The organism is Ensifer sp. CCNWLY38, assembly GCF_037120565.1.
GTDB lineage: Bacteria > Pseudomonadota > Alphaproteobacteria > Rhizobiales > Rhizobiaceae > Ensifer > Ensifer adhaerens_H.
The window spans coordinates 503797-559987 of the sequence record NZ_JBBBBO010000001.1 but is presented as its reverse complement, the minus strand read 5'-3'; the positions used below and the strand labels follow the sequence as shown (position 1 = coordinate 559987).

The window sequence follows — 56191 nt, the reverse complement described above, 5'->3', positions numbered from 1 at the left end:
TTGGCGCGATTGCCGTACTGCTCGCCCTCATCACCTGGCGCTTCCCGCCTTTCGTGGCGCCCACCAATCTGGCCCGCGTCTACAACGACACCTCGATCCTGATCATTTTGGCGCTTGGCCAGATGGCGGTGATCCTGACGCGATGCATCGATCTGTCCATGGCTGCAAACCTCGCGCTCTCCGGCATGGTGGCGGCGATGCTGAACGCCGCCTATCCGGGGCTGCCGATCCCGGTCATCATTCTCTCGGCGATGGCGCTCGGCGCTATCCTCGGCATGATCAACGGAGCGCTCGTCTGGAAGCTCGACATTCCGCCGATCGTCGTGACGCTCGGCACCTTGACCATCTATCGCGGGCTGATCTTCCTCTTGACCAACGGCAGGTGGATCAATGCCCACCAGATGAGCGATGCGTTCAAGGCGCTGCCGCGTGCCGAACTTGAGGGCTTCCCGGTACTCTCCTGGCTGTCGCTGGTGATGATCGCGCTGATCTTCCTGCTCATGAGCCGCACGGCCCTCGGGCGCGCCTTCTACGCCGTCGGCGGCAATCCGCATGCGGCTATCTATACCGGCATCGATGTCGGCCGCACGCGCTTCTTTGCCTACTGCCTCTCGGGCACGTTGGCCGGACTTTCCGGCTATCTCTGGGTGTCACGTTACGCCGTCGCCTATGTCGACATCGCCCTCGGTTTCGAGCTCGATATCATCGCGGCCTGCGTCATCGGCGGCATCTCGATTGCCGGCGGTATCGGCACGGTGGCGGGCGCGGTGCTTGGAGCGCTGTTCCTCGGCGTGATCAAGAATGCGCTGCCGGTCATCAACATCTCGCCCTTCGCCCAGATGGCGATCTCGGGCATGGTCATCATCATCGCCGTTGCCGTCAACGCCCGCGCCGAGCGGCGCAAGGGTCGTGTCATCCTGAGAAAAGCGGAGGCTGTCTGATGGCCGAAACCCACCTTACCCCCCGCCACATTCCCGATCGCCTCGAGGGCCGCGGCGCGCGCCTGCTGAAAAGCTGGGAAAGCCTGCTCCTCGTCGTCGCCTGTCTGATCTTCCTGGGCAATTCGCTGGCGTCTCCCTATTTCCTGGATCCGTGGAACCTCTCGGATGCCACCTTCAACTTCACCGAAAAGGCGATGATCGCCTTCGCCATGGCGCTGGTGATCATCTCAGGCGAGATCGATCTGTCGGTCGCCTCGATCATCGCACTCGCCTCGACGGCGATGGGCTACGCCGTGCAGCTCGGTTTCGATACGCCGGCTCTGGTGGCAATTGGTCTTTCCGTTGGCTTCCTCTGCGGCGCGATCAACGGCCTGCTGATCACCGGCCTCGGGCTGCCCTCGATCGTGGTGACGATCGGCACGATGAGCCTCTTCCGAGGGCTCTCCTTCATCGTTCTCGGCGATCAGGCGTTTACTAGCTATCCAGACGGCTTTTCCTGGTTCGGCCAGGGCTATGTCTGGTGGGTGTTCTCCTTCGAGTTCACGCTTTTCGTCGTGCTCGCCGTCGTCTATGGCATCGTGCTGCACAAGACCAATTTCGGCCGCGCGGTTTATGCCATCGGCAACAACCAGACGGCGGCGTTGTTTTCGGGCATTCGCGTGCCGCGCATCAAGTTCATCCTGTTCCTCCTGACCGGCCTGATGGCAGGGCTTGCCTCGATCTGCCTGACCTCGCGCCTTGGCTCCACGCGCCCGACGATCGCGCTCGGCTGGGAGCTCGAGGTGGTGACGATGGTGGTGCTCGGCGGCGTCAACATCCTCGGCGGCTCCGGGACCATCCCCGGCGTCGTGCTCGCGGCGCTGATCATGGGTATGGTGACCTTCGGCTTCGGCCTGCTCAACGTGCCCGGTATCGTCATGTCGATCTTCATCGGTCTGCTGCTGATCTCGGTGATCGCGCTCCCCATCCTCTGGCGGCGTGCCCGCCAACGTCTCGCGCATTGAGGTTGTCATGGAAAAATATGCGTTCCGCATGCGGCTGAACCCGGGCATGACGGCCGAATACAAGGCGCGGCACGATGCGATCTGGCCGGAGCTGGTGACGCTTCTGAAGGAGGCCGGCGTCTCCGACTACTCCATTCACCTGGATGAAGAAACCAACCTGCTCTTCGGCGTGCTCTGGCGGACCGACGATCATCGCATGGCCGACCTGCCCTCCCATCCGGTCATGCAGAAATGGTGGACGCATATGGCCGATATCATGGAGACCAGGGCCGACAACGAGCCGGTGGCGGTACCGCTCAAGACCGTCTTTCATATGGACTGATCGGATGCGGGTCGTTGGCGTCATCGATATAGGCAAGACCAATGCGAAGGTCGCGGCCGTCGATCTCGAGCGGTTCGAGGAGATCGCCGTTCGCAAGACGGCGAATGTGGTACAAAGGGACGGCCCCTATCCGCATTTCGATATCGACCATCTCTGGGCCTTCCTGCTTGAGAGCCTCGCGGCGCTCAACGCCGAACACGCTTTCGAGGCAATCTCGATCACCACCCACGGCGCGACTGCGGTCGTGCTTGATGCATCAGGCGATCTGGCGCTCCCGGTGTTGGACTATGAATACGCCGGCCCCGACAGCCTTGCCGCTGAATATGATGTGGCGCGGCCCCCGTTTTCCGAGACTGGCTCTGCACGCCTGCCGATGGGCCTCAATGTCGGCGCGCAGCTCTATTGGCAGCAGAAGACCTTTCCGGATGATTTTGCCAGGGTCACCTCGATCCTCACCTATGCGCAATACTGGACCTATCGCCTGACGGGCGTGCCCTGCAACGAGTTGACCTCGCTCGGCTGCCATACGGATCTTTGGAACCCGCGAGCCGGAACGTTCTCGTCTCTGGTCGAACGCCAGGGGTGGAGGCCTCTCTTCGCACCGGTGCTGAAGGCGAGTGATATCGCTGGTGGCCTGCGGCCGGAGCTCTGTGCCGCAACCGGCATTGCCGCCGCGACCCCCGTCTATTGCGGCATTCACGATTCCAACGCATCGCTGCTCCCGCATCTATTGACGCGTGCCTCGCCTTTCTCGGTGGTCTCTACTGGAACCTGGGTCGTCATGCTGGCGGTCGGCGCCGAGCCGAAGACGCTCGACGAACATCGCGACACGCTCATCAACGTCAACGCGCTCGGCGAGCCCGTGCCCTCGGCCCGCTTCATGGGCGGCCGCGCATTCCAGCTTCTGCTGGGGGAGGGGTCGGTCCCCTCGTCGCCGGATGTGGAAGAGAGGGTCGCCAAGGCCGGCCACATGCTGCTGCCGTCCATTCCCGAGGGCTCTGGTCCCTTTCCGGCTTCGAAGGCGATCTGGACGACCGACGAACAGGCGCTTGGCCCCGCCGAGCGTTTTGCCGTCGTCTCGTTTCACCTGGCACTGATGACGGCCACCTGCCTCGATCTGATCGGCGCGCGCGGGGAGGTCGTCGTCGAGGGACCGTTTGCCGCAAACAGGGCCTATCTGCGCATGCTTGCAGCGGCAACCGGCCGGCCGGTCTTTGCCGATCCCCAGAATCTTACGGGTACGAGCCTCGGTGCCGCCTGCCTCGTCGAGGGCTCGAGGGTCAGGACCGGGGTCGAGCCGGTTGTGGGCGAGATTCCTGATAGCTTCGTCATCTATGCGCAGGCATGGCGCGAGGCGGCACTCAAGCATACAGGCAAAGAAAAGCGGCCGTAGAACATCCGCTCACGGCCGCAGGATGCTTGGCTGTGTCAGGAAGAGACGGGCTTGAGCCCGATCAAAACACGGAGCTGCGCTTTGCCGATCGGTTATGCTCAATGTTGAGCACGATCGATACTGCCATCATTGTCAGGATTGCTGTGAGTGCGGCGCCAATACCAAGAACAATCATTGTTCGTTTCCTGTAAGCGCATCGTCATGATGTCGCTTTGCCTAGATCACGATGATTTGGGTCGCAGCGACCCCAATCATAAAGGTGATCGATTTCTTATAAGTTAGAGTGGGATGCGGGAGGAAAACCGCACACACTTTTCCTCATCCCGCTCTTGCGAAGGTTTCTTCGCGCATTGAGCGCCCACTTCACTTTCGCTTCGATACGCGAGCGCAAGTCAAAGTACAATTCTAAACTCTTGTGAGTGAGAACCTGTTGAAATCCGGGGCCTTTATTACAGTTTTGTTGCAGCGCAAAAATGGCCCGCGAAAACACCCCGCGAATTTTAGTGAATCCGATTAGAGGCGAGGGACCGTTAACCTTCAAGCAAGGAATTAACCATAAACATGGTCCCACACGTCGGAATGGGATAATTCACAAGTCTCCTCAAGGCATGATGCCGCCCCGCCGTACCGGTTCCGGTCCGGTATCCATTCTTCACCGAATTTACTTGCGGGATGAACGATAGCAGACGCCGCTGGCGGGGGCTGATCTCATCGATGTGGCGTGCACGTCCGGTGGACCGTGGCTCCCCTTGAACCTCCCCAGGCAAATTCGCAAACGCGCATTACCCGGGGATCAGCGTTGAGGCAGGAAGCATCGTCAGAACAGGCAAGGAAGGGCCAGGCAGGCAGCCTGCTGGAGCGCTTGCGTTTTGCCGGGCTCGACGATGAGAGCTGCAACCGCGTCCGGGATCACAGACAGAAGCTTTCTCCCCGCATCGACCAGGCGCTTCGTGATCTTTTTCAGCGCCTCCAGACCTTTCCCGATGCAGCCCGCCATTTCGACAACGATCGCCAGATCGATCGCCTTCAGGATCTTCAGTCGTCGCACTGGAACGTGCTGACCGACGCGCGTTTCGATGGGCTCTATGCCGAGCGCGTCAAGGTGCTCGCCGATACGGCAAGCCGCATGGGTCTCGATCCGCGCTGGCAGATGGCAAGCCACGCGGTCGTGCTCGAACACCTGCTCGTCGGCCTCATCGAAGAGGCCTGGCCGAGATCTTTCCTGCCGATGGGCAAGGCGCGCCGTCGCGAGCTCTGCGACCTCGTCGCGGCGCTGGTGCGCACCGTCTTCGTCGACACCGAGATCGGCGTTTCGCTCCGTTTCAATGCCCTGCGCCAGCAGCATCAGCGGCAGCTGACCGAGCAGCGCAGCGCCGACGAACAGGAAGTCAAGGCGCTCTTCGGCGACTTTGCCGAGAGTTTGAGCCAGGGCGATCTTGGTGCGCGGCTGCCGGAAGCGGCAGCGGAAGCCTATCAGCCGATCGTTGCCAGTCTGAATGCGGCGCTGGAACAGATTCAACAGAGCCTGCAGGCATCCGACCACCACAACCGTTCCGCCGAAGCGCTAGTCGATCGCATGCGCGGAAACGCGGCTGCCTTCTCGGACAAGGCGAGTGTCGAAGCCGATGCGCTGTCCGGGCAACTTGCAGCACTTGCCGACATGGCCGGACGCATGGCGAGCGGCTCTGGCCGCATCAGCGCGACGGAGACGAAGGCCAACGAAACCCGCATCGCCGTCGAGCGCAGCGGCGAAATCGCCGGCCAGGCGATCAGCGCCATGGCCGATATCGAGGCATCGGCTGAAAAGATCGGCCAGATCATCGGCGTGATCGACGAGATCGCCTTCCAGACCAACCTTTTAGCGCTCAATGCCGGCATCGAAGCGGCGCGGGCTGGCGACAGCGGTCGCGGCTTTGCCGTTGTCGCCCAGGAAGTGCGCGCGCTCGCGCAGCGCTCCGGCGAGGCGGCCCGTGAAATCAAGCAGCTCGTCTCCGGCACCAAGGCGCAGGTCGAGACCGGCGTCGAGATCGTCGGCCGCACGCAGGACGCGATCAGCAACATCGTCGAGCAGGTCACGTCGATCAATTCGGCCGTTTCCGGCATAGCCCGCGAAGCGGAGCAACAGGTCGGAGACCTCAGGGGCGTCGCCGCCGAGATCGGCACGATCTCGCAGGGCGTGCAGGCAAGTGCTGCCCTGGCGGGAGAAACCGCGCGTTCGTCGGACGATCTCCACACCGTCATCGTCGAGCTTGGCGAAACCATCCGTCGGTTTCGTCTGGAGCGGCGTCATCCCGTTTCGTCAGCCGTCGGTCGCGAACCGAGCCGGCCGGCCTTGGGCGTGATTGCCGAAGAGCCGGGACTGCCGCTGTTCGACGATGGGCCGCAACGGCAGCTCGCCGGATGGCAGCGCTAATTTCAAGAGCAGTACAGAGTTAGCAGTCGAGGAAGACAGGAATGGCCAGCAAGAAGACCGCTCAGAAGACGCTCAGCCTCGCTCCGGTGCTGGACCTGAATGAGGCGACGGCGTTGCACGAGAAGCTGCTCGCTCTGAAAGGCAGCGACATCGTGATCGACGCTTCGGCGGTCGAGCGGGTGGGCACGCTTTGTGTCCAGGTGCTGATGGCCGGCGCCAAGACCTGGGAAGAGGATCATTTGTCTTTCACCTTCAGCAAGGTGTCGGACGCTTTCGAGAAAACGACACAGCTCATCGGGGTCGAGATCGATCATCTGGTGGCAAAGGAGATTTGAGAAATGAAGAAGCGAGTTCTGACGGTCGACGACTCCCGGACGATCCGAAACATGCTGCTGGTCACGCTGAACAATGCCGGGTTCGAGACGATCCAGGCCGAGGACGGCGTCGAGGGACTTGAGGTTCTGGAAGAAGCCAACCCGGATGTGATCGTCACCGATATCAACATGCCGCGTCTCGACGGTTTCGGTTTCATCGAAGGTGTGCGCAAGAACGATCGCTACCGCGCCATTCCGATCCTGGTGCTGACCACCGAAAGCGATGCGGAAAAGAAGAACCGCGCGCGCCAGGCGGGGGCAACGGGCTGGATCGTCAAGCCGTTCGACCCGACCAAACTCATCGATGCAATTGAGCGCGTAACGGCCTGAAGTCCGGGGATAGCCTCCAATGGATATGAACGAAATCAAAGAGATCTTCTTCCAGGAGTGCGAGGAACAACTCGCCGAACTGGAATCGGGTCTGCTGAAGCTCAATGACGGCGACCGCGATCCGGAAACGGTCAATGCGGTGTTCCGCGCGGTGCACTCGATCAAGGGCGGCGCCGGCGCCTTTGGGCTCGACGACCTCGTCTCCTTCGCGCATGTGTTCGAGACGACCCTTGATTGCGTTCGTTCCAACCGGCTCGATCCCGGTCCGGAGGTTCTGAAGGTCATGCTGAAGTCGGCCGATGTGCTCGCCGACCTCACCAATGCCGCTCGTGACGGCGGCAGCGTCGACGAGGCGCGCAGCCGTCAGCTGATCAAGGAGCTCGAAGCGCTTGCCAACGGCGAAGTGCCGCAGGCGTCCGCAGCGCCGGTCGAAGTGGTTGCCAAGCCCGTTGCCGCCGCGGCCCCGCCGCCGGTCAACGACGAAGGCTTCCAGCCGGTCGCTTTCTCCTTCGACGACTTCGACGCTGCCGAAGAACCACCGCTGATGGAAATGCCCGTCTATGAGATCGTCTTCAAGCCGAAGTCCGATCTCTATGCCAAGGGTAACGAGGCAACGCTGCTTCTGCGCGACCTCTCCCGCCTTGGCGAAATGAGCATCCATTGCGACATGGGCGCACTGCCGACGCTCGAGCGGTTGAGCCCGGAGAGCGCCTATTTCTCCTGGAAGATCCAGCTTGCGACCGACAAGGGCGAGGACGCGATCCGCACCGTCTTCGAATTCGCCGAGTGGGATTGCGACCTGGAGATTTCCCTGGTCGAAGACGAGGCAGCGCAGTCGGGCGAAGAACTGCCGATGCAGCCGGTGCCTTTCGATCTTTCGATCCTTGATGATGAGCCGGCGGTTTCGGTCGGTGTCGTCGAGGAGGAAGAACAGCTCGCGTCCCGACAGCAGGACATCCGCAACGCCGCCGTTTCGGCCGCAGGCACCGCCAGCAACGTGCTGCAGATGGCGCAGTCCGCCGCCCGCGCCCCGGCCGAGAAGGCAGCACCCGCCGCCAGTGCTGCGGCCCAGAGCGCTGCCGCCCAGCAGGCCGCCGCATCGGCCGGCACGCCGACCATCCGCGTCGATCTCGACCGCGTTGATCGCCTGATCAACCTCGTCGGCGAACTGGTCATCAACCAGGCGATGCTCTCGCAGAGCGTCGTCGAGAACGACGCCAACGGCACGTCCTCGATCAACATGGGTCTCGAAGAGCTGCAGCAGCTCACCCGCGAGATCCAGGACTCGGTGATGGCGATCCGCGCGCAGCCGGTGAAGCCGGTGTTCCAGCGCATGTCGCGCATCGTCCGCGAAATCGCCGACATGACCGGCAAGTCGGTGCGCCTCATCACCGAGGGCGAGAACACCGAGGTCGACAAGACGGTCATCGACAAGCTCGCCGAGCCGCTGACCCACATGATCCGCAACGCCGTCGACCACGGCCTCGAAACGCCGGAGAAGCGACTTGCCGCCGGCAAAAGCGCCGAAGGCACCGTGCGCCTGACGGCCAAGCATCGCTCCGGCCGTATCGTCATCGAGCTTGCCGACGACGGCGCCGGCATCAACCGCGAGAAGGTGCGCCAGAAGGCGATCGACAACGACCTGATCGCGGCCGACGCAAATCTCTCGGACGAAGAGATCGACAACCTGATCTTCCACGCCGGCTTCTCGACGGCGGACAAGATCTCCGACATTTCCGGCCGCGGCGTCGGCATGGACGTGGTCAAACGCTCGATCCAGGCGCTCGGTGGCCGCATCAACATCTCCTCGAAGCCGGGCCACGGTTCGGTCTTCACCATGAGCTTGCCGCTGACGCTCGCCGTGCTCGACGGCATGGTCGTCACCGTCGCTAACCAGACGCTGGTGGTACCGCTGACGGCAATCGTCGAAACCCTGCAGCCGGAAGCTTCGGCGATCCATTCCTTCGGTTCCAACCAGCGGCTGATCTCGATCCGCAACTCCTTCTGCCCGCTGGTCGATGTCGGTCGCATTCTCAACTTCCGCGCCAGCCAGGCAAACCCGGTCGAAGGTGTCGCGCTTCTGGTGGAATCCGAAGGCGGGGGCCAGCGCGCACTGATGGTCGACGCGATCCAGGGCCAGCGCCAGGTCGTCATCAAGAGCCTCGAGGCCAACTACACCCACGTGCCGGGCATCGCTGCGGCGACCATTCTCGGCGACGGTCGCGTGGCGCTCATTCTCGACGTCGACACGATCGTGGCCGCTTCGCGTGGCCAGTCGCTGAAGCCTGAAATGTCTCTCGCCGCTGCTGGATGAATGTGATGACCTATGTCGCAAAAAGTCTGACCACGGACGGGCGAGAGCTGATCGCTTTCCGCGTCGGCGATCAGGAGTTCTGCGTGAACGTGATGTCCGTGCGCGAGATCCGCGGATGGACACCGGCGACGGCAATGCCGCATGCGCCGTCCTACATGCTCGGCATCATCAATCTGCGCGGTGCGGTGCTGCCGATCATCGATCTTTCGGCCCGGCTCGGCATGAAGCCGGCCGAACCGACCGTGCGTCACGTCATCATCGTTGCGCAGGTCAAAAGCCAGGCCGTCGGTCTCCTGGTCGATGCCGTCTCCGACATCCTGACCATCACCAATGACAAGATCCAGCCGACACCCGACGTCGTCTCGTCGGAGTTCGAGAAGAGCTTCGCCCGCGGTGTGCTGGCGATCGAGGGCCGGATGATCTGCCTCATAGAGCTGGAAGCAATCTTCCCGCAGGAAGAAAGGGAAGCGGCATGAGGAACCAGGTCGCATTCGAACAGAAGCTGTCACCGGACGAGTGCCTGGCCAGCGGCGAGTATCCATTGACCCGCCGCGATCTCACCGAGATCGCCGCGATGATCTATGCCGATGCCGGCATCTATCTCAACGAAAGCAAGGCATCGCTCGTCTATTCGCGTCTGTCGAAGCACATCCGCAATCTCGGGCTCAAGGGCTTCCGGGATTATTGCCAGCTGGTCGCTTCGCCCGCCGGCGCCGCCGCGCGCCGCGACATGCTTTCGCACCTGACCACCAACTTCACGCGGTTCTTCCGCGAGAACCACCATTTCGAGCACCTGAAGACCGATGTTCTGCCGGAACTGATCGCGCGCGCCAAGGCCGGCGGCCGGGTGCGTATCTGGTCGGCGGCCTGCTCGGACGGGCAGGAGCCCTATTCGATCGCGCTGACGGTTCTGTCGCTGCTGCCGAACGCGGCCGACTATGACTTCCGCATCCTTGCGACCGACATCGATCCGAAGATCCTCGCGCTTGCCCGCGCCGGCGCCTACGACGCAACTGCGCTCGAAACCGTCAACCCGGCGATGCGCAAGCAGTGGTTCTCCGAGGTCAATGCCGGCGGCCGCTTCAAATGGCAGGTCGACGATCGGGTCAAGCGCCTGATCACCTTCAACGAGCTGAACCTGATGGCGCAATGGCCGTTCAAGGGTCCCTTCGACGTCATTTTCTGCCGCAACGTCGTCATCTATTTCGACGAACCGACGCAGATGAAGATCTGGTCGCGCTTCGCCGGCATGCTGAACACCGACGGTCATCTTTATATAGGCCATTCCGAGCGCGTGTCGGGTGACGCCAAGTCGCACTTCGACAACATCGGCATCACCACCTACCGCCATACCGGCAAGTTTCATGGAGGACGGGCATGACCGCTCCCGCTCGTGTTCTCGTCGTCGACGACTCCGCCACCATGCGTGGCCTGATCACCGCTGTCCTGAACGCCGACCCTGATGTGACCGTCGTTGGCCAGGCGGCCGACGCCATGGAAGCGCGCCAGGCGATCAAGCAGCTCGACCCCGATGTCGTCACGCTCGACATCGAAATGCCGAACATGAACGGCCTCGAATTCCTCGACAAGATCATGCGGCTGCGGCCGATGCCGGTCATCATGGTCTCGACGCTGACACACAAGGGCGCGGAGGCAACGATCGCCGCGCTCGAAATCGGAGCCTTCGATTGCGTCGGCAAGCCGCACCCGGGCGATCCGCATCCCTTCGCCGGCCTGGTCGACAAGGTGAAGGCGGCAGCGCGCTCGCAGCGCAAGTTCATCATCACCGGCAACAAGATCGCGGCCTCTCCCGCTGCCGCCAACGCGAACACGGCTTCGGAATACCGGGCGGGTCGCAAGATCATCGCCATCGGTGCGTCGACCGGCGGCGTTGAAGCGCTGATCACGGTGTTGCAGAAGTTCCCGGCCAATTGCCCGCCGACCGTTATCACGCAGCACATGCCGCACACCTTCACCAAGAGCTTTGCCGAGCGGTTGAACCGCCTGTGCGCGCCGACGGTGCAGGAGGCGACGGATGGTGCACGGCTCGAAATCGGCAAGGTTTACCTGGCACCCGGTGGCGAGCGTCATCTGCAGGTCGCGAACGCGACGGCACCCTGCTGCCGCCTGGTCGATCGCGAACCGGTCAACGGACATCGGCCGTCGGTAGATGTGCTGTTTGATTCCGTTGCTGAACTCGCCGGCCGCAATGCGATCGGCGTCATTCTGACCGGCATGGGGCGCGATGGCGCCTCCGGTCTCCTGAAAATGCGGCATGCCGGGGCAAAGACCTTCGGACAAAACGAAAAGACATGTGTCGTCTACGGCATGCCGAGAGTCGCCTATGAATTGGGCGCCGTTGAAACCCAGCTCCCCCTAGGTTCCATCGGGGAGGAGGTCCTGAAAGCAGCGGCGCTCCGCAAGGAAGGAAGCGAATAATGTCCATCGCCGAAAAAATCAAAGTTCTGATCGTTGACGATCAGGTGACGAGCCGCCTGCTGCTGGGTGATGCCCTGCAGCAGCTCGGTTTCAAGCAGATCACCGCCGCCGGTGACGGGGAGCAGGGCATGAAGATCATGGCCCAGAACCCGCACCATCTGGTGATCTCCGACTTCAACATGCCGAAGATGGACGGCCTTGGCCTCCTGCAGGCGGTGCGCGCCAACCCGGCGACCAAGAAGGCGGCCTTCATCATCCTGACGGCCCAGGGCGATCGTGCCCTCGTCCAGAAGGCGGCGGCCCTCGGTGCCAACAACGTGCTCGCCAAGCCCTTCACCATCGAAAAGATGAAGGCGGCGATCGAAGCCGTGTTCGGGGCGCTCAAATGAACATGGAAGCCGCCGGCAAGCGCGTGCATGTCATCCAGGGCGAGTACAAGGTCTTCAACGATCCCAATGTCGTGCTGTCGACCATTCTCGGCTCCTGCGTGGCGGCATGCATGCGCGATCCCGTAGTCGGCGTCGGCGGCATGAACCATTTCCTGCTGCCCGGTTCCGCGACGTCGCCTGCTTCCGGCGGCGACGCGACCCGCTACGGGGTCCATCTCATGGAACTCCTGATCAACGGACTGCTGAAGCAGGGCGCGCGCAGAGATCGTCTTGAAGCCAAGATCTTTGGCGGGGCCAAGACGATCGCGCGTTTCTCCAATGTCGGCGAACAGAATGCCGCTTTCGCACGGCAGTTCCTGCTCGACGAAGGCATCCGCATCGTCGGCGAAAGCACCGGCGGCGAGCACGGCCGCAAGCTCGAATATTGGCCGTCCAGCGGCCGGGCCCGGCAATATGCCCTGACCGGCGTCGAGACGCAGCGCACCGTACAGATGGAGCAGCGTCCGGTCATCGCGCCGAAGCCGGCCGAAAGCTCGATCGAATTCTTCTGATCCTGCGAGGCAGGCGCCTCGCAGGCCGCAAATACGACCTTCTACCGAAGCCCCGAGCCACGTGAGACATACCAATGCAGACCGACTACCAGGGCCACATGCCGCACGTGGAAGAAGCACTGCCCGAAGTGCTGATGCGCATCGTCACCGAACTGCATGACGTCGCCTATCTGATCGAACGGATCGAACCGCAGCTGGCCGGTGACGAGGGGGCCGATGCGCTCGCCAATCCGGACAAGATGATGCTGCTGCAGGGCATCGACCTCGCCGTGCAGAAGACGCGTGGCCTCGCGGAGTTCATCGACACCATAACGGCGTCGATCCCCGACGACTGGCTCGTCGACGTGACCACCGCCGTCAGTCTCGTCAAGCTTGCCGATATGAAGAAGGCACTTGGCAATGGCATGTTGCGCCACGGCCACTCCCAGCCGCTGACCAAGGCAGCGGGTGATTTCGAGGCGTTCTGACGCTCGTCGGAAGTCTGTGCGACGCACGAATCTTGGAATAGCGCTGCAAAAACAGCGGCTTGCGGCGCGCAGACCAGCGCTCCGCGCATGCCGCTTACCCGGATATCCGCCTTCACGGGCTCTTGCCAGTCAGTGGATAACTCTGCCGATGCGTCCATTCGATCGGCGATCCGAGCCGATCAAGCCAATTTCGCGCAAGTTTCGTTTCCTACGGTCCCGATCGGGGCTGGTAGATTCGCGCGCATTGGAAGTCGATACAAAGCATGTCGATACCCAGCAAACCCGAATGTTGGAACTGCGCAGGGCGCTCGGCCGATGACCGGCTTGAAAGCTCTGCGATACTGGGTGCGGAAACAGAATGAGTCTGTTGGATCAACTTTCGACGGTCACGAAGAACCTGAGCAATCTCGGGCAGGGCAAGCTGATCGCGCTGGCGGCCGCCGGCATGGTCGCGGTCGGCCTGGTGCTCGGGGCGGGCATTTACGTCAACAGACCCTCGTTCGAAACGCTCTATGTCGGGCTCGAACGCAGCGATGTCACCCAGATCAGCATCGCGCTGGCTGAGGCCAATATCGATTTCAATGTCGGCTCTGATGGCGCCAGCCTCCAGGTTCCCGTCGGCATGACGAGCAAGGCCCGCCTGCTGCTCGCCGAACGTGGCCTGCCGAGCAGTGCCAATGCCGGCTACGAACTCTTCGACAATGTCGGTTCGCTCGGCCTCACCTCCTTCATGCAGGAAGTGACGCGGGTGCGTGCCCTCGAAGGCGAAATCGGTCGCACCATCCAGCAGATCTCGGGCATCGCCGCCGCCCGCGTCCACATCGTGATGCCGGAGCGCGGCAGCTTCCGCAAGGCCGACCAGAACCCCACAGCCTCGGTCATGATCCGCGCCAGCGCCACCGTTGGCCGCAGCGCCGCCGCCTCGATCCGCCATCTTGTCGCCTCTTCCGTACCGGGGCTCGACGTCGATGACGTGACCGTGCTTGATTCGACCGGACAGTTGCTCGCCTCCGGCGACGATCCGGCCAACAGCGCTCTCAACCAGTCGCTCGGCGTCGTCCAGAACGTGCAGACCGAGCTCGAGAAGAAGATCGACAATGCGCTGGCGCCCTTCCTCGGAATGGACAATTTCCGTTCGAGTGTCACCGCGCGGCTGAACACCGATACGCAGCAGATCCAGGAAACGGTCTTCGATCCGGAATCGCGGGTTGAGCGCTCCACGCGCGTGACCAAGGAAGAGCAGAAGTCCAGCCAGCAGCAGCCGGACAATGCCGCGACCGTCCAGCAGAACATTCCTCAGGCTGCCCCGAGCGGCGGCGCCGGCCCGAAGTCGAGCGACGAGGCCGAGAAGAAGGAAGAACAGACCAACTACGAGATCAACAGCAAGACGATTGCTACCGTCAAGAACAGCTACACGGTCGAACGCCTCTCCATTGCGGTCGTCGTCAACCGTGGCCGACTGGCCGCGATGGTCGGCGAGCCGGCCGACCAGGCGAAGATCGACGCCTATCTGCAGGACATGCAGAAGATCGTCGCCTCCGCTGCCGGCCTCGATACGAACCGCGGCGACGTCGTGACCCTGACCGCCATGGACTTCGTCGAAACGCAATTGCTCGACCAGGCCGTCGCCGGTCCCGGCGTGATGGAAACCCTGACCCGCAATCTCGGCGGCATCATCAATGCCCTTGCCTTTATCGTGGTAGCCGCTCTGGTCGTCTGGGGCATGCGGCCGCTCGCCCGCCAGCTCGGGTTCGGCAGCACTGCCGGCCAGCTGGAAGGCGAAGCCGCCGGTCTCGAGCTGCCCGACTTCTCTCCGGCCAATGCCGGTGCCGGCGGGGCGCTCATGGAAGGCTTCGGGTCGGACTTCGGCTTCGACAGCACCGACGACCTGCTCAACATGGGCGAAGACGGAGGCTTCAACCGCCGCGTCAAGGAAGGCCCGGAAAGGCGCCTGGCCCGGATGGTCGAGATCAGCGAAGAACGCGCGGCGAAAATCCTGCGCAAATGGGCCCTCGACAAGGCCGCCTGATACCGCCGCAGCCCTACCGCAACCAAACAGATCCCGCCCGTGTGGCGGGATTTGTGTTCGTGGCGTCGCTACCGCACGTCAGGCGGCGTCGTTCATGTCCGGGCCAAATATTGTGAGAGTCCGGGCGCGTCCGCCGCCACTGCCGCAAATTTGCTTCAAGTTTCGAAGTGAGGCCGCTGAGTCCTTTGGGAGCCGAGAATGGTAATATTTTAACGATATCTTAATTTATAGATTCGTCGCGCGCGCATGGCGTGCATTCGGTGCGGTCATCTACTATACCGGATTCCAGTTATACATAGTCAAACTGAAATATAACTTCGAATGAACTCAGATTTATTCTGAAAGTTTCACAATTTATATATCGGTAAAATGAGAAGAACGCGAAATCTCCTGATGCATTTCAGCCACAGCTGTGAAAACAAAGTATAACTTCTTCAGGTTCTAATTTTCGAATATCGGCAATAAACACCCGTTTTCTGGGCAAAACCACGTCATTAGCGCTGTCCAGGATCGCGGCTGACGCGCGGGAACGGCGGATTTTCAAGTAGAAATGCGTTGTCTATCAATGTGTTGTGCCTTGGCAAAGGCGATGAACGTCATTGGGCAGAACAGGCGGGGCCTGTCTGGGCCGAATCGGTCCATGCACAGGATGTGAAGTAAATAGCCAGAACAGGGCTGTGGTATTTTTCTCGTGGCGATGTACATTTTTAACAGTTGATTCGCGTCCTGATCTGCGACTGGTGGTAATATTCGGCTTCGGCCGGCTGTTGGCGGCGACAGTGCAAGTGCAGTTCCGGGATGTGAATCCGGCACGGGGGCTGAACTCATGGACATTTCGCAAACAGACATTGCTGTCTGGCCTTTGCCGACGGCACCAACACGTGCACGCGGCGGCGGTTTCTCGCGCGAGCAACTTTTGCGAAGGCTGGGGGAAGTCGCCGGTCGGGGCGGTCTTGGCAGCGGTCTCTCGGCGCTGACCGAATATGTCGGCGCGAGCCACTATCTTCTGGCGCGCTATGACATCTCGCAGGACAACGGGCTCGATTTCGTGGTCTGTTCCGACTGGCCCTTCGATGTGGTGCGGCGCCTCTCCGGCGTCGTCACGTCGCTCCACGCCAAGACGACTGAGCTTGAAAAATGCCTGGCGGTGCTGCAGCCGTGCTTCTACGCGCTGCCCGATGACATCGACCTGCCGCGCGGTATCAGCCGCGAATATTGTGCGGTCACCTTCAACGTCGGACGGCTGCGCTTCTCGCTGATGCTGCTCATGCCGGAAGACGTGATCCTGTCGCAGGAGAGCCTGCGGGACGTCACGCTGCTTGCAGGTTACCTCGCAAGCTTCACGACGCGCGCCGAAGTCCGGCACGATCGAGATTTCGAGCTGACGGAGCGCGAGCTCGAATGCCTCTTCTGGATTGCCGAGGGCAAAACCAGCGAAGAGATCGCGGTGATCCTCGGAATTTCGCGCAACACCATCAACAACTACATCACCAGCGTCATGCGCAAGACCGCGACCAGGACGCGATCGGAAGCGATAGCTTACGCGGTGCGCAACAATCTTGTGTGAGGAACGGGCGAGATGACGCATTTTCTTGGTGGTGGGCGGATCGACGACGACCACAAGCTCGCCAGACAGGGCAACCGCGCTGCACGCGCAGCGACCCTGGTCACGCGTCTTCAAGCCATGCAGCGGCAGATCAATGCCAAGCATTTCGCCGTGCTGCGCCTCAGCGGTAAAGGCACGGCCCGAAAGCTGACCTGCGTCCTCGACAACTGGGGCGTTGCGGCCGAAGCGAACGCGCGTGATCTCATCACGGCCTATGGCGAGGAACTGGTTGCCCATCTCGATCAATCCCTGCTGCCGGTGCTTTGGAACGGGGCAGGGGAGCATCAGGCAGCGGAAGTCTCGGAACTCGCGCCCTTTGCGTATCGGTTGAAAGTGCGCAAGCTTGCCTATTCGGGCATAGCCTTTCCTGTCAGGCTCGGCGCCCAGGGCAACGGCTACGTCATCTTCGCCGGCAGCTATATCGATGCCTCGACCGAACAGGTGGTGGATCTGCATGGTCGCAGCTGCATGATCATGACCGACCTGCTGGCCGCCGATGAAAAGCGCATGGCGCCGGCCGAAACCTTGAGTGACCGCGAGATCGCCTGCCTGCAGATGGCGGGCGACGGCCATATCAGCGAAGAGATTGCCGAGCGCATGGGCCTCTCCGTCCATACGGTCAACGCCTATCTGGGCGCGGCGACGACCAAGCTCGATTCGGTCAACCGCATCCAGGCGATCGCCAAGGCGATCCGCCTTGGCTACATCAGCTAAGCGCGTTCAGCGCTGGCGCCATCCGCAGAATACAGGCGCGCGCAGGTTCTTTTAGCTTGCGAGCGGCAGTTCGTAGGATTTGATGAACTTTGCGTCCGCCAGGCTCCGCGCCAGGAAGGCCGTGTTCTCGTCCGGATCGGCCGACGGGTTCTGGAAGCTGATATGGCTGATCTCGATGCCGGCCGTCTCGTTGCCGAGGGATAGGCGGACATAGATGGTGACGCCACGGGGCTTGAGCTCCAGGTCGAGGACGATTTCCGGCTCGCAATCCCAATCGAGATTGTAGTTGCCGCCGAGACCGAAGTTGACCGTGCCGGGCAGAAAGTAAAGTTCTGCCGCCGATTCGACGAGATCGGCGAGGCTGGCGTAGGATTCGAACCGCAAGAGCGCGATGAAATCAGCGGCGTCGATGAGCCGCAATTCGGTTGCCACAGGGCGGATTGCTTCAGCTACGATCTGTTCCCGCTTCTCGGAGAATTCGCACTTTTTCATCGGAGTTATGTCATCCGTTTTGGTTGCGACGCATGCACCCTGTGAATGAGCTCGGCAACAGCCTTGTAAAACACGGGTGGAATCACACTATCGACCGAGACTTGTGCAAACATGGAGCGTGCAAGTGGCGGATCCTCGAAGACGGGTACGCCATTTTTCTCTGCAATTTCACGAATTTTCAGCGCAACCAGGTCCTGGCCCATCGCCACGACGATGGGCGCGTCGCTTTCCTCACGGACATAACGCAATGCGACCGCGTAGTGGGTCGGGTTGGCGATCACCAGTGTGGCACGCGGCACGGACGAGATCATCCGCTTGCGCGCCCGGTCACGCTGCATCGAACGCAGGCGCGATTTGACGATCGGGTCGCCCTGGGCCTGCTTCATTTCCTCCTTCACCTCCTGCTTGGTCATCATCAGTTCGGTGTACCAATGGTGCCGTGACCAGAAGAGGTCGGCGATCGCCAGAACCGCGGTCGCAAACAGGATGACGATCATGATCTCGTTGAGATCGTTCGCCATCGTCGAAAACATCGTGATCGGGTCGGAGAACATCAGGTCGAGCGTCGCGAAGTAGTTGTTCCACAGCACCAGCACGACGACGACGGAGACGATGATGATCTTGAACAGCGACTTGCCGAACTCGACCAGTCCCTGCACGCCGAAGATGCGCTTGAGCCCGCCCATCGGTGAAATACGGTTCAGCTTCGGCTGGACGCGGTCCAGAACCGGCCGCGGCAGGTTCTGGAAGATCGAGGAGCCGACACCGAAGAGGATGAGCAGCACGAAGGCCGGAACGAGCAGCGCGGTCGACTTCCATGCGAGATGGGTGATGAGCGCCACCACGTCGGTCGAATTTTCCAGCCGCCAGGCTTCCGGCTGTTCGAAGATGTCCTTGAGGGCCTCGGCCATGGTGCCGACGCCGTCGGCAAGGAAGAAGACGAAAAAGATGTAGATCGCGAGCGTCGAAGCGAACATTGTCGCCTCGCGGGAGAAGGGCACATTGCCCTTCTCGGCAGCGTCGGAGATCTTCTTCTCTGACGGGGCCTCTGTTTTGCTGTCTTTATCCTGATCATCAGACATGAAGCAGGAAGGCTCCGGTTACATCCAGGCAGCGTTGATCGCGTTTTCCTTCAGCGCCGCGCGCCCGGTCAGGAGCGCAAGGGTCGCTGCAACACGTCGAGCTGCCGCGCACTCCTCAAATCGAGGCCGATCCAAGGAAATGCAGTAGTGAACCCGGAAGGCAGGGCAGGCAAGCGTTGAGCCCCGGCATTCGCCAGGGCTCAACAGGAAATACAGTGGTGAGGAAGGGGCGCGACGGCCGTCCGCTCGACGGGCCCATGCGGCGCGCCTACCTGATCAGGCCGCTTGCGCGTCCTTGTCCTTGAGCTCGAGCTGGCCGTTGGCCGCCAGGCGAATGGCTTCCTGGGTGATCGAGCGCCGTGCGATCGCGATGTCGCGCGGGTTGATGCCGGCATCGCCCATGGCGAGATCGGATTCGATCATGCGGCGCTGGCGTGCGCCGATCGAGGCCAGTACCGATTCGCGCAGTTCTCCCGTCGATCCGCGCAGCGCCATCGTGATGATGTCCGTCGACACGTCGTTGAAGAGCTGTACGCGGCTGCGCTGCGGCATGTAGAGCACGTCGTCGAAGAGGAAGATCTTCGGGCGAACCTTGTTGGCAGAAGCGGTGCTGAGCGATTCGAGCGACGCGAGCAGGGTGTCCACCTGCGGCTTGTCGAGTTCGTTCATGACCTCGGCGATCTTGGCCGGGCCGGCCGAATTGCGTTCCGCTTCCATCTCGCCGATCATTTCCATGACGCGCTTCTCGATGATCGCGGCGGCTTTCGCGTTGACGTCCTTCATGTTGACGGCGCGCTTCAGGATGTCCGGCCGCTGCTCTTCGGAAAGCTGCAGCAGCACCTTGGCGCCGAAACCCGAAGGCATCATCGACAAAACATAGGCGATCGTCTGCGGATGTTCCTTGGCAAGCTGTACCGATACGGCGACCGGGTCGCATTCCTGCAGGCGATCCCAGATGCTGGCCTCGTAGGACTGGAATGTGGCGCGGCGGCCGAGCAGCCCATCGACCTCGTCCGGGGTCAGGCCCTCTTCGAGGATGCTTTCAATCGCCTTGGCATTGTCCATCAGCCCGGCGCCCTCGGTGAAGAGGTCTTCAAACTCGTTGACGAGCGCTTCCAGTTCGTGCGGCGGGATGGCGCGCAACGACTGCGCCGCGGCGATGATCGATTGCAATTCGCTCTGGGTGAAGAACTTCAAGAGCTTGCTTGCGACGCCCTTGCCCATAGCAAGCAGAACGGCCGCCGCCTTGTCCGTCTGGCTCAGCGGCCTTGATAGCGCTTGAGCCTCGAAACTTTCGAAATCCATCATGGATTCATCCTTCGCCCGATCATCGGGTTTTATGACTTCTTGCTGCCCTTGATCTCGATGAGTTTGACGCCGAATCGGGTGTCGTCGCCTTCGAGAACGGTAATTTCGCCGCGGCCGATCACCCGGCCGTTGACCATGATCTCGACCGGCTCGCCGATCCGGCGATCGAGCGCAATCGTTGCACCTTCGCTCAGGTTCATGAGACCGGACACCTGCATGCGGCTAGTGCCGAGCACGATCTGGACGTCGATCGGGATATCCATGATCAGGTCGATATTGGCCGTCATGCCGCTGCCGGGCGGCGTGTCGATCGCAGCTTCAGTGCTGTCGAAGGACGTCGCGCCGAAATCCGTGCCACCGAAATCGCTCGAAGCGGAACTGCCGCCGAGATCGGCGCCGAAGTCGTTGGAGCCGAAATCGCCGCCGAACGCGTCGAGGCCGCCGGCCGGTGCGCCGAACTCGCTACCGAAATCTGTTGCCGCGCCAGCGGGTTCGCTGCCGAAATCCGAGCCGAAGGCTGCCGGCGCATCCGAATCCTGCTTGAGGACACCGCGCAGGTCGTTGATCGCCTGGTCGAGTTCCATGTCTCCGACAGCGGCTTCTGCCTGTTCGTTGATGGGTGCTTTCTTGGGTGCCATGTGAGAACTATTCCAGTTGAAGCTTGCCTCAGGCATGCTGCGAGCGCGCGGCAGGCCGATTTAACTCATGATGTGGCGAAGGATGTCCTGCTCGGAGCCGTGGGTATCCTTGACCCGAACGGTGTATTTCGATCCCGATCGCCCGAATTCGCAGACATAAAGGTCGCGACCGTTGGCGTTGACATCGACGCGAACGTCGTGGGCGTCGTGGAAGGGAATGACGTCACCCGCCTGAAGCCGGCTGATCGTTTCGAGCGTCAGGCTTTCGAGCCGGATGCGCGCCTCGATCGTGACGGCAGAGCGGCGAACCTGCTCTTCGAGCTGCTCGGTCCATTCGGCCTTCGCCTTGCGCTGCTGGCCGCTGCCCTTCGGGAAGACGATAGCGGTCTTCAAGAGCACGCTCTGCGGGACGATGACGGAGAACGTGGACATGACCGGGCCGAAGCCGATCGTCATGTCGATGGCGCCCGCATGAATGTCCTCGAACATGGGATCGGGCTTGGGGCGCGATGCGCTGTTGAGCGGACGTTCGACGATCGCTTCGAAACTGCCCGGCGCGTTGACGGCGGTGCGCAACACGTCGGCGATCTTTTCGAAAAGCGGAACGGCGACGTCGATCTCGATCTGGGAGAGCGCACGCGGTTGCGGTTCTTCGATCCCGGCCGGCTCCGCGCCGAGCAGTGCCTCGACGAGGGTGATGATGATCGGGCTGTCGCAGCCGATCTGGAAATCCGCGCACCAGTTGCGCAAGGACACGTCACTGATCACCACGCCGGTACCAAGGCCGGCGATCAGTTCCTGCCGGAGACCCGTCCGGAAACCGGCATAGCCGATCGTGACGTCAAGACCCGTTTCCGCCCGGCAGATGTCAGGCAGGAATTCGCCGAAGACCTGGCCGAGTTCGAGCGCCAGCCGGCCGATCACCCGGTCGTCGCCGAGCGCGCCGGTCATGCGCGCCAGGAGTTTCCGGTCGAATGCGTGAACGTTGGATGTTGCGGAATTCATGGGATCAAGCCGCCTTGCTTTCGCCGCCGCCACCGGGGTTCATCATTTCCTGCTCGACCGCGTCGATTGACGGACGCTCATAGGCCGAGATGGTCTTGCGGCCGTATTCGAGGGCGACCTGCGGCACCGAGCCGTTCATGTAGGCAAGCAGCGTCTGCTTGACGATGATGTAGAGGCGGTTCTGCTTCTCGCGCACCGATTTGATGTTGGCGACCAGCGGCGCGACGATCGAATAGGACAGGAACACGCCAAGCAGCGTGCCGACGAGTGCGGCTGCGATCTTGGCACCGAGAACTTCCGGCGCCTCGCTGATCGCGCCCATCGCCTTGATGACGCCGAGAACCGCCGCGACGATACCTATGGCCGGGAAGGCGTCGCCCATCGTGTTCAGCGCGTGATAGCACTTCATCTTGTCGTGGGTGATGGTCTGGATTTCTTCATCCATCAACGCTTCGATCTCGTGCGATCGGGCGTTACCGATGATGATCAGGCGCACGTAGTCGCAGATGAAGGCGGTCAGTTCCTTGTTCTTCAGAACCGTCGGCGCCGCCTGGAAGATCGTGGATTCTTCCGGGTTGTCGATGTGGCTTTCGATCTCGTTGCGCGACTTGGTGCGCAGGTCCCGCATCAGCGAATAGAGAACGCCGAGCGTGTCGAGATATTCGCGCTCCTTCGGCACCCTGTGGCGAAAGGCTTCGCCGAGCGCCTTGCCGGTATCCTTAACCACCTTCATCGAGTTGGCCATGATGAAGCCGCCGATGCCAGCGCCGCCGATGATCAGCAGTTCGAAAGGCTGGTTGAGGACCTCCATGTGGCCGCCCATGGCCAGATAGCCGCCGAGAATACAGCCGAACGTCACAAGAAGCCCGATGATGATGTTCATTTTCGATACCTGTCGCGATCCTATTTTCCGCTAACGGGATACGGTTTCATGCTTGCGTGAGGCTGGCCGGTGCGGGCGATGGGGTCATTCATCGGAACAGGTTCGCGCAAGGCTATCCGGTCAGGATTTGTCAAGGCAGGGCGCATGCTCTGTCTCCAGTCATTCCGGCAGGGGCGAACCGATCGTGACCACGACCTACACGAGCTACAAGCTGATAACGGCCGACTTGACGAAGTCGCTGGCCCGCGTTGCCGAGCAGCCGGATGTGGCGCGCGAGACCGAGTACTACCTGTCGAAGATCGGCGACGTCAAAACGATCGACGATTTCTTTGCAGATACCAGGCTCTACAAGTACGCGATGAAAGCCCACGGTCTCGAAGACATGGCCTATGCCAAGGCTTTCATGCGCAAGGTGCTGACCGAAGGCATCGACAAGGACGACGCCTTCGCCAACAAGCTGACCGACAGCCGCTACAAGCAGCTCGTCGAATCGCTGAACTTCGCCGCCCACGGCGCGGCCGCCACATCCTTCGACCGTGCCCAAAAGGGCGTCGCCGACATATATGCTCGCCAGACGCTGGAGCAGAACGCCGGTGTGGAAAATGCCGGCGTGCGGCTAGCCCTCTATTTTTCGCGCATGGCGCCGACGATCAGCAGTGGCTACGCCATCATCGCCGACGAGGCGCTCGCCCAGGTGGTACGCACCGCGCTGCAATTGCCTGACGAATTCGCGGCGACCAATGTCGATCGTCAGGCCGAGACCTATGAAGCGGCGCTCGATTTCAAGGATTTCCAGAACCCGAGCAAGGTGACCGAGTTTCTCGACCGGTTCACGGCGCTCTGGGAAACCAAAAATTCAACGGACGGTTATGATCCGCTCGCAGTCTTCGGTTCTTCGAGCGGCTACGGCATCTCTTCCGATCTTCTCCTGTCCATCAACAGCCTGAAACTCGGGGGACGCTGAACGTGCAGACCGGTCTTTACGTCGCGATTTCGTCGCAGATGGCGCTGGAGAAGCGCCTCAACACGCTTGCCGACAACATCGCGAATGCCAGCACCGTCGGCTTCCGCGGCACCGAAGTGAAGTTCAACCAGATGCTCGGCGATACGAAGCCGACCAAGGTTGCCTATGTCAGCAAGGGCGAGGAATTCCTGAACACCAGCAACGGTTCGCTGACGCGGACCGGCTCGTCGCTCGACTTCGCCGTCAAGGGCGACGCCTGGTTTCAGATCGAGACGCCGGCAGGCCCGGCGCTGACGCGCGACGGCCGCTTTACCCTGACGGACGCCGGGGAACTCGTGACGATCCGCGGCTATCCGGTGCTCGACGCCGGCGGCGCGCCGATCCAGCTCAACGGCAATGGTGGGGAAATCACCGTCGGTGCCGATGGCGCGCTCCACCAGAACGGCGTCGCGGTCGCCTCGCTCGGCCTCTACCAGGCCGATTTCAGCAACGGCTTCGTGCGCCTCGACAACAGCGCCGTGCAGCCGGCGATGCAGCCGGAGCCGGTGGTCGATCGCTTCGATGTCGGCGTGATGCAGGGCTTCGTCGAGGAATCCAACGTCAATGCCATCCAGGAAATGTCGCAGCTGATCATGGTCACGCGCGCCTTCGACAACATCACCGGCCTGTTGCGTGACAGCGAGGGATCGCTCGAAGAAGCGGTCAAGACGCTCGGCGGCAGTCGCTAACTTCTGACGGGTACCGGCATGCAACGCGAAGGCCTGAAGACAAGCGCGGGATCGACCTCTCTGGCAGCACTTGCCGGTCTGGTTGAGCGCTATGCAAAGCCCGAATTCTCGATCGCTCCGGGCGGTCACGTGCAGACGATTTCACCCGGTCACTACACGGTGACCGGTCTGTCGCGGCATGTGCGGCTCGGTGATTTCGTCGCCCACAAGAGCGTCACTGGAACGCATCTCGGCGAGGTGGTGCGGGTCGAACCGGAGCGGGTGGTTGTCTGCCCGATCGAACCCGGCGATCCGATCGGCATCCATGACACCGTTATCCGCAAGGGCGCCTTCCGCGTCGCGCCGACCGATCAATGGTGCGGCCGCGCCATCAATGCGCTCGGCGAGCCGATCGACGGGCTCGGGCCGCTGCTGCAGGGCGATGTGCGCCGCTCGATCTCCAACACCGCGCCGCCGTCGATGAGCCGCAAGCGGGTCGAGAAGGGCTTTCTCACCGGGGTCAGGGCAATCGATATCTTCTCGCCCCTCTGCCTCGGCCAGCGTCTCGGCATCTTCGCCGGCTCCGGCGTCGGCAAGTCGACGCTGCTCTCCATGCTGGCGCGCGCAGACGCCTTCGACAAGGTGGTGATCGCGCTCGTCGGCGAGCGCGGCCGCGAAGTGCGCGAGTTTATCGAGGATACGCTTGGCGACAATCTCGCAAAGTCGGTCGCGGTGGTGGCAACCAGCGACGAAAGCCCGATGCTGCGCAAGATGGCGCCACTAACCGCCGTCACCATCGCCGAGCATTATCGCGACAATGGCGACAACGTGCTGCTGATCGTCGACAGCGTCACCCGTTTTGCACACGCGATCCGCGAAGTGGCGACGGCCTCGGGCGAGCCGCCGATTGCCCGCGGTTACCCGGCCTCCGTTTTCACCGAGCTGCCGCGGCTGCTGGAGCGCGCCGGTCCCGGTACCGAAGGCTCGGGCACGATCACGGCGATCATCTCCATCCTCGTCGACGGTGACAACCACAACGACCCGGTCGCCGACTCGACGCGTGGCATCCTCGACGGTCACATCGTGCTCGAACGCAGCCTTGCGGAAGAGGGGCGCTATCCGCCGATCAATCCGCTCGCGTCCATCTCGCGCCTGGCGCGCAAGGCCTGGACTCCCGACCAGGAAAAGCTGGTGTCGCGCCTGAAGGCGCTGATCCACCGCTTCGAGGAAACCCGCGATCTTCGCCTGATCGGTGGTTACCGCCCCGGTGGCGATCCCGACCTCGACATGGCGATCAAGCAGGTGCCGGTCATCTACGACGTGCTGACGCAGACCGCCGGTGAGCGCCCGGCGCAGGACGCCTTTGCCGATCTCGCCAATGCATTGAAGGCGGCGGCGATGGGCAATCAACCGGGCGCGAGAGCGAGGTGATGGCGGTGACCGATTACGATGCCGACGAAATGGTTCATCAGCGCAAGCAAAGCAGCCGCATGCCGATGACCGACAAGTTCCTGGCCGCGACCGGCGTCGCGCTTGCCGCCTTTGCGACTTTCTTTCCCTGGTACGCCTTCTTCCACCAGGACAAGTTCACCATGCCGCCGCTCTGGCAGGGTTCCACCCGCGATCTGCCGGAGCGCGCCGCCCGCAACGTCGTCTCGGTTTCGCCGCTGGCGATGCCCGATGCGGACGGCGAGACCATGGCGGCGATCGACCAACTGACGACGGCGACCGTGCCCGGGATCGGCGGCGGCCCGGGTCCCGAAGGGACCGCGGCGGAAGAGGGGCTGTCGCAGCCGTTTCCGGGCAAGTCCGGCTTCAAGCTGATGCATGTCGCCAATGGCCGGGCGCTGATCGAGGATGCGAGCGGCATGTATATCGTGCGCATCGGCTCCGTCCTGCCTGACAACACCCGGCTTGCCACGCTCGAGCAGCGCGACGGCCATTGGGTGATGATCACCTCGTCAGGCGAAGTCTACCAGGCCAACTGATTTAGCAGCCCATCGTCAGAGTTGATGGTCGCGTATCTGTTCGGATGCGCGGCGCGCCGCTGTTCGCCTGCAGCGGAATGCAAGCGTCCGGACCGCTGCGACCTCCGACGAAAGTCCCACGCAAGATTACCGGCCTAGGTTCGCATCACCAAGCATGGAGCTTTTGATGCAACCGATTCAGCTTTTCGAACTCGCGTCCCGGCAGGCCCAGTGGCTGACCGTTCGCCAGAACGTGGTGGCCGGCAACATCGCCAATGCGAACACGCCGCATTACAAGGCGAAGGACGTCAAGCCGTTCGAAAGCGTGCTGCAGGATACCGGCATGCAGATGGCCGCGACCCACAAGGCGCATTTTACCGAGGGCCTCGAGGCCTCGCAGGTGGCCGAAGTCGGCATGGTCGACGGTGTGCAGATCCAGCAGTCCGGCAACAGCGTCGCGATCGAGCAGGAAATGATGAAGACCGGCGAGATCAAGCGCGACTACGAGCTCAGCGCCGGGCTTGTGAAGGCGTTTCACCGCATGATGCTGATGACGGTACGGAAGTAAGAACCATGGATCCATTGACCTCAGCCCTCAAGGTATCGGCCTCCGGCCTCCAGGCGGAATCGACCCGTCTGCGTGTCGTCTCCGAAAACATCGCCAACGCCCGCTCGACCGGCGACGTGCCGGGTTCGGAACCCTACCGCCGCAAGACCATCAGCTTTGCCGCCGAAGTCGACCGGGCAAGCGGCGCCTCGCTGGTTGAGATCGAACGGCAGGGCACGGATGATTCGGACTTCAACATCGAGTTCGATCCGGGCAATCCGGCCGCCGACGAGAAGGGCATGGTCAAGATGCCGAACGTGAACATCCTGGTTGAGATGGCCGACATGCGCGAAGCCAACCGCGCTTACGAGGCCAACCTCCAGACCATCAAGCAGTCCCGCGATCTGATTTCCCAGACAATCGACCTGTTGAGAGCCTCGCAATAATGATCGATGCAGTCAAATCCCTCGGCGCGTTCTCGGTCACCAAAGAGACCGACGGCACCCGTTCCACGTCTTCCTCGTCGTCGATCTTCGGCATGCCGGCCGCCACGCCGGGCGTGCCGCAGGGGCAAAGCTTCGCCTCGGTCCTCGGGGATATGGCGACCGACACAATCAACGCGATGAAAAAGGCCGAGGGCGCATCGCTCGACGGCATCCGCGGTCAGGCAAACACCCGTGAAGTTGTCGATGCTGTCATGAACGCCGAACAGTCGCTCCAGACAGCTATCGCCATCCGCGACAAGGTGGTCACCGCCTACCTCGAAATCGCGCGCATGCAGATCTGAAGGAACGAGACATGAAGGCCCTTTCCATTGCCGCAACCGGCATGAACGCCCAGCAGCTGAACCTCGAAGTGATCGCGAACAACATCGCGAACATCAACACGACCGGTTACAAGCGCGCCCGCGCAGAATTCTCCGATCTGCTTTATCAGACCGAGCGCGCCCAGGGCGTGCCGAACCGCTCCAACCAGGCTATCGTTCCGGAAGGCGCGATCATCGGTCTCGGCGTCCAGACGGCTGCCGTGCGCAACCTGCATATCCAGGGCAGCATGGTCAACACCGGCAACGACTATGACCTGGCGCTGATGGGCCGCGGCTGGTTCCAGGTCGAAACGCCGGATGGCGAGACGGTTTATACGCGCTCGGGCGCCTTCAACAAGAATGCCCAGGGCCAGCTCGTGACCATCGACGGTTACACGGTCGTCCCCGGCATCACGGTTCCGCAGGATGCGACGGAAATCGCCTTCACCAGCTCCGGCCAGGTGATGGTGCGCATCGGCAACGATCCCGCGATGCAGGAAATCGGTCAGCTGACGATCGCCAACTTCGTCAACGAGGCCGGTCTCGAGCCGCAGGGTGACAACCTCTTCAAGCAGACCCCGGCTTCCGGCGACGCGATCGTCGGCACACCGGCCGACCCGGGCTTCGCCCAGATCAAGCAGAAGTATCTCGAGGCGTCCAACGTCGATCCGGTCAAGGAAATCACCGACCTGATCTCGGCCCAGCGCGCCTACGAGATGAACTCCAAGATCATCCAGGCGGCCGATGAAATGGCGGCCACGGTGAGCAAGAACCTCAGGTAACGAAAGAGGGGGCAAACATGATGTTTCGCCGATCCGCAGACATCAAGGTATCGAAAGGCGACAGCGCATCCACCGCGCTTCGTCTGGCGGCTGGCGCCTTGCTTGCCACCACTTTCCTGTTGCCTTCGGCGAGCCTTGCGGAGCGGCCGACCGCGGTGATCCCGACGCGGACGATCTATCCGGGCGAAACGATCGACCGCAGCCGCGTCGAGGTTGTCGACGTTACCAACCCCGATCTCGCGGACGGCTACATCAGGACCCTCAACGAAATCGACGGCAAGGTCACCAAGCGCACGCTTCTGCCCGGTCGGGTGATCCTCGCAAACGCACTGCGCGAGCAGTATGCCGTCGAGCGCGGTTCGACCGTGCGCCTCGTCTTCAGCAATGGCGGCCTGACCATCAGCGCCGCCGGATCACCGCTCCAGGATGCCGCCGTCGGCGAACTGATCCGGGCGCGCAACATCGATACCGGCATCATCGTTTCCGGAACGGTAATGGCCGACGGCACTGTCCATGTGGTGGCGAAATGAAAATGCTTGCCTGCAAATGGTTCCTGACGCTGGCCGTCGCGATCTCGACGGCGCTGACGCCGGCTTTCGGCGCGTCCAGGATCAAGGACATCGCCTCGCTCCAGGCGGGACGCGACAACCAGCTCATCGGCTATGGCCTCGTCGTCGGTCTCCAGGGGACCGGCGACACCTTGCGTGCCTCGCCGTTCACCGACCAGTCGATCCGGGCGATGCTGCAGAACCTCGGCATCTCCACCCAGGGCGGCGATTCGCGCACGCGCAACGTTGCTGCGGTTCTGGTGACGGCGACGCTGCCGCCGTTTGCAAGCCCCGGCAGCCGCGTCGATGTGACCGTCGGTTCGCTCGGCGATTCCACCTCGCTTCGCGGCGGCACCCTGGTGATGACGTCGCTCTCCGGCGCGGACGGCCAGATCTATGCAGTCGCGCAAGGGTCCGTCGTCGTGACGGGCTTTGCCGCGCAGGGTGATGCGGCAACCCTCAACCAGGGTGTGACGACGGCTGGGCGCGTGCCCAATGGCGCGATCATCGAGCGCGAGCTGCCGTCCAAGTTCAAGGATGGCTTCAACCTCGTTCTGCAACTGCGCAACCCGGACTTCTCGACGGCTGTCGGCATGGCTGCGGCGATCAACAAATATGCCGCCCAGCAATATGGCGGTCGCATTGCCGAGGCACGCGATTCCCAAGCTGTGCTCGTCGAAAAGCCGAAGATGGCCGACCTCGCCCGGCTGATGGCCGATATCGAGAACATCGTGATCGAGACGGATGTCCCGGCCCGCGTCGTCATCAACGAACGCACCGGCACGATCGTGATCGGCCAGGACGTTCGCATCAACGAGGTGGCGGTGAGCTACGGCACCCTGACCGTCGAGGTCAGCGAGACGCCGACGGTGGTTCAGCCGTTGCCATTCTCGCGCGGACGAACGGAGGTGGAACCGAACACCACCATCAACGCGCAGTCCGATGGCGGCACGGTGGCGATCCTCAACGGATCGAGCCTTCGCTCCCTCGTCGCCGGTCTTAACAACATCGGTGTCAAGCCGGACGGCATCATCGCCATCCTGCAAAGCATCAAAACGGCCGGGGCCCTCCAGGCGGAGCTAGTGCTGCAATGACGGCGAACATGAACCCATCCTTCGGCAAGGTCCGCAATCTGTTGCTTGTCGGCGCGGCCGTCGCTTCGATGCTGACGATGCCTGGCGCCTTCGCCCAGGACGTTACCGCGCCTCCGGCAGCCGACGCGACGCAGAATGAGATCCAACAATTCTGCACCAACATTGCCGACGCCGCCCGCGACCAGCGCTACGTGCTGCAGCGCAAGGACCTCGAGACCTTGCAGGCAAGCATCGACGAACGCATCGCGACGCTGGAGAAGCGGCGCGACGAATACGAGGATTGGCTGAAACGCCGCAATGATTTCCTGAAACAGGCCCAACTCGGCCTCGTCGACATCTACAAGACGATGAAGCCGGATGCAGCTGCCGGCAAGCTGGAAATGGTCAATCCGGAGATCGCCGCCGCGATCGTCATGCAGCTGCCGCCACGACAGTCGTCGCTGATCCTCAGCGAAATGACGGACGAAAAAGCGGCAACTCTTACCAACATCATCTCGAGCGCCAGCGATCCGAACACCTCGAAGGAACCATCATGAAAATGCGTCTAACGGCCGTGCTGACGGCGGGTCTCCTTGCCGGGTGTCAGAACCAGGCGTTCAACGAGATTGGTCGGGCGCCTTCGATGAGCCCGATCGGCAGCGGTCTGCAATATTCCCAGACGCCGCAGCTTGCCATGTATCCGAAGCAGCCGCGCCAGGTGGTAAGTGGCTACTCGCTCTGGAACGACCAGCAGGCCGCCCTGTTCAAGGACGCGCGCGCGATCAATGTCGGCGACATCCTGACGGTCGATATCAAGATCAACGAAGGCGCCACCTTCGACAACAAGACGGATCGCAGCCGCAAGAACAGCAGTGGCTTCAACGTCGGTGCCAACGGCAAGTCGGAGGCCAGCGATTTCGGCTGGGAGGGCGACCTGAAATATGGGTCGAATACCAAGACCGAGGGCGACGGCACGACCGAGCGTTCGGAAAAGCTGAGGGTGCTCGTCGCCGCAGTCGTGACCGGAGTTCTCGAAAACGGCAACCTCTTGATCAGCGGTTCGCAGGAAGTGCGCGTCAATCACGAACTGCGCATCCTCAACGTTGCCGGCATCGTGCGGCCGCGGGATGTCGATGCCGAGAACGTCATCAACTACGACCGCATCGCCGAGGCACGCATTTCCTATGGCGGCCGCGGTCGCTTGACCGAGGTGCAGCAGCCGCCCTACGGCCAGCAGTTCATGGATCTATTTTCACCGATCTGATCGGCAGGGAACGGCAAGATGGAAGAATTGGATAGCGCCACCGCGCCGAAGCCGCCGTCAAAGGTGATGACCATCGCGATCGTCGCCGTGCTGACGCTCGTTGCCGGCGGCGGCGGCTGGCTGGTCGGCGGCTTGCTTGCGCCGCCTCCGCCGAAGGAGCAGGTCGAGGCGACGAAGGAACCGGCCGCCAACGCCACGGGCGAAGAGGGGCTGCCGAAGATCGCGACCGAAGCGAACGGTGTCGTCCAGCTGGAGCCGATCACCACCAACCTTGCCTATCCCTCGGAAAACTGGATACGGCTCGAGGTGGCGCTGCAGTTCGACGGCGCGCCCGATCCCAAACTGGCGGAACAGATCCACCAGGATATTGCCGCCTATCTGAAGACGGTCTCGCTGCAGCAGATCCAGGGGCCGCGCGGGTTTCAATATCTCCGGGATGACATTCAAGAGCGGGTTGACCTGCGCTCCGATGGGCGCGTAACCAATGTGATGTTCAGAACCTTCGTCATCCAATGATTCGATAAATGGTCCGGCTTGTCGCCTTCATAGTCGCCATGATGGCGATGTCCGGTATTGCCGGCGCCCAGAGTTTTCCCTCTGACATCCTGAATACACCTATCGACGGGTCGGCCGCCTCGTGGATCATCCGCACTTTCGGTCTTCTGACCGTCCTGTCGGTGGCCCCGGGCATCCTGATCATGGTCACCAGCTTTCCGCGCTTCGTGATCGCCTTTGCGATCCTGCGCACCGGCATGGGCCTGGCAACGACGCCATCGAACATGATCATGGTGTCGCTGGCCCTGTTCATGACCTTCTATGTCATGGGGCCGACCTTCGATCGCGCTTGGCGCGACGGCATTGACCCGCTCATGAAGAACCAGATCACCGAGGCCGAGGCGATCCCGCGGATCAGCGAGCCGTTCCGCGAATTCATGCTCGCCAACACCCGCGACAAGGACCTGCAGCTCTTCATCGATATCGCCAAGGAGAAGGGCCAGACGGTCGTCGTCGACGACAAGGTCGATCTTAGGGCGGTCGTGCCGGCCTTCATGATCTCGGAAATCCGTCGCGGCTTCGAAATCGGCTTCCTGATCATGCTGCCGTTCCTGGTGATCGACCTGATCGTTGCCACCATCACCATGGCCATGGGCATGATGATGCTGCCACCGACGGCGATCTCGCTGCCCTTCAAGATCCTGTTCTTCGTGCTGATCGACGGATGGAACCTGCTCGTCGGCAGCCTCGTGCGCTCCTTCAGCTAGATACCCGTCGCCAGAGGTTTGAGCGCTTCGAAAAGCGCAAACAAAAAAGGCAGCGCCTCGGCGCTGCCTTTCGTTGTTCAAGTCGAGTATCGGATCGCTTAGCGCTCGAACGAACCAGCTCGTACCGGTAGGGCCGGAACGTCGATGTGATCCGGCGCCAGACCTCTCTTTGCGCGGTCAGCCATCATTTCGTAGCCCTGTTCCAGGTGGCGGCAGAAGCGTTCGGCATCGAACAACGGCATGCGGAACCGGTTTTCCTCGAGTGTCTTGCGATAGCCGGGAATCCTGTCGCGGTTGTTGTAGAGCGCGACCGCCTCGCGAATGTAGTCCTCCGGTCCGTTGGCAACGAGTTCCGGCACGCCGATGGCGTTGAGCAGGCTCTCGCTCACGCGCGACGCGAAGTTGGTGCCCTTGAACGTCAGAACCGGCAGGCCAGCCCAGAGCTGCTCGGAAGTCGTCGTGTGGCCGTTATAGGGATAGGTGTCGAGGCCGATGTCGGCGACCGGGATACGGCTGATGTGGTCTTGATAGAGGACCTTGGGGCAGACGATGATGCGCTTGGTGTCGATGCCGGCACTCTTGAACTTTGCGATGATGTTCGCTCGCGCATCCGGGCGGCTGCACATCAGCCAGAGCACGCTGTCAGGGGTTTGCTGAAGGATCTCGATCCACAGGTTGATCGTTTGCAACGAGATCTTGCGGTTGGCATTGAACGACGCGAAGACGAACGCGTCCTCGGGCAGACCTAGCTGGCGCCGCGACATCGGCTGCGGCAGCGGGCGGCTGTAGGGATCGTTCGGCTGATAGGTCTCCGGCAGGCGGCAGTATTTTTCGTAGTAGTGCATTTCGCTGCCGTCGGGCAGGACGAAGGGATCGCCGATGATGTAGTCGAGATCGACGTTGACGTTGGTGCCGGGGAAACCGAGCCAGCTGACCTGAATGGGGGCGGCTTTGTGGTTGAAGATCGTCGCCCGGCTTTCAAGCGTGTGCCCTTTCAGATCGACGAGGATATCGATGTTCTCCGACCGAATGACCGCCGCGGCCTGCTCATCGGAGAATTCGCCGATCTGGATGATGTTGCCCCATTTTTCACGCGAACCGTTGTCTCGTGCAACGTTGCTGGGCGACGTGTGGCAAAACAGGGTGACATCGAAGCGCGTGCGGTCATGCGCCTCCAGCGCCGCTGCCATCAGCTTCATGGTCGCGTGATCGTGCCAGAAGTCGGAAGACACATAGCCGATGCGAATACGATCACCCCAGGCATGCGCCATGGTCCGGCGCACCTCGGTGTTCTCCGGCGGGAAGGGGCGATATTGCGCACCGGCGATGCGGTTGAGCCTTTCATCGCCACACCAGGTGACGTGGTAGTATGGCGCTTCCGATGAAAGGGTGTCGTCCTGGCCGAGCTTCAGGGCTCTTTCGATCTCGCGGTGGTGTTTCTCGACCTCCGGATAGTCGTTGGCTTCACGGGCATAGACGAGATAGGCCGAGCGCAGCGTCGTGTTCTTCGGGTAGGATTTGAAGAGATTGGCGACGGCTTCGCGATCCTGCACGTCGCCGACATCCGCGGTCAGAAGTTTGAATGCGAGCGATTGGTGATAGCGATTGGCGCTGGTCGAAAGCGGCGCCTTGAACAGGCCGAGGATTTCTTTCTGATCGCGTTTCAGGAAAATCGAAGCAATGATGAAGGCGATATCCGGATCGGTCTTCGCCTTTTCCAGAAGCGGCAGGCCGATCGCAAGCGCTTCGTCTTCGTGCCCGTTGGCGAAATAGAGCTTCATCGCCTCGGTGAGATAGTCCTGCGACCGTGAGCCGCCGGCCTCCCCGGCGAGCTGGTAGGCGCGCGCGGCTTCGGGCTTGAAGCCGAGTTTCAGCAGAACCTTGGCGAGCAGTACATAGGTCTTGGTATCCCGATTGATGTTCATCAGGACGTTGAGCTGGTCGAGCGCGTCCGTGTACTGGCCTTTCTGATATTGCCGGGAAGCGGTCGAGAAAATGGCTTGGGCGTTCACTGATAGCTCCGTCGTCTGGGCTGCCGGCATCAAGGCTTGGCACTCGATGTCGCAAAGCAGGTCTCGCAGCCATCCTAGGTATGGGAGCTTGCCTCAGGCATGACGCGGTCAACCGCGATCAAGGCCCGGTCCTGTCTCGCAAGGGGCCATTCGAACGGCGCGTTTGGTGACCCGGGTCATTCACTTAAGGCGTTGTTAAGTATAAATTATCTCTCGCAGAGACCGCTTCGGCATTTAAGGAATTCGCAAGCATTGGGCTCGATATTCGGCCTCACATGACGGGTTTGGTTTCTTCCGAGATAGTCGTTGGAACCGAGAGGCATGAAGCCGATCCATCATCACCGGTAGTGTAAACAGTCCGGTATGTCCCCCAATCGTCTTAAGTAATAAAGGGACACTCTAATGACGAGCATCATGACCAATTCCGCCGCAATGGGCGCTCTCGCTACCCTGCGTTCGATCAATTCGGATATGGAAACCACCCAGGACCGCATCTCGTCGGGCCTGCGCGTCGGTAACGCTTCCGACAACGCCGCTTACTGGTCGATCGCAACCACCATGCGTTCGGACAACAAGGCTCTCTCGACCGTCCAGGACGCCCTCGGCCTCGGTGCTGCCAAGACCGACGTTGCCTACACGGCCATGGAAAACTCCAAGAACGTCGTCGACGAGATCAAGAAGAAGCTCGTTGCCGCCAGCGAGCCGGGCGTTGACAAGAGCAAGATCCAGAAGGAAGTCAAGGAACTCCAGAACCAGCTGGTGAGCATTGCCAAGTCGGCTTCGTTCTCGGGCGAAAACTGGGTTTACAACGACACCAACAACACGGCTGCCACCAAGTCGATCGTCGGTTCGTTCAACCGTGACAACCAGGGTAACGTCAGCCTGACGACGCTCCAGTTCGACACGAACAAGAGCTCGCTGATCCAGGTTGACAGCACCGGCACCAACGTCACCAACGGCACGGGCCTGCTCTCCAGCAACATGGAGTACAAGGATGCAACCGGCTCGACCGTGACCGCCGGCTACAGCGTCCTGAGCATGGACATCACCAACATGACGGCCGGCGCTCTGGCTGAAGCCATCTCGGGCGTTGACGCAACGCTGCTGCAGATGACCGATGCCGCTTCCGACCTCGGTGCGCTCAACAGCCGCGTCGAGCTGCAGAAGAACTTCGTTCAGGACCTCTCGGACTCGATCGAGAAGGGTATCGGCAAGCTCGTCGACGCTGACATGAACGAAGAGTCGACCCGTCTGAAGGCTCTGCAGACGCAGCAGCAGCTCGGTATCCAGGCGCTCTCGATCGCCAACTCGAACTCGCAGAACATCCTGTCGCTGTTCCGCTAATCGATCGCCAGACGGCGCGGGTTTCGGCCCGCGCCCGACTGCAGAAAATCGAAACCGCGCTTCGCAAGGGGCGCGGTTTTTTGTTGCGCTCTGTCGGATGTTGGTTGTTCCGAAAATAATCGCGCCGTCTTAGGTCGACGTTAACCACGATGGTGTTTGCTGTGTCCATCGAAGGAGCGGGTTAACCAACAACATTAACCGGTTAACAGGCATGAAGCTGACCGCTGCTTCCCGGTAGCTCCCGGAATGTCCCTTTTTCACGAGTATTGCCAAGGGGCACACAGCCAATGACCAGCATCATGACGAACACCGCCGCAATGGCGGCTCTCTCCACTCTGCGTTCGATCAATTCGGATATGGAAACCACCCAGGACCGCATCTCGTCGGGCCTGCGCGTCGGCTCCGCTGCCGACAACGCCGCTTACTGGTCGATCGCAACCACCATGCGTTCGGACAACAAGGCACTCGGTACCGTTGAAGACGCCCTCGGCCTCGGTGCTGCCAAGACCGACGTTGCCTACACGGCCATGGAAAACTCCAAGGACGTCGTCGACGAGATCAAGAAGAAGCTGGTTGCCGCTAGCGAGCCGGGCGTTGACAAGAGCAAGATCCAGAAGGAAATCAAGGAGCTGCAGAACCAGCTCATCAGCATTTCCAAGTCGGCTTCGTTCTCGGGCGAAAACTGGGTCTACAACGACACCAACAACACGGCTGCCACCAAGTCGATCGTCGGCTCGTTCAACCGCGACGCCCAGGGTAACGTCAGCCTGACGACGCTCCAGTTCGACACGAACAAGAGCTCGCTGATCCAGGTCGACAGCCTCGGTGCCAACGTCACGAACGGCACGGGCCTGCTCTCCAGCCACATGGAGTACAAGGATGCAACCGGCTCGACCGTCACGGCCGGCTACAGCGTCCTGACCATGGACATCACCAACATGACGACCGGCGCTCTGGCCGAAGCCATCTCGGGCGTTGACGCAACGCTGCTGCAGATGACCGACGCTGCCGCCGATCTCGGTGCGCTCAACAGCCGCGTGGAGCTGCAGAAGGGCTTCGTTCAGGACCTCTCGGACTCGATCGAGAAGGGCATCGGCCGCCTCGTCGACGCCGACATGAACGAAGAGTCGACCCGTCTGAAGGCTCTGCAGACGCAGCAGCAGCTCGGCATCCAGGCGCTCTCGATCGCCAACTCGAACTCGCAGAACATCCTGTCGCTGTTCCGCTAATCGATCGTCAGACGGCGCGGGTTTCGGCCCGCGCTCGACTGCAAAATACAGAAACCGCGCTTCGAAAGAGGCGCGGTTTTTTCTTTTCGATTGCAGCCGGAAGTATCCGGAAAAAAATCGTCTGCGCTTTAGGTTTCATTAACCACGATGGTGTTTTCTGTGGCCAACGAAGCGGCGGGTTAATCGACATTAACAGGCATGAGGCTGACCGCTGCTTCCCGGTAATCCCGGAATGTCCCTTTTCATTCCAAATCAGCCAACAAGGGGCAATCAGCCAATGACCAGCATCATGACGAACACCGCCGCAATGGGCGCGCTTCAGACCCTGCGTTCGATCAACTCGCAGATGGAAACCACCCAGGACCGTATCTCGTCGGGCCTGCGCGTTGGCTCCGCTGCCGACAACGCCGCTTACTGGTCGATCGCAACCACCATGCGTTCGGACAACAAGGCACTCTCGACCGTTGAAGACGCCCTCGGCCTCGGCGCTGCCAAGACCGATGTTGCCTACACGGCCATGGAAAACTCCAAGGACGTCGTCGACGAGATCAAGAAGAAGCTGGTCGCCGCCAGCGAGCCGGGCGTCGACAAGAGCAAGATCCAGAAGGAAATCAAGGAGCTGCAGAGCCAGCTCTTGAGCATCGCCAAGTCGGCTTCGTTCTCTGGCGAAAACTGGGTCTACAACGACACCAACAACACGGCTGCTACCAAGTCGATCGTCGGCTCGTTCAACCGCGACGCCCAGGGTAACGTCAGCCTGACGACGCTCCAGTTCGACACGAACAAGAGCTCGCTGATCCAGGTCGACAGCCTCGGTGCGAACGTCACGAACGGCACGGGTCTGCTCTCCAGCAACATGGAGTACAAGGATGCAACCGGCTCGACCGTGACCGCCGGCTACAGCGTCCTGACCATGGACATTACCAACATGACCATGGGCGCTTTGGCAGAAGCCATCTCGGGCGTTGACGCAACGCTGTTGCAGATGACCGACGCTGCCGCCGATCTCGGTGCGCTCAACAGCCGCGTGGAGCTGCAGCAGAACTTCGTCCGCGACCTCTCGGACTCGATCGAGAAGGGCGTTGGCCGCCTCGTCGACGCTGACATGAACGAAGAGTCGACCCGTCTGAAGGCTCTGCAGACGCAGCAGCAGCTCGGCATCCAGGCGCTCACGATCGCCAACACCAACTCGCAGAACATCCTGTCGCTGTTCCGCTAAGCGAACGACAGGGAAGACGGGCGACCTTTCGCCCCTCTTGCGCACACAGCAGAAAGGTCGCACGCCCAAGGGGTCGTGCGGCCTTTTTCGTTTTGCGCTTCAAACTTTCCCAGCCGTGTTGGCAGCGCGTGCGATCCGCCTTTAACCTTTCATCCATATTCCCTTATTTTTGTTCACCTTTGTTACCGGCTTACTAACGGCGTTAACCATTTGTTAACCATGCAATCGTTACATATTGGTTAAGAGCGAAGGGTCGCCTCCAGGGCAAAACAGGGGCGATTCGCATGATGCCAGTCCCATCGCTGCCGGTTCTGCACTCCGGAATGTCTTCAGAAATTCATTCCGGGCAGGTGACCAATGACCAGCATCATGACCAATACCGCCGCCATGGCGGCGCTTCAGACCTTGCGTTCCATCAATACCGACATGGCCGAGGTCCAGGACCGGATTTCCTCCGGCTACCGCGTGCAGACCGCTGCGGATAATGCCGCCTACTGGTCGATCGCGACCACCATGCGCTCCGACAATGCCGCGCTGTCGACCGTCGAAGACGCACTCGGCCTCGGTGCAGCCAAGATCGACACGGCCTATGCGGCCATGAATTCGTCGATCGACGTCGTCAGCGAGATCAAGCGCAAGCTGGTTGCCGCGCGCGAGCCGGGCGTCGACAAGCTGAAGATCGACAAGGAAATCACCGAACTCAAGAACCAGCTCCTGGCTGCCGCGCAGTCGGCATCCTTCTCCAGCGAAAACTGGCTCTATAACGCGAATGCGGCTTCCGTCGGCACCAAGTCGATCGTTGCCTCGTTCAACCGCGATGCCAACGGCAACGTGTCGGTCACCACGCTCGACTTCGACACGGCGCAATCCATGCTGATTGACACGGCCAATGCGAGCCGTGGCCTCCTGACCAGAAGCTACGACGCCTCGCTGCTCACGTCGCCGGTCGGCACCACGGCCAAGCTTTTCCACCTGATCGGCGCACCGGTGACCACTCCGAACGCGACCTCGTCCGAAATCAAGCTGACGTCAGCGACCACGGACGCCCAGATGGACGACATGATCCGCGTCGTCGACCACATCCTCGGCCAGTTGACGGATGCCGGCTCCACGCTCGGCGCCATCACCAAGCGCATCGACATGCAGGAAAGCTTCATCGCCAACCTGATGGATACGATCGACAAGGGTGTCGGTCGCCTGGTCGATGCAGACATGAACGAGGAATCGACGCGCCTCAAGGCACTGCAGACGCAACAGCAGCTCGGCATCCAGGCGCTCTCGATCGCCAATACGAACTCCGAGAACATCCTGCGCCTGTTCCAACAGTAAGGCGCATCGGCGGAGAGCGGCCGGCTGCGCCCGGCGGATCCGCCAAAACGCTTCCGCTTTCCCGGAATGGGGGCGGCAAAGATTGAGTTCTGCCACGTCGTCGGTCACGGCACCCGGTGGAAACGGTTGGACCGCGCTAATTGCCCTGGCGCGGTCCAACACATTCATTTTCGCACAAGTTTGACCGAATAGCCTTCTCTCGCAGTCCTGTCGGATGACTGCCGGCCAAAATGAATCTTGGCCGCCGCCTGCATCGGATCGCTCCGGGAACGACCAGCCCCAGCATCGCCGATGTACGTCAAGAATGTTGGGTTCTTCGCATCCGCGGCTGGACCCGTGGGAGACATGTCAGCAGTGCCAGGAGCAATGGAAGTCCGCGCCAGAGGGTGCCGTCTCGCGATCAGACGGGGATTGCCGTATCGCTGCGCCGCCGCGAGTGACCGGTCATGAGTGCGATGCTCTCCCGCTACCTCAAGGATTTCAGCGCGCCGAAAGTCGAGCTGTCGCTGATGCCTCAAAAGTATTTCCCCGACCTGGACAGCGACTATGCCGATGGCGACCGCCTCGGGGCGAGGCCAGCCATGCCAGAGATTGACATCGACGCGGAGCGCCGACGGGCCTTCGCAGAAGGCCGCGCCGAGGCGACAGCCGAACTCGTCTTCGAACACGAGCGCCAGATTGCCGACCTGCAGGCGGCGCATGCGGCCGAGCTCGCGGACTTGACCCAACGCCTCGAAGCAGAGACCGCCAACCGCCTGGCAGAGCGTTTTGCCGACATGGCCGACAGTCTGGTGGCCGCGCTCGGAGATCAGACCGCTCGGGTTCTTGCGCCGGTCATGGAGGATGCCCTCCTGCAGCGCGCCGTCGCCGATATGGCGCAGATGATTAAGCAGGGCCTGGTGGCCGGCGAAGGTTGCACCATCGTCGTCAAGGGCCCAACCCAACTCTTCGAGGCGCTGAAGCGCCAGCTCGGGGAGGACATGCCGTTGTTCCGCCACATCGAAACCGACGACATCGATCTCGCTGTCGAAATGGACGGTACGATCCTGGTGACACGCATGGCCGCCTGGGCCGATACTGTCCGGAAAGTTCTCGCATGAGCGACGAAAACCATCACAACGGCAAACATGAGATCATCATCGTCAAGCGCCACAACGGTGGCCATGACGGGCATCACGGCGGTTCGTGGAAGATCGCCTATGCCGACTTCATGACGGCAATGATGGCCTTCTTCCTGGTCATGTGGCTGATCAACGCGGCCAACGAGGAAACGAAGGCGGCGATCGCTTCCTATTTCAATCCGGTACAACTGACCGACCAGAAGCCTGCCGAGCGCGGCTTGAAGGATCCGGCGAAGGACGCGCAGGGCGAAGAGACGCAGCAGCGCTCCAAGGTCGATGGCGAACAGGAGAAGTCCGGCGGGTCGGCCAAGACCGGCGACCAGTTGACGGCGACCTCGGGCGAAGAAACCAAGTATTCCGACGCAGACTTCTTCGAGAACCCCTATTCGGTGCTCTCCGAAATCGCCCGCGAAGTCGGCCAGCAGGCCAACATCAGCGTGAAGGGTGAGGGCGGAGCCGCTCAGTCCGGTCCAGCAACCGGCGCCGACGGCGGCGAAGCCTATCGCGATCCGTTCGATCCGGATTTCTGGACCAAGCAGGTCGAGCTGACCGACGCGGGCAATACGACCAAGAGCGACGTGGCGCTCGCCGCGGCATCTGCGATGCAGGCAGGTGGCGCTCCGGCTGTCGACAAGACCGAGGATGAAAAACAGGCGGAGCAGGCGAAGGCAGAAGACGGCACGGACAAAACCGCCGAGAGCGACGCCGGCGACAAGCCGAAGACCGAGACGGCCGAGGCGACCGCGGAGAAGCAGGCCGAAGAACTCCAGGCCGAGCTCAAGAAGCAGCTTGCCGGCGAGGCAGGCCAGCTGGCGGAAGGCCTTGTGGTAACCCCGGCCGAGGGCGGCCTCATGGTTACGATCAGCGAGCGCACGGGCGCGCAGATGTTCGCCATCGGTTCGGCCGTGCCGCAGAAGGAACTGGTGTTGGCGATGGAAAAGATCGGCCATCTGCTCGCCGAGCGGCAGGGGGCTGTCGCGATCCGCGGCCACACCGACGGTCGCCCGTTCAAGGACGGCACCTATGACAACTGGCGGCTCTCCGCCGCACGCGCCCAGAGTGCCTATTACATGCTCGTTCGCGGTGGTCTGAAGGAAGACCGCGTCAGCCAGATCACCGGCTTCGCCGACCGACGGCTGCAGATCCCGGCTGATCCCTATGCTCCGGGCAACCGGCGCATCGAGATCCTGCTGCAATCGGCTCCGGGTTAAACATGATGCTGAGACGCCTGCGATCGATCCTGATGACCTGCTGCGTGCTGGCGATCCCGTTTGCAATCGGGAGCGCCAGGGCGAACGATATCGAGGAACTCGCACCCTTCAAGATGATCCGGTCGCTGCAATATGTGCAGGACTCCGTGGTGCTCGGCGATCACTCCGCGATCGAGATGCAGCGTTTCATGCTTGGGGCGATCGACAAGCGGTTGCGCGCCGCCGATTCCTCAGTGTTCCGCGACCCGCGCAACGTCGATGCGGCGCTTGTCTATGCGATGAGCGGCGGCAATCCCGAGACGCTGAAATACCTTTCGGATCATGACGTGGCCGGCAATTTCGATTCCCGCGTGACCGATGCGCTACGACAGTATCTGAACGGCAAGGGCGGTCTGATCGTCGAGAACCTGTCCAAGGCCGCGCCGGAATATCGAAACGCCCGCATCGGCCCGTATCTCTATCTCATTCTTGGCAATGCGACGTCGCAGCAGGATCCGGTTGAAGCGATGAAGTATTACGACTGGGCGCGTTTGACCGCGCCCGGCACGATCATCGAGGAGGCGGCCTTGCGTCGCTCCGTGTTCCTTGCGGTGCAGGCCAACGCGCCGGAGAAGGGCTTTCACTACGCGCTGACCTATGCGCGCCGCTACCTGACGTCTCCCTATGCCAGCCAGTTCGCCGACGTCTTCGTCGAGCTTGCCGTCGCGCATTTCGACGGAGAAGCCCAGGGGCGGGTCTCCGAGATTCTCGACTTCATGGACGCGCCGCGCCAGCGCGAGGTCTATCTGCGTGTCGCCCGGCGCGCCGCGATTGCCGGCAAGCAGGCATTGGCGAAGCAGGCTTCTGAGCGGGCAGAAGCGCTTGGTGCCGACGGCGCAACGCAGCCGAAAGTGCTCGCCGGCTTCTATGCGGGCCTGGCGTCCGTTCCCTCCAGCGATGTGTTTGCCGCGACAGCGAGCATAGCAGCGATACCGGATGCGGAGCTTTCGCCACGCGACCGCGCGCTGCGTGATGCCGCAAGAGCCGTCGCAGATGCGGTCGTCAGGCCGCCGAATGATGAAAGCCTCACGCAAGCGTTTGCGTCTAAACCCGATAGACCGGTCGAAGCCGACAGCTCGGAAACGGGCGAGGAAACAGGCAGTGGCCTAAGCCCCTTCGGCAATACGCCGATCCCGGTGGCCGCAGCCGAAGGCGCGGCGGAAATCGACGCCGGTGCGGCCGGCGATCCCGAGCACGACGGGTTCGTGGCGAAGGGGAGGTCGAAGATCGAAGAGATCGATGCTCTCCTGAAGGGAGAAGGGAAATGAGGGCTCTTGATGATAGCCTGCGCGGCCTGCCCCCGGCATCTGCCGGCAAGGGAACTGGGCGCGCCGGCGGCAAGGAGCAGGCGGGTGGCGCCTTCGAGGACGCCGTCGCAAATGCTGGACGGCAGAAGGCGAATGATCAGGCGGGAACGGACAAAGGCCTCGGCGACACCGCTGCCGGCGACGACACGGAGGCTGGAGCCTTGATCGACAAGGACAACATTGCCAGGAGCGCCGGCAGGCACGGCGCGGCGACGCGCAGCATTGCGATCGGCCGCGACGAACAGGCACTTGGCGAACACGCTGACCGCTTTCCAGCAACGGAACGCGACCTTGGCGCGCGGCGCGCGGCGAACAAGGCCGATACGGCCAAGGCGAACGCGGATCCGGCCGGTTTGAACAACGCCACCGTCCCGGACGAACTCGCAGAGCACATTGCCGCCCTTGCGGAGCGGTTGGCAAAGACGCAGGCAAATGGCGAGACGACGGCGGCAGGCGACGCCGATGCCGCCACTGGCGAGGGCGGCGAAGCGACGTCGACATCGAAGACGGATATGGATGACCTGTTGACACTGCTCGCCGGCGGCCAGGCGTTCGGCGAAACGACCAAGGCCGGCCGTCAGGTAGCGGCAGGCCAGGGCGAGGCTGCAGGCATGCATGTCGCCGGAACCGGCGAGCACGGCGCCAAGGCCGAAGTTACGGCAGGCGAGGGCGATCCGGATCGGCTCTTCCGCTTCGCCCGGGCTGACGGCAAGGGACAGGCCGTAACCATGAGTCTCTCCAAGGATGGAGATGCTGCGTTCGACGGCACCCGTTCGCAGGCTGCCAAGGTCGAGAACGTCACGGTGCTTGAGGCTCGGCGCTATCTGGGCATCTCGATGAATCCGAACACGAGCGCCGTGGCGGACGCGATCGCAGGCGAAGTCAGCGCCAGCCCGTTGCAGCCGAGTGCGGCACTCAGCCAGCCAGGCGCCTGGACCCAGGCAGGCAAGACGCTGAACACGCTGAAGATCCAGCTCCATCCGATCGAGCTCGGTCTCGTCACCGCCACGTTGCGGCTCAAGGACGACGAATTGCAGGTCGAGTTGAAGGTGGAGACCGGCGAAGCGTTCCGGCAGTTGCGCGACGACCAGAGCGAGATGGTGAAGGCCTTGCGTGCGCAGGGCTTCGCGGTCGACCAGGTCAACATCGTGTTCAATTCGGGCGGCGACACGTCCTCTGGTGGCGGCTCGCAGGCTCAGGCACAAGCCCAGGCCGGGCAGCAGGGACGCGAGCGGGCCGACGGCAACGGCCAGGGACGTCAGCAGCGACAGGACGACGGCCAGGCTTCGATGGCGGAAAGGTGGGTTGGCAATGGCGGGACGGACGATGCGGCTGCCGGCACTGAGCGCTCTCGCACTGGCCACGTCTACATGTAGCGCCTTGGCCAGCGCCGGCGTCTGCGAACGCGAGATCATGAACGCCGCGGCGAAATACGACATCCCCGCCGGGATACTCTATTCCGTCGGGCTGACCGAAACCGGCCGCAAGGGCTCGCTGCAGCCCTATGCGATGAACATCGAAGGCAAGGCCTATTTCGGCACCAGTGAACAGGACGTTCTCACGCAGTTCGGCAATGCCCGTGCGCAGGGCGCCAAGCTCATCGATCTTGGTTGCATGCAGATCAACTATTACTTCCATGGCGAGCATTTCAGCTCGCCGCAGGAGATGCTTGACCCGCGCAAGAATGTCGAATATGCCGCGCGCTTCCTGGCCAATCTGCACGCCAAGCATGAGACTTGGACTATGGCTGTCGCCCGCTATCATGCGGGCCCGAACAACGACCCGGCGCAGAAGAAATATGTCTGTCGGGTGATCGCGAATCTCGTCGCGACGGGCTACGGCAAGTGGACGCCGAATGCCACGCAGTTCTGTCAGTGAGCAACCCATAATTGTATTTTTGAAGGCGCTGCCACATTGTGGCGACAATGCGTGGACAATGTGACGGCAAGCGGATTTGTCGTAGTCCGTTAACTTTTCCACATTATTTTAGTGCCGGTATTAACGGGGTGCCACTAGATATAGATCAAATCGGCGAAACATGGTTAATCAATTATTAATTCCACCCAGTAACTTCCTCTAGTTGTTCATGAATCCCTCGATTCGTACCTCTCGATCAGTGCGGAGCCATACTGATTCGGAGGCGGGCGAATGATCGTAGTGGTTGATGAAAGAGAGCTTGTGAAGGACGGCTATACGTCGCTCTTCGGACGTGAAGGAATACCCTCGACGGGCTTCGACCCCAGGGAGTTTGGCGAGTGGGTAAATGCGGCGGCCGATTCGGATATCGATGCCGTCGAGGCCTTCCTGATCGGTCAGGGCGACGCCACCTTCACGCTGCCTCGTGCCATCCGCGATCGGTCGATGGCGCCGGTGATTGCCGTCAGCGACACGCCGTCCCTCGAAAACACGCTTGCGCTCTTTGATTGTGGCGTCGATGACGTCGTGCGCAAGCCGGTTCACCCCCGCGAAATCCTCGCCCGGGTCGCCGCGATCCGCCGCCGCCTGAAGGCGATTACCAACTTCACCGACATCGGTCCGATCCGCGTCTTTGCCGACGGTCGTGATCCCGAGATCAACGGCGACGTCTTCGCACTGCCGCGCCGCGAACGCCGCATTCTGGAATATTTGGTCGCAAACCGCGGCCGCCGCGTATCCAAGTCGCAGATCTTCAACGCGATCTACGGGATCTTCGACGAGGACGTCGAAGAAAACGTCGTCGAGAGCCACATCAGCAAGCTGCGCAAGAAACTGCGCAAGAAGCTCGGCTTCGATCCGATCGATTCCAAGCGCTTCCTTGGCTACTGCATCGACTGGAACTGAACGCCACGCGGTTGAGCGGGCGCCGAACCAAGACAGGTTCACGCAAGGCCCGCTTCCTAGTGTCGCCGTAACAAGGAAATGAGGATCCGATATGAGTCTCTATGGCAGCATGAGAACGGGCGTGTCCGGTATGAACGCCCAGTCCAACCGTCTCGGCACGGTCGCCGAAAATATCGCGAACGCGAACACGACGGGCTACAAGCGGGCCTCGACCGAGTTCTCGTCGATGATCCTGCCTTCGGGCGGCGGCAACTACAATTCCGGCGGCGTCGAGACACAGGTGCGCTACAGCATCTCGCAGCAGGGCGGCACCAGCTACACGACCTCGGCAAGTGACCTCGCCATCAACGGCGGCGGTTTCTTCATCGTTTCGGGCAATGGCGGCGAGAACTTCCTGACGCGCGCCGGCTCCTTCGTTCCGGACAAGGACGGCAACCTCGTCAACACCGCCGGCTTCACGCTGATGGGCTACGAGTACAAGGCCGGCGTCGATCCGACCGTTGTCGTCAACGGTTTTGATGGCCTGGTACCTGTCAAGCTTAAGGACGAGGGCCTAGTCGCCTCCGGTTCGACCAAGGGCGCGATGGAGGCAAACCTACCCTCTGGTGCGGCCATCGGTGATCAATCGAAGACCTCGCTGGTCGTTTACGACACGCAGGGCAACACCCGAATTCTTGATTTCACATACCAGAAGACAGGCGCGAACGCCTGGAGTCTCAACGTCGTCGATCGCGCGTCGGGCACCAACATCGGCTCGCAGACCATGACTTTCGACGCGGCTGGCAAGCGCATCGGCGCCGTCCCCGCGACGCTGACGACGACCGCCATGACCGGTCTTCCCGGCACCGGCGCCAATCTCGGCGCGCTGACGATCGACACGACGAAGACGACGCAGCTTGCCGGCGACTTCACCAGCAGCGGCGGCGGCATCGACGGCAGTAAGCCGAGCAAGATGTCGGGCTTCGAGATCGACAAGGAAGGCGTGGTTTACGTCAAGTATGGCGACGGCAACCTCGTTCCGAAGTTCCGCATCGCGCTTGCGACCGTGCAGAGCCCGGACAAACTGCAGCCGCAGTCCGGCAACGTCTACTCGCAGGGTGCAGACTCGGGCGTTATCGTCACTGGTTTTGCCGGCTCCGGCGCATTCGGCAACATTCAGTCCAAGGCGCTCGAAAACTCCAACGTCGACATCGCCAACGAACTGACCTCGATGATCGAGGCGCAGCGCAACTACACGGCAAACTCCAAGGTGTTCCAGACCGCCTCGGACCTGCTTGACGTGCTGGTCAACCTGAAACGGTAATTGAAAGAGATACGGTCCGCGTCATGTCGCTGTCCTCCGCAATATCCATCGCACAGCAGGCCTTCAGCAATACGGCGCAGCAGACCGCGACCGTGTCGAAGAACATCGCGAATGCGGGCAATGCGGATTATTCGCGTCGTCTCGCTCTCCTCGGCAGCACGCCGAACGGGGCGCAGGTCGTATCCATTTACCGGGCCCAAAACGAGGCGTTGCTCAAGCAGAGCATCGCCAGCATCGGCGAAGCCTCGGGCCAGGCCCGACTTCGCGACGGGCTTGAGCTGCTCAAGTCGGCGCTCGGCGGCAACAACTATGAAACGGCGCCGTCGAAGCTGCTCTCGGACTTCCGCAACAGCCTGCAGACCCTGGCCGCGACGCCGGGGAACAAGACGATCGCGGCGACGGCCGTCTCCGACGCGCAGGATCTCGCCGACTCGCTCAACAAGACCTCCACCACGGTGCAGGATCTGCGCAAGGATGCCGACAAGGAAATCGCCATTGAGGTCGACAAGCTGAACGGCTTGCTGGCGGATTTCGAGAAGGCCAACAACGCCGTCAAGTCGGCGACGGCCCTAGGCGGTGACGCCAGCGACGCGCTCGACCAGCGCGACAAGATTCTGAAGCAGGTTTCGGAGATCATCGGCATCTCCACCGTCACGCGCGGCAACAATGACACGGTGATCTTCACCACCGACGGCACAGTGCTCTTCGAGAACATTCCGCGTCAGGTCACTTTCGCTCCGACCACCACATTCGACGCCACCGTCACAGGAAACAAGATTTTCGTCGATGGCGTGCCGATCGCAGCCGGAGCCGGCGCGGACACGACCGCCAAGGGCAAGCTCGCGAGCCTGGTGCAGTTGCGCGACGATATCGCGCCGAAGTTCCAGTCGCAGCTCGACGAAATCGCGCGCGGCCTGGTCGAGCTTTTCAAGGAAGGCAACCCGCCGGCAATCGCGTATCAGCCCGGCTTGTTCACCTGGGGAAGTGCTGGCATTCCGCCAACGGGCGTCGTCGTCCCTGGCATGGCGTCCAAGATCACCGTCAACGCCTTGGCTAAAGCGAACCCGTTGCTGCTGCGAGACGGCGGCTTCAATGGCGTGGTGTCGAACCCGGGCGGTGCGGCCAATCCGAGCCCTGGCTATACCGCGCTGCTCGACGGCTTCATCAACAAGATGGGCGAGAACATGTCGTTCGCCCCGTCGACGGGCCTCGACAGCAATAGCAGCCTTTTGAACTTTGCGACCGGTTCGGTTGGTTGGCTCGAGCAGACACGCAAGACGGCCTCGACCGCGGACGACAACAAGCAGGCAATGCTTGCACGCACCCAGGAAGCGCTCAGCAAGCAGACGGGCGTCAGCATCGACGAGGAACTGTCGCTGCTGCTCGATCTCGAACAATCCTACAAAGCATCGGCCAAGCTGGTGAGCACTGTGGACGCCATGATGGCGGCCTTGATGGAAGCTGTGAGGTAATCATGAAGACGTCCTACGTTTCTAATCTGGCGATCCAGACCGCCATGCGGCTGACGATTCAGCAGAATCAGTCGGACCTGTTGAAGGCGACCCAGGAGCAGACGACCGGCCGCCACTATGACGTTGGCCTGGCGCTTGGTGCGACGGCGTCGCGTTCACTCAACCTTCAGCGCGAGCTGGACCGGCTAAACTCGATGAAGAGCACGAACTCGGTCGTGACCCAGCGTCTCTCCGGTTCGCAAGGCGCGCTCGAGACCATGGCGAAGGCGGCGGAAAAGGTGCGCGACACGCTCGTCACCTACAAGGGCAACGATGCTGCCAGCCAGTTGAAGATCCAGAAGACCGAGATCATGGGCGCGCTGCAGACCTTTACTGCCGCCGCCAATACTTCCTTCAACGGCGAGTTCCTGTTTTCGGGCATCAACACGGACGCCAAGCCGCTCGCCGACTACGACACGACACCGCCGTCGGCAGCGAAGACTGCTTTCGACAACGCACTCTCGACCTTCATGGCCGCACAGGTTCCGCCGCTGACCGGCATGAACCAGTTCTCCGTCACGCAGATGCAGGACTTCATCAAGAACACCGTCGAACCGATGTTCACCGGATCGGGGTGGGATGCCAACTGGTCCGACGCTTCGAACCAGAACATGACGAGTCGGATCAGCGCCAGCGAAGTCATCGAGAGCTCGACCAACGCCAATACCAAGGGTTTCCGGATGTTCGCGGTGGCAAGCGTTATCGCCGCCGAACTGATGGACAAGAACGTAACGCCCGAGGTGCGCTCGGCCATTGGCGTCGCAGCCCTCGACTACGCGGAACAGGGGATTGCCGGCCTCAACGCGGAGCGCAGCTCGCTCGGTATCTCTGAAGCGCGCGTCAAGAAGGCGAATACCTCCATCGAAGCGCAGCTCAAGCTCGTCAACACGCATGTCGCCGACATCGAGGGCGTCGATCCGATCGAGACATCGACCCGGATCAACACGCTAAAGGTGCAGTTGGAAACGTCCTATACACTAACGTCGCGACTACAGCAGATGAGCTTGCTCAATTTCCTCTAGTATGGGGAACCGGACAAACATGAAGGATGTCTGAATGTATCAGTTTTCCTATGCCGAGATCATGGAGGACGGCGTCGCCGACTCCAAAAATCGAGAACGGCAGGTACTCGATCGCTCGATCGCGCTCATGGAAGCAGCGAAACAGCAGAAAGGGTATTCGAGAGAGGCCATCGAGGCCATCTACTTCACCCGGCGCCTGTGGATCCGCTTCATCGAGGATCTGCGCGCTCCGGAAAACCAGCTCAACGAAGAGCTGCGCGCCAATCTGATTTCGATCGCCATCTGGATACTCAACGAGACGGAGAAGATCCGCAAACGCGAATCCTCCAACTTCCAGGGCATAATTGACATTACCACCATCATCAGGGATGGACTGAAATGAAGAGCACACTGCGTATTTCGCTGAAATCGGGCGAACGGATCTTTGTTAACGGCGCGGTGCTTCGCGTAGACCGCAAGGTTGCGGTCGAATTCCTGAATGACGTGACCTTCCTGCTCGAAAACCACGTGCTGCAGCCGGAAGACGCAACCACGCCGCTGAAGCAGCTCTACTTCATCGCGCAGATGATCCTCATCAATCCGGAAGGTGCGGAACAGTCGACCGCCATGTTCCGCAAGTCGATCGTCATGCTGCTCAACTGCTTCAAGAACGAAGAGATTCTGGCCGAACTGAAGCGCGTCGACGGTCTCGTCACCAACGGCCGCGCATTCGAGGCGCTGAAAGCGATCCGCGGCCTCTACCCGATCGAAGACCGCATCCTCAACACGCAGGAAATCACACCGGCGACGGTCGAGCAGATTCGCAAGGAGATCGCACCATGGCGGTAAGCGGCGTCAACAACAACAGCTACTCCCCGATCGTTTCCGGTCAGGATTCGGGCGGCGACGCTGCCAAGGCATCGCTCAACTACGAGAGCTTCCTGAAACTTCTGGTCGCCCAGATGAAGAACCAGGATCCGACGCAGCCGATGGATGCGACTCAGCAGATCGCCCAGCTCGCGACCTTTTCGCAGGTGGAGCAGACGATCAAGACGAACAAGAACCTCGAGAGCCTTCTGCAACGCACCTCGCTCAGCGAAGCGGACGCCGTCATCGGACGCACTGTCACCAGCGAAGACGGCAAGACCACTGGCGTGGTTAAGGAAGTGAAACTATACTCTGACGGAATCATTGCGGTGCTCGATAGCGGCAAGGAGCTTGTTATCGGCCCGGGCGTCAAGGTGAAGTGACACATCCATGAATGAGGCGGATGCCCTCGATATTGTACAGGCTGCGATCTGGACCGTGATCGTGGCCTCGGGCCCCGCCGTTCTCGCCGCCATGATCGTCGGCGTCGTCATCGCCTTCATTCAGGCGCTGACCCAGGTCCAGGAAATGACCCTCACCTTCGTCCCGAAGATCCTTGCGGTCATGATCACCGTTGCGGTGTCCGCGCCCTTCATCGGCGCCCAGATTTCCATCTTCACCGACATCATCTTCTCGCGCATCCAATCCGGTTTCTGATCCGCTCGCAGTGCGGGGCGATCTGCACGTGCGGCCGTGAAACCCTCGCACAAGCTTGGACCGTTATCCCCGTCTTTATAGTGGGGCAGCGCGTGTGAATGCTGCCTTGTTCTCATGATGAGACGGAAGAGACATGGCACAACAAGCAGCGCTGATCATCCCGAAAGCGGCACCGAAGGGCCGCGACGTCGGCTTCGCGCTCGGGATCGTGATGATCCTGTCGATCCTCTTCCTGCCCATTCCACCGTTCCTGATCGACATGGGACTGGCCTTCTCGATCGCCTTTTCGGTGCTGATTCTGATGGTCTCGCTGTGGATCCAGCGCCCGCTCGAGTTCTCCTCATTCCCGACGATTCTGCTGATCTCGACGATGGTGCGTCTGGCGCTGAACATCGCCACGACCCGCGTTATCCTTTCGCATGGCCATGAAGGTCATGGTGCTGCCGGTGGCGTCATCTCGGGCTTTGCCAGCCTCGTTATGTCCGGCGATTTCGTTATCGGTCTGATCGTCTTCCTGATCCTGATCACCGTGAATTTCATCGTCATCACCAAGGGTGCGACGCGTATCGCCGAAGTTGGCGCGCGCTTCACCCTCGATGCGATCCCAGGCAAGCAGATGTCGATCGACGCCGACCTCTCGGCCGGCCTGATCGACGAAAAGGAGGCCCAGCGCCGCCGCCGCGAACTCGAAGAGGAAAGCTCCTTCTACGGTTCGATGGACGGTGCCTCGAAATTCGTGCGCGGCGATGCGATCGCCGGCCTCATCATCACCGCGATCAACATCTTCGGCGGCATCATCATCGGCTATCTCCGCCACGGCATGCCGATCGGAGAAGCGGCCGACGTCTTCGTCAAGCTCTCGGTCGGTGACGGTCTCGTTTCGCAGATCCCGGCGCTGATCGTCTCGCTCGCCGCGGGCCTGCTTGTGTCGCGCGGTGGTACTTCGGGTTCGACCGATCAGGCCGTCGTCGGCCAGCTCGGTGGCTATCCGAAGGCGCTGATGGTCGCCTCCGGTCTGATCATTCTCCTGGCGGTCGTCCCCGGCCTGCCGTTCCTACCCTTCGCCGTTCTCGGCGGCGGCATGGCGTTTCTGAGCTGGCTCGTGCCGCGCCAGATCGAAGCGGCCAATGCGGCCCGCCGCGCCGAGGAAGCTGCCAAGGTCCAGCAGACCAAGGAAGGCGAGGCGGATTCCGTCAAATCGGTGCTGAAGACCGCCGAGATCGAGCTTCTCCTCGGCAAACAGGTCTCGACGCGCCTGCTCGGCGCCCACCAGGAACTCGCCTTCCGCGTCGGCAAGATGCGCCGCAAGTTCGCTGGGCAATACGGTTTGGTCATTCCGGAAATCAAAGTGTCCGACGACATCAGCATTCCGGACAAGGCCTACCATATCCGCATCCACGGTACGACGATCGCCTCGAACACTGTGCGTGTCGGCGAGGTGCTGGTGGTGACAGGCGGCGGCCGCCGGCCGAGCGTGCCGGGTGACGAGATCCGCGAACCCGCCTTCGGCATGCCGGCGGTTTCTATCCTCGAAACCTTCACCGAAGACCTGAAGCGCGAAGGCTTCCACCCAATCGACAACGTCTCGGTGGTGCTGACGCATTTGAGCGAGGTCATTCGCAACAACCTGCCGCACCTGCTTTCCTACAAGGACGTGAAGGTGCTGATCGAACGGCTCGATCCGGAATACCGCAAGCTCGCCGACGAGATCTGCACCTCGCACATGTCCTATTCCGGCCTGCAGGCCGTGTTGAAGCTACTGCTTGCCGAGCGCGTTTCGATCCGCAACCTGCACCTGATCCTGGAAGCGGTTGCCGAACTTGCGCCGCATGTGCGCAAGACCGAACAGATCGTCGAGCATGTGCGCGTGCGCATGTCGCAGCAGCTCTGCGGCGACCTTGCCGACAACGGCGTCCTGCGCGTGCTGCGGCTCGGCAACAAGTGGGATATGGTCTTCCATCAGGCGCTGAAGCGCGACGCCAAGGGCGAAGTTGTCGAGTTCGACATCGACCCGCGCCATCTGGAAGAATTCAGCGAACAGGCGACCAAAGTTATCCGTGAACATCTCGATCGCGGCATGCCCTTCGTACTGGTAAGTTCGCCCGAATCCCGCTCTTATGTTCGCATGATCATCGAGCGTCTCTTTGCCACTTTGCCCGTGCTCTCGCATGTCGAGCTTGCCAAGGGCCTCGAGATCAAGATCATCGGCTCAGTTTCATGATCACCGACCCGGAGGGCTCGGTGCTTGCGCTGTTCGCGGCCTTTTGCCGGATCGGTGGCTGCATCATGATCATGCCCGGGTTTTCTTCTGCCCGCGTTCCAATGCAGGTCCGGCTGTTCATCGCGGTCGCGGTGTCCATGGCGATCCTGCCGGTTATGTGGACGGACATCTATCCTGAGGTGACGGGCAAGGGGCATACCTATATCTATCTGATCGCCGCCGAGACGGCCGTCGGCGTGGTCATGGGTCTCGTCGCCCGCTACTATGTGCTCGGGCTGCAGTTTGCCGGCACGGCGATCACCATGTTGATGGGCTTCAGCTCCCCGCCCTCGTCGGATGTGATTGAAGACACGCCGGAAAACCAATTGACCAGCCTCATCAGCTTCGCCGGGTTGATGGTGCTCTTCATGCTCGATTTCCATCACGTGATGATCGAGGCGATCGTGCAATCCTATCGCGCCATGCCCATCGGTACGGCCTTCGATCCGCAGGGCGTGCTGATCACGCTCACGGACTCGCTGGCGCAGACCTTCATGATCATGCTGCGGCTCGCGAGCCCCTTCGTCATCTACGGCCTGCTTTTCAACGTAGCGATCGGCATGGTCAACAAGCTCGCCCCGCAGATCCCGATCTACTTCATTTCGCAGCCCTATCTGATCATGGGCGGCATGTTCCTGCTCTATCTCGGCATAGCCGCAATGCTGCGCCTGTTCGGCGACGGTTTCGCGCCGGTCATGCAGGGAGGATAGCGAATGAAGACGCGTTCGCAGAAGCTCAAGCGCCTGGTGGCCGTCCAGCGCCATCTCGAGCAGATGGCCGAGGCCGACTATGTCGAGATGGTACGGCAGCGCGAGGCCTTGGCCGAGACGATCGACGTGGTCGTCGATGCCATGGGTTCGGCCCATCCGATGCACCGTATGTTCTCCGGCCACTATTCCTCGCAAGTCGGGCGTCTGGTGCAGAAGGACCAGATGTTGCACGGCATCCAGCAGACCCATGAAGCGCGGATGCTGAGGGAGCGGGCAAAGGCCGACCGGCTCGAGGAAAACATGAAGGAAGCGCGCCAGTCCGAGGAGCGCGAGGAAGCCGACAACTCCATCTATGACCTGATCGATCAACACGTTACCGGGCAGGCGCCAGCTTCCGGTAAGGTTGACGGGCGATAGTACGACATCCGGGGATGCTCCGACGGTGGAGCGATGCCGGTCCGACTATTGCCTTTGTGCATCGCCCTTGGTCGATGCAGGCTCGATTTTGAGAGGATTCGTCATGGCCATCTCTCCGCCCAGCGATCTGGTGATGGATGTCGTGCGCGCCGCCGACCCGACCGAAGTGCAGGAAGCGCAGGCGCGGCTGACGGCCAATCGCGCGGCCTTCAAGGCGACGAGCCTTGCGGAAAACGGCAACGGTTTCACCGCCGCCGTCAACATCCTCAATTCTTCCGAAGGCTCGACCGGGCTCGGCGACATCAACAACCGTGTCGAGCAGAAGAAGATCCCTGAAACCTATCGCAAGTTCGAGGCCATGGTGCTGCAGAACTTCGTGAAGTCGATGTTGCCGACCGATAGCGAGAACGTGTTCGGCAAAGGGAACGCAGGTGATATCTGGAAGAGCATGATGGCCGAGCAGATCGGCGACGTGCTGTCGAAGAGCGGCGGCATCGGCATCGCCGATCAGCTGGCGAGCGGCAGTGCGACCGATCGGGTCCAGGCCTCGCTCGATGGCAATAGCCGAAACCTCGCCGCAAGCCTCGTGCAGGAATACGAGCGCAAGACGCTGACCGGCTTTACGCCCGAAGACGACAAGAACAAGCAAGCCTAGAGCGGAATGGGGAAAGTGTATGCGGTTCTCCGCCCGCATCCCGCTCTAATTCATTGGAATCGATCACGTTGATGATTTCGGGTCGATCCGATCCAAAATTATCGTGATCTAATTGGGAGTTGATTCATGGAAGCTGTGGCATCCAATGACGTCCGGATCCAGAACGTGCTCGGGCGACTGGAAATGATCCTCGACAACGAGAACAGCCGCATCGGTCTCGACCCGGAATTCGACATCAAGACGTCGAACGCGCACAAGAGCCGTTGCCTCTACGAACTGACGATGTTGCATCGCGACATGTTGCCGGGAGAGACGTCGTCGACCTTCTCGTCGCATGCTCGTCATCTGCGCGACAAGCTGGCGATCAACTCGCAGAAGGTGGAAGCGCATCTCGAAGCGGTTCGCTCCGTCGTCGATCTCCTGAAGACGGCTGCACAGGATGCCGATGCGGACGGCATCTATTCCGAAGCGCAGTTCCGCTATAGCGATTTCTGATGCTGAAGCTCATTCTCACCGGGGTCTGGGTCTGCGCGGTCACGCTCGGATCAGTCTATTTCTCGATGCAA

General features: G+C 61.5%; 61 protein-coding genes (2 of these 61 running past the window's edge). 54 read left to right on the top strand and 7 right to left on the bottom strand.

Features of this window, described 5'->3' with window-relative positions; genetic code table 11:
- The 17 genes from V7S54_RS02800 to visR all read left to right on the top strand — a co-directional run.
- Window positions 1–941: the 3' portion of an ABC transporter permease gene (locus V7S54_RS02800; protein WP_065372383.1), read on the top strand. It extends 40 nt beyond the left edge of the window; 941 of the gene's 981 nt are visible here — the last part of the coding sequence; its start codon lies beyond the left edge, outside the window; it ends in the stop codon at window positions 939–941.
- Window positions 941–1945 carry an ABC transporter permease gene (locus V7S54_RS02795; RefSeq protein ID WP_065372384.1) on the top strand — a complete coding sequence of 335 codons (1005 nt, stop codon included), beginning with the start codon at window positions 941–943 and terminating at the stop codon, window positions 1943–1945. The genes V7S54_RS02800 and V7S54_RS02795 overlap by 1 nt, the downstream gene beginning before the upstream one ends.
- Before the next feature lie 7 nt (window positions 1946–1952).
- Window positions 1953–2267, top strand: a complete 315-nt coding sequence (rhaM, locus tag V7S54_RS02790; protein WP_065372385.1) for an L-rhamnose mutarotase — start codon at window positions 1953–1955, stop codon at window positions 2265–2267.
- Window positions 2268–2271: 4 nt separating this feature from the next.
- A complete protein-coding gene (locus V7S54_RS02785; protein ID WP_065372386.1) occupies window positions 2272–3660 on the top strand; it encodes an FGGY-family carbohydrate kinase in 1389 nt (462 codons plus the stop codon).
- A 799-nt stretch (window positions 3661–4459) separates the two neighbouring features.
- The gene (locus tag V7S54_RS02780; RefSeq protein WP_065372387.1) at window positions 4460–6073 is read left to right on the top strand and encodes a globin-coupled sensor protein; all 1614 of its coding nucleotides are present in this window, start codon (window positions 4460–4462) and stop codon (window positions 6071–6073) included.
- Between the two features lie 41 nt (window positions 6074–6114).
- A complete protein-coding gene (locus tag V7S54_RS02775) occupies window positions 6115–6408 on the top strand; it encodes an STAS domain-containing protein (RefSeq protein ID WP_065372388.1) in 294 nt (97 codons plus the stop codon).
- Window positions 6409–6411: 3 nt separating this feature from the next.
- Complete coding sequence (locus tag V7S54_RS02770; RefSeq protein WP_025425897.1) at window positions 6412–6777, top strand: response regulator; 366 nt, start codon at window positions 6412–6414, stop codon at window positions 6775–6777.
- Between the two features lie 19 nt (window positions 6778–6796).
- Window positions 6797–9091 carry a chemotaxis protein CheA gene (locus V7S54_RS02765; protein WP_065372389.1) on the top strand — a complete coding sequence of 765 codons (2295 nt, stop codon included), beginning with the start codon at window positions 6797–6799 and terminating at the stop codon, window positions 9089–9091.
- Window positions 9092–9096: 5 nt separating this feature from the next.
- A complete protein-coding gene (locus V7S54_RS02760; RefSeq protein ID WP_058328716.1) occupies window positions 9097–9567 on the top strand; it encodes a chemotaxis protein CheW in 471 nt (156 codons plus the stop codon).
- Window positions 9564–10472, top strand: a complete 909-nt coding sequence (gene cheR / locus V7S54_RS02755) for a protein-glutamate O-methyltransferase CheR (RefSeq protein WP_065372390.1) — start codon at window positions 9564–9566, stop codon at window positions 10470–10472. The genes V7S54_RS02760 and cheR overlap by 4 nt, the downstream gene beginning before the upstream one ends.
- A complete protein-coding gene (locus V7S54_RS02750) occupies window positions 10469–11530 on the top strand; it encodes a protein-glutamate methylesterase/protein-glutamine glutaminase (protein ID WP_065372391.1) in 1062 nt (353 codons plus the stop codon). Before cheR ends, V7S54_RS02750 begins: the two co-directional genes overlap by 4 nt.
- Window positions 11530–11919: a response regulator gene (locus V7S54_RS02745; RefSeq protein ID WP_026618232.1), complete on the top strand. Its 390-nt coding sequence runs from the start codon at window positions 11530–11532 to the stop codon at window positions 11917–11919. The genes V7S54_RS02750 and V7S54_RS02745 overlap by 1 nt, the downstream gene beginning before the upstream one ends.
- A complete protein-coding gene (gene cheD, locus V7S54_RS02740) occupies window positions 11916–12470 on the top strand; it encodes a chemoreceptor glutamine deamidase CheD (RefSeq protein WP_065372392.1) in 555 nt (184 codons plus the stop codon). The genes V7S54_RS02745 and cheD overlap by 4 nt, the downstream gene beginning before the upstream one ends.
- Window positions 12471–12544: 74 nt before the next feature.
- On the top strand, window positions 12545–12937 hold the full coding sequence (cheT, locus tag V7S54_RS02735; RefSeq protein WP_065372393.1) for a chemotaxis protein CheT: 393 nt from the start codon (window positions 12545–12547) through the stop codon (window positions 12935–12937).
- Between the two features lie 358 nt (window positions 12938–13295).
- Window positions 13296–14966: a flagellar basal-body MS-ring/collar protein FliF gene (gene fliF, locus V7S54_RS02730; RefSeq protein WP_065372394.1), complete on the top strand. Its 1671-nt coding sequence runs from the start codon at window positions 13296–13298 to the stop codon at window positions 14964–14966.
- 826 nt (window positions 14967–15792) lie between these two features.
- Window positions 15793–16533, top strand: a complete 741-nt coding sequence (visN, locus tag V7S54_RS02725) for a transcriptional regulator VisN (protein WP_065372395.1) — start codon at window positions 15793–15795, stop codon at window positions 16531–16533.
- 12 nt (window positions 16534–16545) lie between these two features.
- Complete coding sequence (visR, locus tag V7S54_RS02720) at window positions 16546–17286, top strand: transcriptional regulator VisR (RefSeq protein ID WP_065372396.1); 741 nt, start codon at window positions 16546–16548, stop codon at window positions 17284–17286.
- A gap of 51 nt (window positions 17287–17337) precedes the next feature.
- Here the strand turns inward: visR and V7S54_RS02715 are convergent, their stop codons facing one another.
- The 6 genes from V7S54_RS02715 to motA all read right to left on the bottom strand — a co-directional run bounded on the left by V7S54_RS02715 (window position 17338) and on the right by motA (window position 22694).
- Window positions 17338–17778, bottom strand: a complete 441-nt coding sequence (locus V7S54_RS02715) for a hypothetical protein (RefSeq protein ID WP_065372397.1) — start codon at window positions 17776–17778, stop codon at window positions 17338–17340.
- A 5-nt stretch (window positions 17779–17783) separates the two neighbouring features.
- Window positions 17784–18860, bottom strand: a complete 1077-nt coding sequence (gene flhB, locus V7S54_RS02710; protein WP_065372398.1) for a flagellar biosynthesis protein FlhB — start codon at window positions 18858–18860, stop codon at window positions 17784–17786.
- Window positions 18861–19136: 276 nt separating this feature from the next.
- Window positions 19137–20168 (bottom strand): flagellar motor switch protein FliG, encoded by a 1032-nt coding sequence (gene fliG / locus V7S54_RS02705; RefSeq protein WP_065372399.1) that lies wholly within the window; start codon window positions 20166–20168, stop codon window positions 19137–19139.
- A gap of 29 nt (window positions 20169–20197) precedes the next feature.
- Complete coding sequence (fliN, locus tag V7S54_RS02700; RefSeq protein WP_065372400.1) at window positions 20198–20806, bottom strand: flagellar motor switch protein FliN; 609 nt, start codon at window positions 20804–20806, stop codon at window positions 20198–20200.
- Window positions 20807–20866: 60 nt separating this feature from the next.
- Window positions 20867–21811 carry a FliM/FliN family flagellar motor switch protein gene (locus tag V7S54_RS02695; protein ID WP_065372459.1) on the bottom strand — a complete coding sequence of 315 codons (945 nt, stop codon included), beginning with the start codon at window positions 21809–21811 and terminating at the stop codon, window positions 20867–20869.
- Window positions 21812–21815: 4 nt separating this feature from the next.
- The gene (motA, locus tag V7S54_RS02690) at window positions 21816–22694 is read right to left on the bottom strand and encodes a flagellar motor stator protein MotA (protein WP_065372401.1); all 879 of its coding nucleotides are present in this window, start codon (window positions 22692–22694) and stop codon (window positions 21816–21818) included.
- A gap of 184 nt (window positions 22695–22878) precedes the next feature.
- Here motA and V7S54_RS02685 point away from each other — a divergent pair, with 184 nt between their 5' ends.
- The 14 genes from V7S54_RS02685 (at window position 22879) to fliP (ending at window position 32613) form a co-directional block, all read left to right on the top strand.
- On the top strand, window positions 22879–23658 hold the full coding sequence (locus tag V7S54_RS02685; RefSeq protein ID WP_065372402.1) for a DUF1217 domain-containing protein: 780 nt from the start codon (window positions 22879–22881) through the stop codon (window positions 23656–23658).
- A gap of 2 nt (window positions 23659–23660) precedes the next feature.
- The gene (gene flgF, locus V7S54_RS02680; protein ID WP_065372403.1) at window positions 23661–24386 is read left to right on the top strand and encodes a flagellar basal-body rod protein FlgF; all 726 of its coding nucleotides are present in this window, start codon (window positions 23661–23663) and stop codon (window positions 24384–24386) included.
- 18 nt (window positions 24387–24404) lie between these two features.
- A complete protein-coding gene (fliI, locus tag V7S54_RS02675) occupies window positions 24405–25796 on the top strand; it encodes a flagellar protein export ATPase FliI (protein ID WP_058323545.1) in 1392 nt (463 codons plus the stop codon).
- Entirely contained in the window at window positions 25796–26353 is a 558-nt protein-coding gene (locus V7S54_RS02670) for a flagellar protein (RefSeq protein ID WP_065372404.1), read from the top strand. The genes fliI and V7S54_RS02670 overlap by 1 nt, the downstream gene beginning before the upstream one ends.
- Before the next feature lie 166 nt (window positions 26354–26519).
- A complete protein-coding gene (gene flgB, locus V7S54_RS02665) occupies window positions 26520–26900 on the top strand; it encodes a flagellar basal body rod protein FlgB (RefSeq protein WP_057248268.1) in 381 nt (126 codons plus the stop codon).
- 5 nt (window positions 26901–26905) lie between these two features.
- Window positions 26906–27325: a flagellar basal body rod protein FlgC gene (gene flgC, locus V7S54_RS02660; protein WP_065372405.1), complete on the top strand. Its 420-nt coding sequence runs from the start codon at window positions 26906–26908 to the stop codon at window positions 27323–27325.
- A complete protein-coding gene (locus tag V7S54_RS02655) occupies window positions 27325–27666 on the top strand; it encodes a flagellar hook-basal body complex protein FliE (RefSeq protein ID WP_065372406.1) in 342 nt (113 codons plus the stop codon). Before flgC ends, V7S54_RS02655 begins: the two co-directional genes overlap by 1 nt.
- An 11-nt stretch (window positions 27667–27677) precedes the next feature.
- The gene (gene flgG / locus V7S54_RS02650) at window positions 27678–28466 is read left to right on the top strand and encodes a flagellar basal-body rod protein FlgG (RefSeq protein ID WP_057248211.1); all 789 of its coding nucleotides are present in this window, start codon (window positions 27678–27680) and stop codon (window positions 28464–28466) included.
- Between the two features lie 17 nt (window positions 28467–28483).
- Entirely contained in the window at window positions 28484–28996 is a 513-nt protein-coding gene (gene flgA, locus V7S54_RS02645) for a flagellar basal body P-ring formation chaperone FlgA (protein ID WP_065372407.1), read from the top strand.
- Complete coding sequence (locus V7S54_RS02640; protein ID WP_065372408.1) at window positions 28993–30108, top strand: flagellar basal body P-ring protein FlgI; 1116 nt, start codon at window positions 28993–28995, stop codon at window positions 30106–30108. The genes flgA and V7S54_RS02640 overlap by 4 nt, the downstream gene beginning before the upstream one ends.
- 8 nt (window positions 30109–30116) lie before the next feature.
- Window positions 30117–30644, top strand: a complete 528-nt coding sequence (locus V7S54_RS02635; RefSeq protein WP_419178144.1) for a MotE family protein — start codon at window positions 30117–30119, stop codon at window positions 30642–30644.
- The gene (gene flgH, locus V7S54_RS02630; RefSeq protein WP_057248214.1) at window positions 30641–31351 is read left to right on the top strand and encodes a flagellar basal body L-ring protein FlgH; all 711 of its coding nucleotides are present in this window, start codon (window positions 30641–30643) and stop codon (window positions 31349–31351) included. The genes V7S54_RS02635 and flgH overlap by 4 nt, the downstream gene beginning before the upstream one ends.
- A gap of 18 nt (window positions 31352–31369) precedes the next feature.
- Window positions 31370–31867, top strand: coding sequence for a flagellar basal body-associated FliL family protein (locus tag V7S54_RS02625; protein WP_065372410.1), 498 nt, complete (start codon window positions 31370–31372; stop codon window positions 31865–31867).
- A gap of 8 nt (window positions 31868–31875) precedes the next feature.
- Window positions 31876–32613, top strand: a complete 738-nt coding sequence (fliP, locus tag V7S54_RS02620) for a flagellar type III secretion system pore protein FliP (RefSeq protein WP_057248216.1) — start codon at window positions 31876–31878, stop codon at window positions 32611–32613.
- A gap of 98 nt (window positions 32614–32711) precedes the next feature.
- On the opposite strand, the gene V7S54_RS02615 is transcribed toward fliP, so the two are convergent.
- Window positions 32712–34655: an O-linked N-acetylglucosamine transferase, SPINDLY family protein gene (locus tag V7S54_RS02615; protein WP_065372411.1), complete on the bottom strand. Its 1944-nt coding sequence runs from the start codon at window positions 34653–34655 to the stop codon at window positions 32712–32714.
- A gap of 372 nt (window positions 34656–35027) precedes the next feature.
- On the opposite strand from V7S54_RS02615, the gene V7S54_RS02610 reads away from it, so the two are divergent.
- The 23 genes from V7S54_RS02610 to V7S54_RS02500 form a co-directional block, all read left to right on the top strand.
- A complete protein-coding gene (locus tag V7S54_RS02610) occupies window positions 35028–35969 on the top strand; it encodes a flagellin N-terminal helical domain-containing protein (protein WP_275022733.1) in 942 nt (313 codons plus the stop codon).
- A 287-nt stretch (window positions 35970–36256) separates the two neighbouring features.
- Window positions 36257–37198, top strand: coding sequence for a flagellin N-terminal helical domain-containing protein (locus V7S54_RS02605; RefSeq protein WP_065372413.1), 942 nt, complete (start codon window positions 36257–36259; stop codon window positions 37196–37198).
- A gap of 277 nt (window positions 37199–37475) precedes the next feature.
- A complete protein-coding gene (locus V7S54_RS02600) occupies window positions 37476–38417 on the top strand; it encodes a flagellin N-terminal helical domain-containing protein (protein ID WP_336408041.1) in 942 nt (313 codons plus the stop codon).
- A gap of 357 nt (window positions 38418–38774) precedes the next feature.
- Complete coding sequence (locus V7S54_RS02595; RefSeq protein ID WP_065372816.1) at window positions 38775–39746, top strand: flagellin N-terminal helical domain-containing protein; 972 nt, start codon at window positions 38775–38777, stop codon at window positions 39744–39746.
- A 446-nt stretch (window positions 39747–40192) separates the two neighbouring features.
- Complete coding sequence (locus V7S54_RS02590; protein WP_065372815.1) at window positions 40193–40846, top strand: hypothetical protein; 654 nt, start codon at window positions 40193–40195, stop codon at window positions 40844–40846.
- Window positions 40843–42078, top strand: a complete 1236-nt coding sequence (locus V7S54_RS02585) for a MotB family protein (RefSeq protein ID WP_065372814.1) — start codon at window positions 40843–40845, stop codon at window positions 42076–42078. The genes V7S54_RS02590 and V7S54_RS02585 overlap by 4 nt, the downstream gene beginning before the upstream one ends.
- A 5-nt stretch (window positions 42079–42083) precedes the next feature.
- The gene (gene motC, locus V7S54_RS02580) at window positions 42084–43385 is read left to right on the top strand and encodes a chemotaxis protein MotC (protein ID WP_065372846.1); all 1302 of its coding nucleotides are present in this window, start codon (window positions 42084–42086) and stop codon (window positions 43383–43385) included.
- Window positions 43382–44800, top strand: a complete 1419-nt coding sequence (fliK, locus tag V7S54_RS02575; RefSeq protein ID WP_065372813.1) for a flagellar hook-length control protein FliK — start codon at window positions 43382–43384, stop codon at window positions 44798–44800. Before motC ends, fliK begins: the two co-directional genes overlap by 4 nt.
- Complete coding sequence (locus V7S54_RS02570) at window positions 44751–45302, top strand: transglycosylase SLT domain-containing protein (protein WP_065372812.1); 552 nt, start codon at window positions 44751–44753, stop codon at window positions 45300–45302. The genes fliK and V7S54_RS02570 overlap by 50 nt, the downstream gene beginning before the upstream one ends.
- A 270-nt stretch (window positions 45303–45572) precedes the next feature.
- The gene (gene rem / locus V7S54_RS02565; RefSeq protein WP_058320498.1) at window positions 45573–46244 is read left to right on the top strand and encodes a transcriptional activator Rem; all 672 of its coding nucleotides are present in this window, start codon (window positions 45573–45575) and stop codon (window positions 46242–46244) included.
- 91 nt (window positions 46245–46335) lie between these two features.
- A complete protein-coding gene (locus V7S54_RS02560) occupies window positions 46336–47547 on the top strand; it encodes a flagellar hook protein FlgE (protein ID WP_065372811.1) in 1212 nt (403 codons plus the stop codon).
- Window positions 47548–47570: 23 nt separating this feature from the next.
- Complete coding sequence (flgK, locus tag V7S54_RS02555; protein WP_065372810.1) at window positions 47571–49019, top strand: flagellar hook-associated protein FlgK; 1449 nt, start codon at window positions 47571–47573, stop codon at window positions 49017–49019.
- Window positions 49020–49021: 2 nt separating this feature from the next.
- Window positions 49022–50080, top strand: coding sequence for a flagellar hook-associated family protein (locus V7S54_RS02550; protein ID WP_336408040.1), 1059 nt, complete (start codon window positions 49022–49024; stop codon window positions 50078–50080).
- A gap of 34 nt (window positions 50081–50114) precedes the next feature.
- Window positions 50115–50462 carry a flagellar biosynthesis regulator FlaF gene (gene flaF / locus V7S54_RS02545; protein ID WP_034800744.1) on the top strand — a complete coding sequence of 116 codons (348 nt, stop codon included), beginning with the start codon at window positions 50115–50117 and terminating at the stop codon, window positions 50460–50462.
- Window positions 50459–50908, top strand: coding sequence for a flagellar biosynthesis repressor FlbT (flbT, locus tag V7S54_RS02540; protein WP_065372808.1), 450 nt, complete (start codon window positions 50459–50461; stop codon window positions 50906–50908). The genes flaF and flbT overlap by 4 nt, the downstream gene beginning before the upstream one ends.
- Window positions 50899–51309 (top strand): flagellar hook assembly protein FlgD, encoded by a 411-nt coding sequence (flgD, locus tag V7S54_RS02535; RefSeq protein WP_065372807.1) that lies wholly within the window; start codon window positions 50899–50901, stop codon window positions 51307–51309. Before flbT ends, flgD begins: the two co-directional genes overlap by 10 nt.
- Window positions 51310–51316: 7 nt before the next feature.
- A complete protein-coding gene (gene fliQ / locus V7S54_RS02530; RefSeq protein WP_043624946.1) occupies window positions 51317–51583 on the top strand; it encodes a flagellar biosynthesis protein FliQ in 267 nt (88 codons plus the stop codon).
- 133 nt (window positions 51584–51716) lie between these two features.
- Window positions 51717–53804, top strand: coding sequence for a flagellar biosynthesis protein FlhA (gene flhA, locus V7S54_RS02525; protein WP_065372806.1), 2088 nt, complete (start codon window positions 51717–51719; stop codon window positions 53802–53804).
- The gene (gene fliR, locus V7S54_RS02520; protein ID WP_065372805.1) at window positions 53801–54553 is read left to right on the top strand and encodes a flagellar biosynthetic protein FliR; all 753 of its coding nucleotides are present in this window, start codon (window positions 53801–53803) and stop codon (window positions 54551–54553) included. Before flhA ends, fliR begins: the two co-directional genes overlap by 4 nt.
- Before the next feature lie 3 nt (window positions 54554–54556).
- The gene (locus V7S54_RS02515) at window positions 54557–54970 is read left to right on the top strand and encodes a hypothetical protein (protein WP_065372804.1); all 414 of its coding nucleotides are present in this window, start codon (window positions 54557–54559) and stop codon (window positions 54968–54970) included.
- A 103-nt stretch (window positions 54971–55073) separates the two neighbouring features.
- Complete coding sequence (locus V7S54_RS02510) at window positions 55074–55625, top strand: rod-binding protein (protein ID WP_065372803.1); 552 nt, start codon at window positions 55074–55076, stop codon at window positions 55623–55625.
- 126 nt (window positions 55626–55751) lie between these two features.
- On the top strand, window positions 55752–56120 hold the full coding sequence (locus tag V7S54_RS02505) for a hypothetical protein (RefSeq protein ID WP_058320491.1): 369 nt from the start codon (window positions 55752–55754) through the stop codon (window positions 56118–56120).
- Window positions 56120–56191, top strand: partial view of a hypothetical protein gene (locus tag V7S54_RS02500; protein WP_065372802.1) — the 5' portion only. It continues 495 nt past the right edge of the window; 72 of the gene's 567 nt are visible here — the first part of the coding sequence; its start codon is at window positions 56120–56122; its stop codon lies off the right edge, out of view. Before V7S54_RS02505 ends, V7S54_RS02500 begins: the two co-directional genes overlap by 1 nt.

Excerpts from the sequence above, each read along its gene's own strand:
- visN (WP_065372395.1), top strand. The coding sequence starts at position 15,793 with ATGGACATTTCGCAAACAGACATTGCTGTCTGGCCTTTGCCGACGGCA.
- flhA (WP_065372806.1), top strand. The coding sequence starts at position 51,717 with ATGGCACAACAAGCAGCGCTGATCATCCCGAAAGCGGCACCGAAGGGC.
- V7S54_RS02770 (WP_025425897.1), top strand. The coding sequence starts at position 6,412 with ATGAAGAAGCGAGTTCTGACGGTCGACGACTCCCGGACGATCCGAAAC.
- flgB (WP_057248268.1), top strand. The coding sequence starts at position 26,520 with ATGCAACCGATTCAGCTTTTCGAACTCGCGTCCCGGCAGGCCCAGTGG.
- fliG (WP_065372399.1), bottom strand. The coding sequence starts at position 20,168 with ATGATGGATTTCGAAAGTTTCGAGGCTCAAGCGCTATCAAGGCCGCTG.
- fliN (WP_065372400.1), bottom strand. The coding sequence starts at position 20,806 with ATGGCACCCAAGAAAGCACCCATCAACGAACAGGCAGAAGCCGCTGTC.
- motC (WP_065372846.1), top strand. The coding sequence starts at position 42,084 with ATGCTGAGACGCCTGCGATCGATCCTGATGACCTGCTGCGTGCTGGCG.
- V7S54_RS02590 (WP_065372815.1), top strand. The coding sequence starts at position 40,193 with ATGAGTGCGATGCTCTCCCGCTACCTCAAGGATTTCAGCGCGCCGAAA.
- fliK (WP_065372813.1), top strand. The coding sequence starts at position 43,382 with ATGAGGGCTCTTGATGATAGCCTGCGCGGCCTGCCCCCGGCATCTGCC.
- V7S54_RS02605 (WP_065372413.1), top strand. The coding sequence starts at position 36,257 with ATGACCAGCATCATGACGAACACCGCCGCAATGGCGGCTCTCTCCACT.
- visR (WP_065372396.1), top strand. The coding sequence starts at position 16,546 with ATGACGCATTTTCTTGGTGGTGGGCGGATCGACGACGACCACAAGCTC.
- motA (WP_065372401.1), bottom strand. The coding sequence starts at position 22,694 with ATGAACATCATCATCGGGCTTCTTGTGACGTTCGGCTGTATTCTCGGC.
- V7S54_RS02775 (WP_065372388.1), top strand. The coding sequence starts at position 6,115 with ATGGCCAGCAAGAAGACCGCTCAGAAGACGCTCAGCCTCGCTCCGGTG.
- flgA (WP_065372407.1), top strand. The coding sequence starts at position 28,484 with ATGATGTTTCGCCGATCCGCAGACATCAAGGTATCGAAAGGCGACAGC.
- fliP (WP_057248216.1), top strand. The coding sequence starts at position 31,876 with ATGGTCCGGCTTGTCGCCTTCATAGTCGCCATGATGGCGATGTCCGGT.
- V7S54_RS02610 (WP_275022733.1), top strand. The coding sequence starts at position 35,028 with ATGACGAGCATCATGACCAATTCCGCCGCAATGGGCGCTCTCGCTACC.
- V7S54_RS02550 (WP_336408040.1), top strand. The coding sequence starts at position 49,022 with ATGAAGACGTCCTACGTTTCTAATCTGGCGATCCAGACCGCCATGCGG.
- V7S54_RS02715 (WP_065372397.1), bottom strand. The coding sequence starts at position 17,778 with ATGAAAAAGTGCGAATTCTCCGAGAAGCGGGAACAGATCGTAGCTGAA.
- V7S54_RS02570 (WP_065372812.1), top strand. The coding sequence starts at position 44,751 with ATGCGGCTGCCGGCACTGAGCGCTCTCGCACTGGCCACGTCTACATGT.
- fliR (WP_065372805.1), top strand. The coding sequence starts at position 53,801 with ATGATCACCGACCCGGAGGGCTCGGTGCTTGCGCTGTTCGCGGCCTTT.
- flgK (WP_065372810.1), top strand. The coding sequence starts at position 47,571 with ATGTCGCTGTCCTCCGCAATATCCATCGCACAGCAGGCCTTCAGCAAT.
- V7S54_RS02765 (WP_065372389.1), top strand. The coding sequence starts at position 6,797 with ATGGATATGAACGAAATCAAAGAGATCTTCTTCCAGGAGTGCGAGGAA.
- V7S54_RS02600 (WP_336408041.1), top strand. The coding sequence starts at position 37,476 with ATGACCAGCATCATGACGAACACCGCCGCAATGGGCGCGCTTCAGACC.
- V7S54_RS02750 (WP_065372391.1), top strand. The coding sequence starts at position 10,469 with ATGACCGCTCCCGCTCGTGTTCTCGTCGTCGACGACTCCGCCACCATG.
- V7S54_RS02515 (WP_065372804.1), top strand. The coding sequence starts at position 54,557 with ATGAAGACGCGTTCGCAGAAGCTCAAGCGCCTGGTGGCCGTCCAGCGC.
- V7S54_RS02695 (WP_065372459.1), bottom strand. The coding sequence starts at position 21,811 with ATGAATTCCGCAACATCCAACGTTCACGCATTCGACCGGAAACTCCTG.
- V7S54_RS02625 (WP_065372410.1), top strand. The coding sequence starts at position 31,370 with ATGGAAGAATTGGATAGCGCCACCGCGCCGAAGCCGCCGTCAAAGGTG.
- V7S54_RS02560 (WP_065372811.1), top strand. The coding sequence starts at position 46,336 with ATGAGTCTCTATGGCAGCATGAGAACGGGCGTGTCCGGTATGAACGCC.
- V7S54_RS02585 (WP_065372814.1), top strand. The coding sequence starts at position 40,843 with ATGAGCGACGAAAACCATCACAACGGCAAACATGAGATCATCATCGTC.
- flgC (WP_065372405.1), top strand. The coding sequence starts at position 26,906 with ATGGATCCATTGACCTCAGCCCTCAAGGTATCGGCCTCCGGCCTCCAG.
- V7S54_RS02785 (WP_065372386.1), top strand. The coding sequence starts at position 2,272 with ATGCGGGTCGTTGGCGTCATCGATATAGGCAAGACCAATGCGAAGGTC.
- flbT (WP_065372808.1), top strand. The coding sequence starts at position 50,459 with ATGAAGAGCACACTGCGTATTTCGCTGAAATCGGGCGAACGGATCTTT.
- flgH (WP_057248214.1), top strand. The coding sequence starts at position 30,641 with ATGAAAATGCGTCTAACGGCCGTGCTGACGGCGGGTCTCCTTGCCGGG.
- fliI (WP_058323545.1), top strand. The coding sequence starts at position 24,405 with ATGCAACGCGAAGGCCTGAAGACAAGCGCGGGATCGACCTCTCTGGCA.
- flaF (WP_034800744.1), top strand. The coding sequence starts at position 50,115 with ATGTATCAGTTTTCCTATGCCGAGATCATGGAGGACGGCGTCGCCGAC.
- V7S54_RS02655 (WP_065372406.1), top strand. The coding sequence starts at position 27,325 with ATGATCGATGCAGTCAAATCCCTCGGCGCGTTCTCGGTCACCAAAGAG.
- V7S54_RS02795 (WP_065372384.1), top strand. The coding sequence starts at position 941 with ATGGCCGAAACCCACCTTACCCCCCGCCACATTCCCGATCGCCTCGAG.
- V7S54_RS02760 (WP_058328716.1), top strand. The coding sequence starts at position 9,097 with ATGACCTATGTCGCAAAAAGTCTGACCACGGACGGGCGAGAGCTGATC.
- fliF (WP_065372394.1), top strand. The coding sequence starts at position 13,296 with ATGAGTCTGTTGGATCAACTTTCGACGGTCACGAAGAACCTGAGCAAT.
- rhaM (WP_065372385.1), top strand. The coding sequence starts at position 1,953 with ATGGAAAAATATGCGTTCCGCATGCGGCTGAACCCGGGCATGACGGCC.
- fliQ (WP_043624946.1), top strand. The coding sequence starts at position 51,317 with ATGAATGAGGCGGATGCCCTCGATATTGTACAGGCTGCGATCTGGACC.
- V7S54_RS02635 (WP_419178144.1), top strand. The coding sequence starts at position 30,117 with ATGAACCCATCCTTCGGCAAGGTCCGCAATCTGTTGCTTGTCGGCGCG.
- cheD (WP_065372392.1), top strand. The coding sequence starts at position 11,916 with ATGAACATGGAAGCCGCCGGCAAGCGCGTGCATGTCATCCAGGGCGAG.
- cheT (WP_065372393.1), top strand. The coding sequence starts at position 12,545 with ATGCAGACCGACTACCAGGGCCACATGCCGCACGTGGAAGAAGCACTG.
- flhB (WP_065372398.1), bottom strand. The coding sequence starts at position 18,860 with ATGTCTGATGATCAGGATAAAGACAGCAAAACAGAGGCCCCGTCAGAG.
- V7S54_RS02505 (WP_058320491.1), top strand. The coding sequence starts at position 55,752 with ATGGAAGCTGTGGCATCCAATGACGTCCGGATCCAGAACGTGCTCGGG.
- flgD (WP_065372807.1), top strand. The coding sequence starts at position 50,899 with ATGGCGGTAAGCGGCGTCAACAACAACAGCTACTCCCCGATCGTTTCC.
- flgG (WP_057248211.1), top strand. The coding sequence starts at position 27,678 with ATGAAGGCCCTTTCCATTGCCGCAACCGGCATGAACGCCCAGCAGCTG.
- V7S54_RS02745 (WP_026618232.1), top strand. The coding sequence starts at position 11,530 with ATGTCCATCGCCGAAAAAATCAAAGTTCTGATCGTTGACGATCAGGTG.
- V7S54_RS02670 (WP_065372404.1), top strand. The coding sequence starts at position 25,796 with ATGGCGGTGACCGATTACGATGCCGACGAAATGGTTCATCAGCGCAAG.
- V7S54_RS02510 (WP_065372803.1), top strand. The coding sequence starts at position 55,074 with ATGGCCATCTCTCCGCCCAGCGATCTGGTGATGGATGTCGTGCGCGCC.
- rem (WP_058320498.1), top strand. The coding sequence starts at position 45,573 with ATGATCGTAGTGGTTGATGAAAGAGAGCTTGTGAAGGACGGCTATACG.
- V7S54_RS02595 (WP_065372816.1), top strand. The coding sequence starts at position 38,775 with ATGACCAGCATCATGACCAATACCGCCGCCATGGCGGCGCTTCAGACC.
- V7S54_RS02615 (WP_065372411.1), bottom strand. The coding sequence starts at position 34,655 with ATGCCGGCAGCCCAGACGACGGAGCTATCAGTGAACGCCCAAGCCATT.
- cheR (WP_065372390.1), top strand. The coding sequence starts at position 9,564 with ATGAGGAACCAGGTCGCATTCGAACAGAAGCTGTCACCGGACGAGTGC.
- V7S54_RS02640 (WP_065372408.1), top strand. The coding sequence starts at position 28,993 with ATGAAAATGCTTGCCTGCAAATGGTTCCTGACGCTGGCCGTCGCGATC.